The organism is Ensifer sp. MJa1 (assembly GCF_037026475.1).
GTDB lineage: Bacteria > Pseudomonadota > Alphaproteobacteria > Rhizobiales > Rhizobiaceae > Ensifer.
This window is the reverse complement of the sequence record NZ_JAKUMO010000002.1, coordinates 1-56,478: the sequence shown is the minus strand read 5'-3', so window position 1 is coordinate 56,478 and position 56,478 is coordinate 1. Positions and strand designations below refer to the sequence as shown.

At 63.0% G+C, this 56,478-nt stretch carries 48 protein-coding genes (1 of these 48 only partly in view); 16 read left to right on the top strand and 32 right to left on the bottom strand.

Annotation, left to right across the window (positions count from 1 at the left end; all coding sequences use genetic code 11):
• The 5 genes from MKZ91_RS03055 to MKZ91_RS03035 form a co-directional block, all read right to left on the bottom strand.
• Nucleotides 1-54, bottom strand: partial view of a Crp/Fnr family transcriptional regulator gene (locus tag MKZ91_RS03055; RefSeq protein ID WP_336167865.1) — the start only. It extends 651 nt beyond the left edge of the window; 54 of the gene's 705 nt are visible here — the first part of the coding sequence; its start codon is at nt 52-54; its stop codon lies off the left edge, out of view.
• 89 nt (nt 55-143) lie between these two features.
• A complete protein-coding gene (locus MKZ91_RS03050) occupies nt 144-539 on the bottom strand; it encodes a hypothetical protein (protein WP_336167863.1) in 396 nt (131 codons plus the stop codon).
• A gap of 188 nt (nt 540-727) precedes the next feature.
• Entirely contained in the window at nt 728-2,233 is a 1,506-nt protein-coding gene (locus tag MKZ91_RS03045; protein ID WP_336167862.1) for a tripartite tricarboxylate transporter permease, read from the bottom strand.
• 10 nt (nt 2,234-2,243) lie between these two features.
• Nucleotides 2,244-2,705 (bottom strand): tripartite tricarboxylate transporter TctB family protein, encoded by a 462-nt coding sequence (locus MKZ91_RS03040; protein WP_336167859.1) that lies wholly within the window; start codon nt 2,703-2,705, stop codon nt 2,244-2,246.
• A 209-nt stretch (nt 2,706-2,914) separates the two neighbouring features.
• Nucleotides 2,915-3,892 carry a tripartite tricarboxylate transporter substrate-binding protein gene (locus MKZ91_RS03035; protein WP_336167857.1) on the bottom strand — a complete coding sequence of 326 codons (978 nt, stop codon included), beginning with the start codon at nt 3,890-3,892 and terminating at the stop codon, nt 2,915-2,917.
• Nucleotides 3,893-4,209: 317 nt separating this feature from the next.
• Between MKZ91_RS03035 and MKZ91_RS03030 the strand changes: the two genes are divergently transcribed.
• Nucleotides 4,210-4,341 (top strand): hypothetical protein, encoded by a 132-nt coding sequence (locus MKZ91_RS03030; RefSeq protein ID WP_336167855.1) that lies wholly within the window; start codon nt 4,210-4,212, stop codon nt 4,339-4,341.
• Nucleotides 4,342-4,437: 96 nt separating this feature from the next.
• Here MKZ91_RS03030 and MKZ91_RS03025 read toward each other — a convergent pair whose 3' ends face one another.
• The 4 genes from MKZ91_RS03025 to MKZ91_RS03010 all read right to left on the bottom strand — a co-directional run bounded on the left by MKZ91_RS03025 (nt 4,438) and on the right by MKZ91_RS03010 (nt 8,938).
• Complete coding sequence (locus MKZ91_RS03025) at nt 4,438-4,653, bottom strand: hypothetical protein (protein ID WP_336167853.1); 216 nt, start codon at nt 4,651-4,653, stop codon at nt 4,438-4,440.
• 25 nt (nt 4,654-4,678) lie between these two features.
• Nucleotides 4,679-5,467, bottom strand: coding sequence for a pseudouridine synthase (locus tag MKZ91_RS03020; RefSeq protein ID WP_336167852.1), 789 nt, complete (start codon nt 5,465-5,467; stop codon nt 4,679-4,681).
• Between the two features lie 82 nt (nt 5,468-5,549).
• Nucleotides 5,550-7,112 (bottom strand): D-aminopeptidase, encoded by a 1,563-nt coding sequence (locus tag MKZ91_RS03015; RefSeq protein WP_336167850.1) that lies wholly within the window; start codon nt 7,110-7,112, stop codon nt 5,550-5,552.
• Between the two features lie 107 nt (nt 7,113-7,219).
• Nucleotides 7,220-8,938: an ABC transporter ATP-binding protein gene (locus MKZ91_RS03010; protein WP_336167848.1), complete on the bottom strand. Its 1,719-nt coding sequence runs from the start codon at nt 8,936-8,938 to the stop codon at nt 7,220-7,222.
• 336 nt (nt 8,939-9,274) lie between these two features.
• Between MKZ91_RS03010 and MKZ91_RS03005 the strand changes: the two genes are divergently transcribed.
• Entirely contained in the window at nt 9,275-9,574 is a 300-nt protein-coding gene (locus tag MKZ91_RS03005; RefSeq protein WP_336167846.1) for a DUF6074 family protein, read from the top strand.
• 12 nt (nt 9,575-9,586) lie between these two features.
• On the opposite strand, the gene MKZ91_RS03000 is transcribed toward MKZ91_RS03005, so the two are convergent.
• The 3 genes from MKZ91_RS03000 to MKZ91_RS02990 form a co-directional block, all read right to left on the bottom strand.
• On the bottom strand, nt 9,587-10,807 hold the full coding sequence (locus MKZ91_RS03000; RefSeq protein ID WP_336167844.1) for an adenylate/guanylate cyclase domain-containing protein: 1,221 nt from the start codon (nt 10,805-10,807) through the stop codon (nt 9,587-9,589).
• Between the two features lie 68 nt (nt 10,808-10,875).
• Nucleotides 10,876-12,942 (bottom strand): 2Fe-2S iron-sulfur cluster-binding protein, encoded by a 2,067-nt coding sequence (locus MKZ91_RS02995; RefSeq protein WP_336167842.1) that lies wholly within the window; start codon nt 12,940-12,942, stop codon nt 10,876-10,878.
• A gap of 57 nt (nt 12,943-12,999) precedes the next feature.
• On the bottom strand, nt 13,000-13,611 hold the full coding sequence (locus tag MKZ91_RS02990) for a glutathione S-transferase family protein (RefSeq protein WP_336167840.1): 612 nt from the start codon (nt 13,609-13,611) through the stop codon (nt 13,000-13,002).
• 146 nt (nt 13,612-13,757) lie between these two features.
• Here MKZ91_RS02990 and MKZ91_RS02985 point away from each other — a divergent pair, with 146 nt between their 5' ends.
• Nucleotides 13,758-14,651, top strand: a complete 894-nt coding sequence (locus MKZ91_RS02985; protein ID WP_336167838.1) for a LysR substrate-binding domain-containing protein — start codon at nt 13,758-13,760, stop codon at nt 14,649-14,651.
• 34 nt (nt 14,652-14,685) lie between these two features.
• Here MKZ91_RS02985 and MKZ91_RS02980 read toward each other — a convergent pair whose 3' ends face one another.
• The gene (locus MKZ91_RS02980) at nt 14,686-15,486 is read right to left on the bottom strand and encodes a LytR/AlgR family response regulator transcription factor (RefSeq protein WP_336167837.1); all 801 of its coding nucleotides are present in this window, start codon (nt 15,484-15,486) and stop codon (nt 14,686-14,688) included.
• The gene (locus MKZ91_RS02975; protein ID WP_336167835.1) at nt 15,483-16,577 is read right to left on the bottom strand and encodes a sensor histidine kinase; all 1,095 of its coding nucleotides are present in this window, start codon (nt 16,575-16,577) and stop codon (nt 15,483-15,485) included. The genes MKZ91_RS02980 and MKZ91_RS02975 overlap by 4 nt, the downstream gene beginning before the upstream one ends.
• Nucleotides 16,578-16,852: 275 nt before the next feature.
• On the opposite strand from MKZ91_RS02975, the gene MKZ91_RS02970 reads away from it, so the two are divergent.
• The gene (locus MKZ91_RS02970; RefSeq protein WP_336167833.1) at nt 16,853-18,004 is read left to right on the top strand and encodes an MFS transporter; all 1,152 of its coding nucleotides are present in this window, start codon (nt 16,853-16,855) and stop codon (nt 18,002-18,004) included.
• A gap of 17 nt (nt 18,005-18,021) precedes the next feature.
• Here MKZ91_RS02970 and MKZ91_RS02965 read toward each other — a convergent pair whose 3' ends face one another.
• The 4 genes from MKZ91_RS02965 to MKZ91_RS02950 all read right to left on the bottom strand — a co-directional run bounded on the left by MKZ91_RS02965 (nt 18,022) and on the right by MKZ91_RS02950 (nt 22,549).
• Nucleotides 18,022-18,921: an aldose 1-epimerase gene (locus MKZ91_RS02965; protein ID WP_336167831.1), complete on the bottom strand. Its 900-nt coding sequence runs from the start codon at nt 18,919-18,921 to the stop codon at nt 18,022-18,024.
• A 4-nt stretch (nt 18,922-18,925) separates the two neighbouring features.
• Nucleotides 18,926-19,876 carry an L-arabinose ABC transporter permease AraH gene (araH, locus tag MKZ91_RS02960; protein WP_336167830.1) on the bottom strand — a complete coding sequence of 317 codons (951 nt, stop codon included), beginning with the start codon at nt 19,874-19,876 and terminating at the stop codon, nt 18,926-18,928.
• Nucleotides 19,873-21,387 (bottom strand): L-arabinose ABC transporter ATP-binding protein AraG, encoded by a 1,515-nt coding sequence (gene araG / locus MKZ91_RS02955; RefSeq protein ID WP_336167829.1) that lies wholly within the window; start codon nt 21,385-21,387, stop codon nt 19,873-19,875. The genes araH and araG overlap by 4 nt, the downstream gene beginning before the upstream one ends.
• A gap of 178 nt (nt 21,388-21,565) precedes the next feature.
• A complete protein-coding gene (locus MKZ91_RS02950; protein WP_336167827.1) occupies nt 21,566-22,549 on the bottom strand; it encodes an arabinose ABC transporter substrate-binding protein in 984 nt (327 codons plus the stop codon).
• Nucleotides 22,550-22,730: 181 nt separating this feature from the next.
• Between MKZ91_RS02950 and MKZ91_RS02945 the strand changes: the two genes are divergently transcribed.
• Genes MKZ91_RS02945 through MKZ91_RS02935 form a run of 3 tightly spaced genes read left to right on the top strand, consistent with a single transcriptional unit; the run spans nt 22,731 to nt 25,489 of the window.
• Nucleotides 22,731-23,498 carry a FadR/GntR family transcriptional regulator gene (locus MKZ91_RS02945; RefSeq protein ID WP_442892188.1) on the top strand — a complete coding sequence of 256 codons (768 nt, stop codon included), beginning with the start codon at nt 22,731-22,733 and terminating at the stop codon, nt 23,496-23,498.
• A 54-nt stretch (nt 23,499-23,552) separates the two neighbouring features.
• Nucleotides 23,553-24,701, top strand: a complete 1,149-nt coding sequence (dgoD, locus tag MKZ91_RS02940) for a galactonate dehydratase (RefSeq protein ID WP_336167824.1) — start codon at nt 23,553-23,555, stop codon at nt 24,699-24,701.
• Between the two features lie 11 nt (nt 24,702-24,712).
• Nucleotides 24,713-25,489, top strand: a complete 777-nt coding sequence (locus MKZ91_RS02935; protein ID WP_336167822.1) for an SDR family oxidoreductase — start codon at nt 24,713-24,715, stop codon at nt 25,487-25,489.
• Between the two features lie 151 nt (nt 25,490-25,640).
• On the opposite strand, the gene MKZ91_RS02930 is transcribed toward MKZ91_RS02935, so the two are convergent.
• Complete coding sequence (locus MKZ91_RS02930; protein ID WP_336167820.1) at nt 25,641-27,080, bottom strand: NAD-dependent succinate-semialdehyde dehydrogenase; 1,440 nt, start codon at nt 27,078-27,080, stop codon at nt 25,641-25,643.
• A gap of 231 nt (nt 27,081-27,311) precedes the next feature.
• Nucleotides 27,312-28,514, bottom strand: coding sequence for an MFS transporter (locus tag MKZ91_RS02925; protein ID WP_336167818.1), 1,203 nt, complete (start codon nt 28,512-28,514; stop codon nt 27,312-27,314).
• Between the two features lie 143 nt (nt 28,515-28,657).
• On the opposite strand from MKZ91_RS02925, the gene MKZ91_RS02920 reads away from it, so the two are divergent.
• The 3 genes from MKZ91_RS02920 (at nt 28,658) to MKZ91_RS02910 (ending at nt 30,846) form a co-directional block, all read left to right on the top strand.
• A complete protein-coding gene (locus MKZ91_RS02920; RefSeq protein ID WP_336167816.1) occupies nt 28,658-29,221 on the top strand; it encodes a TetR/AcrR family transcriptional regulator in 564 nt (187 codons plus the stop codon).
• Nucleotides 29,222-29,470: 249 nt separating this feature from the next.
• Entirely contained in the window at nt 29,471-30,208 is a 738-nt protein-coding gene (locus MKZ91_RS02915; RefSeq protein ID WP_336167815.1) for a glutathione S-transferase family protein, read from the top strand.
• A gap of 221 nt (nt 30,209-30,429) precedes the next feature.
• Complete coding sequence (locus MKZ91_RS02910; RefSeq protein ID WP_336167813.1) at nt 30,430-30,846, top strand: GNAT family N-acetyltransferase; 417 nt, start codon at nt 30,430-30,432, stop codon at nt 30,844-30,846.
• Nucleotides 30,847-30,906: 60 nt separating this feature from the next.
• On the opposite strand, the gene MKZ91_RS02905 is transcribed toward MKZ91_RS02910, so the two are convergent.
• On the bottom strand, nt 30,907-33,894 hold the full coding sequence (locus tag MKZ91_RS02905; protein ID WP_336167811.1) for an autotransporter outer membrane beta-barrel domain-containing protein: 2,988 nt from the start codon (nt 33,892-33,894) through the stop codon (nt 30,907-30,909).
• Between the two features lie 471 nt (nt 33,895-34,365).
• Here MKZ91_RS02905 and MKZ91_RS02900 point away from each other — a divergent pair, with 471 nt between their 5' ends.
• From MKZ91_RS02900 to MKZ91_RS02890, 3 genes are all read left to right on the top strand, one after another.
• Nucleotides 34,366-35,250 carry a helix-turn-helix domain-containing protein gene (locus MKZ91_RS02900; RefSeq protein WP_336167809.1) on the top strand — a complete coding sequence of 295 codons (885 nt, stop codon included), beginning with the start codon at nt 34,366-34,368 and terminating at the stop codon, nt 35,248-35,250.
• 179 nt (nt 35,251-35,429) lie between these two features.
• Nucleotides 35,430-37,634, top strand: coding sequence for a TonB-dependent siderophore receptor (locus MKZ91_RS02895; RefSeq protein WP_442892187.1), 2,205 nt, complete (start codon nt 35,430-35,432; stop codon nt 37,632-37,634).
• Nucleotides 37,635-37,957: 323 nt separating this feature from the next.
• Nucleotides 37,958-39,289 carry a PQQ-dependent sugar dehydrogenase gene (locus MKZ91_RS02890; protein ID WP_336167807.1) on the top strand — a complete coding sequence of 444 codons (1,332 nt, stop codon included), beginning with the start codon at nt 37,958-37,960 and terminating at the stop codon, nt 39,287-39,289.
• A gap of 12 nt (nt 39,290-39,301) precedes the next feature.
• Here the strand turns inward: MKZ91_RS02890 and MKZ91_RS02885 are convergent, their stop codons facing one another.
• Together MKZ91_RS02885 and MKZ91_RS02880 are read right to left on the bottom strand one after the other, a co-directional pair.
• Entirely contained in the window at nt 39,302-40,078 is a 777-nt protein-coding gene (locus MKZ91_RS02885; RefSeq protein WP_336167804.1) for a sulfite exporter TauE/SafE family protein, read from the bottom strand.
• Entirely contained in the window at nt 40,078-40,284 is a 207-nt protein-coding gene (locus MKZ91_RS02880) for a DUF1127 domain-containing protein (protein ID WP_336167802.1), read from the bottom strand. The genes MKZ91_RS02885 and MKZ91_RS02880 overlap by 1 nt, the downstream gene beginning before the upstream one ends.
• A gap of 178 nt (nt 40,285-40,462) precedes the next feature.
• On the opposite strand from MKZ91_RS02880, the gene MKZ91_RS02875 reads away from it, so the two are divergent.
• Entirely contained in the window at nt 40,463-41,806 is a 1,344-nt protein-coding gene (locus MKZ91_RS02875; RefSeq protein ID WP_336167801.1) for an aminotransferase-like domain-containing protein, read from the top strand.
• Nucleotides 41,807-41,839: 33 nt separating this feature from the next.
• Here MKZ91_RS02875 and MKZ91_RS02870 read toward each other — a convergent pair whose 3' ends face one another.
• The 4 genes from MKZ91_RS02870 to MKZ91_RS02855 form a co-directional block, all read right to left on the bottom strand.
• Complete coding sequence (locus MKZ91_RS02870) at nt 41,840-42,304, bottom strand: MaoC family dehydratase (RefSeq protein ID WP_336167800.1); 465 nt, start codon at nt 42,302-42,304, stop codon at nt 41,840-41,842.
• Nucleotides 42,305-42,357: 53 nt separating this feature from the next.
• Nucleotides 42,358-43,965 (bottom strand): DHA2 family efflux MFS transporter permease subunit, encoded by a 1,608-nt coding sequence (locus MKZ91_RS02865; RefSeq protein ID WP_336167798.1) that lies wholly within the window; start codon nt 43,963-43,965, stop codon nt 42,358-42,360.
• 47 nt (nt 43,966-44,012) lie between these two features.
• Nucleotides 44,013-45,215: an HlyD family secretion protein gene (locus MKZ91_RS02860; RefSeq protein WP_336167796.1), complete on the bottom strand. Its 1,203-nt coding sequence runs from the start codon at nt 45,213-45,215 to the stop codon at nt 44,013-44,015.
• 336 nt (nt 45,216-45,551) lie between these two features.
• Nucleotides 45,552-46,469 (bottom strand): LysR family transcriptional regulator, encoded by a 918-nt coding sequence (locus MKZ91_RS02855; protein ID WP_336167794.1) that lies wholly within the window; start codon nt 46,467-46,469, stop codon nt 45,552-45,554.
• 115 nt (nt 46,470-46,584) lie between these two features.
• Here MKZ91_RS02855 and MKZ91_RS02850 point away from each other — a divergent pair, with 115 nt between their 5' ends.
• Nucleotides 46,585-47,571 carry a cyclase family protein gene (locus MKZ91_RS02850; protein ID WP_336167793.1) on the top strand — a complete coding sequence of 329 codons (987 nt, stop codon included), beginning with the start codon at nt 46,585-46,587 and terminating at the stop codon, nt 47,569-47,571.
• A gap of 78 nt (nt 47,572-47,649) precedes the next feature.
• Here the strand turns inward: MKZ91_RS02850 and MKZ91_RS02845 are convergent, their stop codons facing one another.
• Nucleotides 47,650-49,719, bottom strand: coding sequence for an ATP-dependent helicase (locus MKZ91_RS02845; RefSeq protein ID WP_336167792.1), 2,070 nt, complete (start codon nt 49,717-49,719; stop codon nt 47,650-47,652).
• Nucleotides 49,720-50,097: 378 nt separating this feature from the next.
• On the opposite strand from MKZ91_RS02845, the gene MKZ91_RS02840 reads away from it, so the two are divergent.
• A complete protein-coding gene (locus tag MKZ91_RS02840) occupies nt 50,098-51,066 on the top strand; it encodes a TerC family protein (protein WP_442892186.1) in 969 nt (322 codons plus the stop codon).
• 105 nt (nt 51,067-51,171) lie between these two features.
• On the opposite strand, the gene MKZ91_RS02835 is transcribed toward MKZ91_RS02840, so the two are convergent.
• The 4 genes from MKZ91_RS02835 to MKZ91_RS02820 all read right to left on the bottom strand — a co-directional run bounded on the left by MKZ91_RS02835 (nt 51,172) and on the right by MKZ91_RS02820 (nt 55,877).
• Complete coding sequence (locus tag MKZ91_RS02835) at nt 51,172-52,065, bottom strand: DMT family transporter (RefSeq protein WP_336167788.1); 894 nt, start codon at nt 52,063-52,065, stop codon at nt 51,172-51,174.
• A gap of 220 nt (nt 52,066-52,285) precedes the next feature.
• Nucleotides 52,286-53,512 carry a hypothetical protein gene (locus tag MKZ91_RS02830; protein ID WP_336167786.1) on the bottom strand — a complete coding sequence of 409 codons (1,227 nt, stop codon included), beginning with the start codon at nt 53,510-53,512 and terminating at the stop codon, nt 52,286-52,288.
• Nucleotides 53,513-53,517: 5 nt separating this feature from the next.
• Nucleotides 53,518-54,477, bottom strand: a complete 960-nt coding sequence (locus tag MKZ91_RS02825) for a DUF2950 domain-containing protein (RefSeq protein ID WP_336167784.1) — start codon at nt 54,475-54,477, stop codon at nt 53,518-53,520.
• Nucleotides 54,478-54,497: 20 nt separating this feature from the next.
• Nucleotides 54,498-55,877, bottom strand: coding sequence for a DUF3300 domain-containing protein (locus MKZ91_RS02820; protein ID WP_336167782.1), 1,380 nt, complete (start codon nt 55,875-55,877; stop codon nt 54,498-54,500).
• Nucleotides 55,878-56,478: the final 601 nt, after the last annotated feature.

Genomic DNA, 56,478 nt, shown 5'->3' with positions numbered 1-56,478 from the left:
AGTGACGGGCGGTGGCGCCGCGGAAGCTGCGGCAGTGCTTTGGGTGTCAGGCATGGAAAATGTCCGCATACGGACGCGTGCGGGCTCCGCGCCTCGCCGCCATCCGGTATCGCAACAGGACGTTGACAGCTGTCAACGTGGGTTCAAGTTTGCTGGGCGGTGGTCGGTGGTGCGCGCGGCCGTGTGTTTGGCGACAGGAAATGCGGCGACGCGCGAACGACGGTGACCGTCACCGGCGAAGAGAGGCTCTCTTGCAAGCGTTCGCCAACGGTGTCGGTCGGTGGCGTCAGCAGCGCCCAGATAAACCGGCAGGCGCTACAAACATGCTTGTGTGCCGGCTTCTCCTTACCGTCTTCGCCCGTTGCAGTCTGGCATATATCCGGCAGTGAGCCGTCAGGGAGGGCATAGAGGGCGCGTTCGGTTGGCGGTGGAGAGGCGGCAAGCGCCGACCCGAGATGGGCAAAGCCCAGCAGGAAAAGAGCCACCGCGCACAAGGTGCGCAGAGCCCGGTCCCATCTCGCTTTCGTGCGGCGTGCCATCGCCTCGGTCCGTCCTGCCTGTCTTTCTCGATGATGCAGAGATAGGCGAGGGGCTTGATAAAGCTCAATGTGGCAAACCGCGCAGGGGCAGAATGCCGCAGTCACGAAAATGCCGCGCGGCCAGAGCCGCGCGGCAGGTTAACATATTGATTTTATTTTATAATGATCCAAAATTTGGCGGGCAGTGATCAATCCTCCTCGACAAAAACCTCCTGACGCTTGGCTTTGACGCTCGGCAGGAACACGACGACGAGCACCAGTGCTGCGATCAGCAGCAGAATGGCGCTGATCGGGCGCGTGACAAAGGTCGTTGGATCACCGCGTGACAGGATCATGGCGCGACGCAGGTTTTCTTCCAGCAGCGGCCCCAGCACGAAGCCGAGCAAAAGCGGTGCCGGTTCGCAGCGTAGCTTCAAGAGCAGGTAACCGACCAGGCCGAAGAAGGCGACGGCATAGAGGTCATAGACGTTGGAATTGACGCTGTAGACCCCGATCGAGCAGAAGGCCATGATGATCGGAAAGAGCACGTAATAGGGGATCTTGAGCAGCTTCACCCAGAGCCCGATCAGCGGCAGGTTCAGGACCACCAGCATCAGGTTGCCGATCCACATGGAGGCGATGATGCCCCAGAAGAGGGCAGGCTGTTCTGTCGCAACGTTCGGTCCCGGGACGATGCCCTGAATAATCATCGCGCCGATCATCAGCGCCATGACAGGATTGGCCGGAATGCCGAGGGTCAGGAGCGGGATGAACGAGGTTTGCGCACCCGCATTGTTGGCGCTCTCTGGACCAGCCACGCCGGCGATGGCGCCGTGGCCGAACTCTTCAGGACGATCCGAGACCCGCTTCTCCACCGTGTAGGAGGCGAAGGCGGCGAGGATCGCGCCACCGCCCGGCAGGATGCCAAGTGCCGAGCCGATGATGGTCCCGCGCACGACCGGCGCGAACATGCGCTTGAAGTCGTCGCGCGTCGGCATAAGGTCGGTGACCTTCGCCATCAGCACCTCGCGGGTGCGTTCGCTTTCAAGGTTGCGCAGGATCTCGGCAATACCGAAGACGCCGACCGCGAGCGCGACGAAGTTCAGGCCGTCGGCATATTCGCGGATGCCAAGAGTGAAGCGTGGCGTGCCCGAGTAAATGTCGGTGCCGACGAGACCAAGCAGCAGGCCGAGCGCCACCATCGCCAGTGCCTTGACGATCGAGCCGTGCGCAAGCGCGATCGAGGAGACAAGACCGACGATCATCAGCGAGAAGTATTCGGCGGCGCCGAACTGCAGCGCAATCTCGGTCAAGGGCGGCGCGAAGATGGCGACGAGAAAGGTCGAGACGGTGCCGGCGAAAAACGAGCCGAGGGCTGCGATCGCCAGCGCGGCTCCTGCGCGTCCCTTGCGGGCCATCTGGTAGCCGTCGATCGCTGTCACAGCGGAGGATGACTCGCCGGGCATGTTGATCAGGATAGCCGTGGTCGAGCCGCCATACTGCGCGCCGTAGTAGATGCCGGCGAGCATGATCAGTGAGGAGACGGGCTCAAGCTGAAAGGTGATCGGCAAAAGCATGGCGATGGTCGCCGTGGCGCCGATACCGGGCAGCACGCCGATCAGGGTGCCGAGCAGCACGCCGATCAGGCAGAAGAGCAAGTTGGCAGGGGAGGCTGCGGTGGCAAAGCCGAGCGCGAGATTGCTGAAGAGTTCCATTGCGCGTCTCCTAGAACTGGACCCAGGGGCCGAAGCGCTGGAAGGGAAGGCCGAGGCCGTAGCTGAACACCGCGACGGAGAAGGCGGTCAGGCCTGCCGAGAGCGCCAGCGCCATCAGTGGTGTCATGCGGCGCGAAGCAAAGCAGGCGATCAGCGCGGTGAAGAACAGCGCCGGCACGAAGCCGAGGCCGCGGACTGTGAGGCCGAAGAAGACGGGCGCCGGCAAAATGAAGGCCATGCCGCGCAGCGCGATCGCGCCCATAGGCTCTCCCTGAACGCGGGTGGATTGCATGAGGATCACGATGCCAAGCAGCGTCAGGATGACCGCGAGCACCAGTGGGAAATAGCCGGGCCCCATGCGGAAGGCTGTGCCGAGCTCGAGATTGAATGCCTGCCAGGCGAAGAACAGCCCGACAGCCGTCAGTATGCCGCCGCATAGTGCATTGGTTGTGTCGAAGGAGAGTGATTTCATCGTGTCCCCATATGTTTCTGGCGGGGCAGTCGACCGAGGCGTGTCAAACGGCCTCCCGCATTGGCTTTGCCGGCGCGACGCCGGGTTCACTCATTGGGCAGAGTTGCGTTGACAGCTGTCAACCGATGTTGCCGGGTTTCGATGCCCGCCATTGCCGTCAATGTCATCGCCCGATGGAACGATCAGAGCGCGGCGCGAGAGGCCATGGATCAGTCGGCGTACTGGCCGGCGGCTTCGATCACCGGCTTCCAGCGGGTGATCTCGCTTTCAAGCTTGGCCTTCAGTGCGGCTGGGGTGGCGTCGGCATCCGACGACGGCTCGGTGCCGAGCTCGCCAAAGCGGGCGACGACGTTCGGATCCTTGAGCGCGACCTGCAGCGACTTCGACAGGCGCTCGTTCACTTCGGCGGGGGTACCCTTCGGGGTGTAGACACCGTGCCAGATGCCGACCTGCAGGTTCGGCAGGCCGCCTTCGGCGGTCGTCGGCAGGTCCGGGAAGACCTTGAGGCGCTCGGGCGAGGTGACGGCATAGGCCTTGATCGTGCCACCCTGGATCTGCTTCGTGGTGTTGGTCGTCTGGTCGCACATGATGTCGACCTGACCGCCGAGAAGGTCGGTCATCGCCGGGCCGGTGCCCTTGTAGGGTACGGTCGTCAGCGGCGTCTCGATTGCGCTCATGAACATCATGCCGCAAAGATGCGAGGCAGCACCTATGCCGGCGTTGGCGACGGTGACGGAATCCTTGTTCGCCTTGACGAATTCGACCAGACCCTTGAGGTCGGCCGGCTCGAGATCCTTGCGGGCGACGATCGTCATCGGCACTTCGGTGACGAGGCCGACATATTCGAAGGCGTTCAGCGTGTCATAGGCAAGCTTGCGGTAGAGCGTGGCGCTGGTCGCCATGCCGATGTGGTGCAGCAGCACCGTGTAGCCATCCGGGTCGGCCTGGGCGACGCGACCGGCGCCGAGCGTGCCACCGGCGCCGCCGACGTTCTCGACGATGATCTGCTGGCCAAGATCCTTGGACATGGATTCGGCAACCAGACGCGCTACCGTATCCGTCGGGCCGCCGGCCGAGAAGGGAACGACCATGGTGATCGACCGCTCGGGATAGCCTTGCGCGTTCGCGGAAACGGCAAACATGGAAAGGGCAGCGACGGCACCAAGCAATGTATTGAGGGTTTTCATCTTTTCCTCCCGGATGAAATATCGGCCAGCCAGCAAGGTTCCTCCCGCGCCGGTTCTGGATATCCCATTTGCAAATGCAATCCTCGCCGAGACAACGGCCTCGACGCAGCGCGGCTATGATTTGTCAGGCGCGCCACGTCGTTTTGGGTGGATCTGGAAACATATGTATCGCGGCGTGGGTGGAAATCCACCCATCGGCTAGGTCGGCTGGCGGCACCATGCTGGGCGTTGCTTGTTTCGGATGCATGATTGTGATGGACTGCCCAAGGGGATCCATGCCTTCGCGAACAAGCACTCGTCCCCGCAGGAATGGTTGGATGCGCAAACTCGCCGCTGTTCTCTGCATGGATATCGCCGGTTACAGCAGGCTGATGGGGCACGACGAGGCCGGTACGCTTTCTCGCGTCAAGGCCGCCTTTGCGGGATTCGAGCCGGTGTTGGCGCGCTGACCGAGTTTGCAAGCGCGGTTGATGCGACTGAATGCGCAAGGGGGCTTCAGGATCTGGCCTTTGGCAAACGACCCGACGCTTCGCTTTCGCATGGCGCTAAACCTGGGTGACGTGATCTTTGATGATGGCGATCTCTATGGGGAGGGGGGCAACATCGCGGCCCGGCTGCAAGCGCTTGCCCAGCCAGGTGGCATCGTCCTGTCCGAAACCGTGCGCGAGCATGTGGCCGGAAAACACAACATTGCCCTTGATGACCGCGGCCTGAGCCCGGCAACGCCCGGCCCGGGCGCTCCCCGGCGTGCCGCGGATCATCGCCACGGGTTCAGAGGCGATACGGTCAAAGACCTGTGCGTTTCCTCAGATAGGCGATTTCGTCGGCAGTGAGGGAGCGGGTTGCGCCCTTCGGCAAGTCGCCGAGAACGATCGTGCCGATCGATACGCGCAGCAGCCGCAGCACCTCAAAGCCAAGCACGTCCAGCATGCGCCGGATCTGGCGATTGCGTCCCTCCTGCAGTTCCATCTCGATCCAGCTGTTTTTGTCGCCGGTGCGCAAAGGGCCCGCGTGCGCGGCGCGCAACAGTTCACCGTCGTCGTGGATGCCCGCGGTCATTCTCGCGAGCTGGGCGTCATCGATCTGCCCGGCAATCTGCACGTGGTAGATCTTGCCAAGATGGGTTTCGGGATCGAGCAGGCGCTGGGCGAGCACCGTGTCGTTGGTAAAAAGCAGCAGCCCCTCGCTTGCCTTGTCGAGGCGCCCGACCGGCGACAGAAACGTCGAATCGATGTCCTTCAGGCAATCGAACACCGTCGGGCGCCCCTCCGGATCGTGACGCGTGGTGACCAGGCCGCGCGGCTTGTTCAGCATCAGGTAAGTCTTTTCTTCGGCAAGCACCGCCTTACCGTCGACCGCGATGCGGTCGCTGTCGATGTCGACCCATTGGGAAAGATCGGTCGTCTTGCGCCCGCCAATGCTGACGCGTCCTCCGAGCACCAGCTTTTCGGCTTGCGTGCGCGAGCAGTAACCAAGCTTGGAAAGCGCGCGGGCAATCGTCACACGCTTTCCGGCGTCGCCGGCGGTTACGCGGTTACCCTTGTTTCGAACCGGTGTCGATCGCTTCTGCTTCACGCCCTGTCGTTCCGCTTCATCATCATGCCATCGCCTTTTCCCGCGCTCCTTGCCAGCATATCTGGCATGCCTTGCGCCCGCATCAACCGACCTTGGCGTAGTCGATCCGACGGGCAAGCCAGCAACCGACCGTTAGACCGGCCACGTTGCCCTGGACGTCACGCCGGACGAGCACTGTCCAGTCTCCCGGCGCCGGCGCATCCATCGCCCGCTTGCAACGCATTAGCCAGACGTCTTCCGCCAGCGGCTGCATGGCGTGCATCGCCCCGCTGCCGAGCATGCCCACAAAACCGGCGTAGAAGACGCCATTGGTCGAGACGATATCGAGCGCAGAATCGATTTCCGCCGAATGAAAGCGTCCGGTGATATCCGGCCGTGCCACGCCGGAGACGCGCTGGGCCAAAACCGACAGATTTTCTCTTGGCCGTTCCATGCGCAGCGTGGCGCCTTCGGCCGAAAGCGTCACGGCGGCCGAGCGGGCGGTGCCGTCTTCGCCGACCACAAGGGATTCCGGTGCCGTTGCGAAGCGCAACTCGACATGGGCTGGCCGCAGCAGCCTTGCAACGAGCGCAAGCCCGGTTCCCCTGTCTACAAAGGTGCCGGGGCTGTCCGCGTTCCAGCTGCCTGACGCGGATTGAGGATCCTGATGGCCGAGTGCGACCTTCATCAGCGCCGTCGCGGCCGCGTGGGCATCGGCTTCATGATTGAACATCACCACGACGGAAAGGCGCTCGGCCGGCGCATAGAGTCTGCGGCTGCGGAAGCCACGCAGGGCGCCGCCATGGCCGGTGATGGAGACATCGCCGATCCGGTCATGGGCGAGCCCGAAGCCGTAATGGGCCGGACGCCCATCCGCGTAGGTCTGCGGTGCAGCAAGGCGGCGATAGAGGCCATCCGCGTTCTCACGCGTCCGGTCGACGAAACACTCGAAGGCCAGCATGTCGTCGAGCGAGGCCGAGACACCGGCATCACCGGCCCAGTAGATCCGGTTGACCGCTTCGAAATAGCCGACCGTCTCGTTGCCCTCGTAGCCGACAATGCCGCCAGGAGGGCTGCTAGTGTCAGGTGCAAGCGCAGCAGTCGGCATGCCGGCCGGATCGAAGATGGACTGCTGATAGAGATCGCTCATCGAACGGCCGGTGTGCTCCTCGACGAGGTCGGCGAGGATGCGGAAATTGCCGTTGGAATAGGAATAGCGCGTGCCCGGTTCGAAGTGGGTCGAACGCGCCTGAGACAGAAGCGGACGGGCATCCTCGCGGCGGAAGATGCCGTCGTGCCTGGCGCCCTGCAGCACAGTCAGCGCCCAATAGTCGCGAAGCCCTGACTGGTTGTGGCAGAGATGGGCCACGGTCGGGCGCTTGCCTTCGAGCAAGGGCAGGTAGGCCTCGAGCGCGCGATCGAGTTCTGCCGGATCGCCAACGGTGTCGAGGAGCGTCGCGCAGGTGAACTGCTTGGTGATCGAGCAGATCGGCACCAGTGTCGCCGCAGTCATCGGTTTGCGGGCTGCGAGATCGGCATATCCCCAGCTATGGCGAAGAATGACCCGGCCATCCTTCACGACCCCCGCAACGCCGCCGGGGCCAGGGTAGCGCTGCGGCAGGGCTGTCAAGGCGCGGTCAAGGGCGGGAATGTCCAGAGTGCTCATTGGGCGGAATGATCGTTCAAACAAGGATAGGACGGGATCACGCCGTTCGTATCGCCCTCTCCGCGCACTTGCAATGCCAATGGGTCTGCCGGACGGATGGGCGCGCGTCAGCCAGCGCCTGCCTGCGCATGGTAGAGGCGGCTATAGGCGCCATTGGCGGCCAGCAGCTTTTCGTGCGGGCCCTGTTCGCGGATGCCGCTGCCGTCGACGACGACGATGCGGTCGGCATCGCGGATCGTTGCCAGCCGGTGTGCGATGATCAGCGTCGTTCGTCCCTTGGAGAGCTCGGCCAACGACTGCTGGATCGCCCGTTCGGTTTCCGTGTCGAGCGCCGAGGTCGCCTCGTCGAGGATGAGGATTGCCGGGTTCTTCAGGAACATGCGCGCAATCGCCAGCCGCTGCTTCTGCCCGCCTGAAAGCTTGACGCCGCGTTCGCCGATCATCGTGTCGATGCCCTCGGGGAGGGCCGCGATCATGCCGTCGAGCTTGGCCCTGCGGGCCGCATCGAGGATATCGGCCTCGCTCGCTCCAAGCCGCCCATAGGCGATGTTGTCGCGGATGGTGCCGGCAAAAAGGAAGACGTCCTGCTGCACGATACCGATCTGGCCGCGCAGCGAGGACAGCGTGATATCGCGCACGTCGGTGCCGTCGACGGTAATGGTTCCGGCGCTCACCTCGTAGAAGCGCGGCAGCAACGAGCAGATCGTCGTCTTGCCGGCGCCGGACGGTCCGACGAAGGCAATCGTCTCGCCGGCGCGGATGGTCAGGTCGATGTCCTGGATGATCGGCTTTTCGGCGCTGTAGCCGAAGGAGACGCCGCGATAGGCGATGTCGCCCTTGAGCCCGGCGACGGCCTTGGCTCCCGGTCGGTCCTCGATGTCCGGCTCGGTTTCCATCAGCTCCAGGAAGCGCTTGAAGCCGGCGATGCCCTTTGGATAGGTCTCGATCACCGAGTTGATCTTCTCCACCGGCCGGAAGAACACGCCGACCAGGAGCAGGAAGCTGACGAAACCGCCATTGGTGAGTTCGCCTGTCAGCACGAAGTAGCAGCCGGTGATCATCACGATCAGCTGTGTCAGCCGCATGCTCATGTAGCTGAGCGACGTGCTGGCCGCCATGATGCGGTAGGCCTCAAGCTTGGTGCGGCGATAGTTCTGGTTGTCGGCTTCAAACAGCCTGCGCTCGTGCGCTTCGTTGGCGAAGGCCTGGACCACGCGCATGCCGCCGACATTTTCCTCGATGCGGGCATTGAAATCGCCAACCCGCCCATAAAGGCTGCGGAAGTTGCGGGTCATGCGGCCGCCATAGCGGCTGGTGACCCAGGCGGTCATCGGCACCACCGCCGCGGTGATCAGCGCCAGCTGCCAATGCACCATCAGCATCAGGATGAGCGCGCCGATGAAGGTCATGACCGCGATGAACAGATCCTCCGGCCCATGATGGGCAACCTCGCCGATTTCCTCGAGGTCCTTGGTCAGGCGACCGACGAGATGGCCGGTCTTCTGATTGTCGAAGAACGAGAAGGAGAGCTTCTGCAAATGGTCGAAGGCCATGCGCCGCATGTCCGTCTCGATGTTGATGCCGAGCATGTGGCCCCAATAGGTCACCGTCGCCATCAGCCCGGTGTTGAGCAGATAGACGAGCAGAAGCCCGGCCGAGGACAATAGGATCAGCGTCCATTCCTGGCTCGGCAGCAACCGGTCGACAAACAGCTTCACTGCGATCGGGAATCCGAGCTCGAGCAGGCCGGACAGCACGGCGCAGGAAAAGTCGAGAATGAACAGGCCGCGATAGGGACGATAGAAGGCGAAGAAACGCTTCAGCATGCACATGCACTCACTGGAGGCGGGCGCGACTTGGGGCGCCGCTAGAAAGATGATTGTCAATGTCATGTTTCTGGGCTGAAACCAACCCAGAAAAGCTCAAAACGATGTCGCCGCTTTGACGATTGCCGACGCCTTTTGTGCCGTAAGCGGTCAATCCGCAGTCTGCGGTGCCGTCGGGAAGGAAACGTTAACCATAAGCTTCGTAGAAGTGGAATCACCAGAGCAATTCGCCTTTGGTGGGGACACCGCAAGCGGATGAGATGCTCGAGACCGATACGCGTGGGGCGTCTTTGTGCGTTCGCGTCAATGCACGAAGTCCAGGGGGCAAACGAGACGATGGCAGGCATTCATTCAGTGGAAGCGGCGGAAACCAACGCGAACACCATTGTAGCGTTTCCGGTGGCCAGGAGATTGCATGCCATCCGCAGCGCTGCTGCCGAACTTGAAGACCTGCATGGCGCCGATGCCCTGCAGTTCTGGCGCCGCCGTTGCCGGGCGCTTGCAGACGAGCTTTTCGCCTGCGGATGTTCCGAAGACGAGGTTCGCCATCAGGTGCTGGCCTTCCAGGATGAAGTGCAGGCCGAACTGCAGCATCGCCATCTGTCGCGCCTCTCCGCCGGCATGATGAGCCAGTAGCCGACCGGCTCTTCAGCTCACCGGAAGTTCCGGATCCCAGGTAAACAGTTCCTTCGCCCTGGCGATGCCGCGCAGCGCAAACCGCCCGAGCGAAACGGCATGGACGCGCTGTTCCTGTGGGCAGGCTTCGACGAAATCCGAGGACATGATCATCTGCCGTTCGACCGAGCGGCACATGGACGCGATGCGGCTCACTTCATTGACAGCGGGGCCGACGACGGTGAAATCGAGCCGGGTCTGGCTGCCGATGTTGCCGTAGAAGACTTCGCCGATGTGCAGCCCGAGGTAGACGTCGGTGGTCGGCTTGCCCTCTTCCTGTCGCCGCGCGGTGAGCTCCAACAGCATTCGGCGCAATTGTCGCTCCGCGCCGATCGCGTTGGCGCAGGCAACGGCCGGATCATCGGCATTGAAGATCGCCAGCACTCCATCGCCAATCAGCTTCAACACGCTGCCGCCATGGTCGTGAATGGCGGTGATCACCGTTCCCGAATAGTCGTTGAGGAGCGGGATGATCTCGTCCGGGGCGGCCGTGTCGGAGATGCGTGTGTAGCCGCGCAGGTCCGAAAACCACATCACCGTTTCGATGCGTTCGGCCGAGCCGCGGGCGATGCTGCCCTTGACCACGCGCCGGCCGGCGTCGGCGCCGAGATAGACGTCCGCCAGCGTGCCGATGATGCGCACGCAGGAGCCGGTCTTCACCGCAAGCGCAAGGGTCGGCAAAAGGATTCTCAGCGCCTCAATATCGTCTTCGCTGAACCCGCTCGCGTTTCGCGTGGTCCAGTAGGAATAGAAGCAGTCCATCTCACCGACACGACCCTGGTCGGTAAAATGGTGGATCATGCTGACGCAGTCCGTGTGGCCCTCACCTTTCAGCCTGTCCAATATGTTGTAGCTGGTCCCCTCGTCCGCAGAGAGGCGGATGCGGCGTTCTGCGGAACGGTCGCGCAGCATGTGGTAGAAGATCGAGTTCTGCCAGTTCAGCAGCGCTTCGCCCGTCGTCGTCGAGCCATATTGAATGACTTCGGGCGTGACGTCGCTTTCATCGTTCCACTGGAAGGCACGGCCTTCGAACTCCGGATGCAGCGTGTCGATCAGCCCGAGCGCGCGGGCCAGATCGAGGCCGGCGGCGCGGCACTGTTCGCAGAAGCCGGCAAACAGCTCCGGCTCGTCCAGTCCCTTGAGACCCTGGTCCGAGAGCCAGAGCATGATATCGCGGATCTGTTGGTTGTTCATGGTGCATCCCGCAAGGCTGACGCCGACTGCCTGACGATGTGGTGCCCCATCAATAGCCGAACCAGGGCTCAGAGTGAAAGATGCAGTTTGTGCTCCTCGCTCTCGGCCGGCACGGCGCAGCAGATCAGCGCTTCGCCGTCGGCAACCGGGAAGGAGGGCTGCGACGGATAGGTTACCTTGCCTTCGAGCACTGGCGTCCTGCACGAGCCGCAGCTGCCATTGCGGCAGCCGTATTCCGGTGTCAGTCCGCGTGCCTCCGCAAGCTCGAGCAGGCTGCCTTCGCCGGGTTGCCAGCGGGCCTCCTTGGCGGATTTGGCAAAGACCACGTGAACCGGTGCGTTTGCTGCCGGTGCCGCCGCCGGTGCCGCGCCGCCGTCCGGTCGCCGCGTCAGCGACGACAACCCGAAGGCTTCCGCATGGATACGAGCGTCAGCGATGTTGAGCGCCCGCAGGCTGTCATAGAGCGACTGCGTAAAAGCCGCAGGGCCGCAGAGGTAAAAATCGTAGTCGTCGAAGGGCAAAGCGCCCTTGAGATGGCTGATGTCGATGCGGCCGGAGACCTCAAAGTCCTGCCCCTCGGTGGCTAAGCCCGGTTGGCTGAGGGCGCGCACCAGGCGGATGTTCCCGTCGCCAGCCTCGACGAGGGTGGCAATCTCGCGATCGAAGGCGCGCTCCTCCAGGGAGCGTGCGACCTGGAACAGCCAGGTTGGGCGTGTGCGGCGTTTGCGCCGGCCCTCGTAGACGATGTGCTTGAGCATGGCGAGGACAGGCGTGATACCGACGCCGGCGCCGATGAGCACGGCCGGCCGCCGCTCGGTGCCGTCAATTGTGAAACTGCCAGCCGGGGCGCGGGCCTCGATCACGTCGCCCGCCTTCAACCCGTGTAGGTGCCGGGACGCCGTGCCGTCTCTCTTGACGCTGATGCGGTAGAGATCGTCGGTGGGTGCAGACGACAGCGTGTAGCTCCTGACGAGCGGCTTGCCCTCGGCTTCGGTCCTGATCCGGATCGGCAGGTGCTGGCCGGCACGGTGAGCCATGAGGCCGACGCCGTCGTCAGGTTTGAGGTAGAGCGAGCGGATTGTCGTGCTTTCGTCTTCGACACGGACAACCCGAAACGGGCGCCATTCTTCGGCAAGGCTTGCCGCCTGCAGGCGCACCTTCGCCTGCTCCCAGTCGCCGGTCGGCAGCAGGCTCGGCGACCACCCGCCGTCCTCGAATGCCCAGCGCAGCGGCAGGCCGTCCTCGCGATAGACGACCTGCTCCGGCCGGAAGCGCCACAGGCGCTCGGCGCCCTGAAAGGCCGCGATTTCCGGGGAGGTGAGGATCACCTCGGCGGTGCCGCTCATTTGCAGCATGTCGCCGGTCGCAAAATCGACAAACAACAACCCAGCGCGCGGATTGAGCATGAAGTTGCCCAGCGTGTTGAAGAACAGGTTGCCGGAAAAATCCGGAATGGTCAGCACATCATCGTCACCGATCCGCACGAAGCCGGCCTTGCCGCCACGATGCGAGACGTCGATCTGCCGTTCTCCGCTGTCGCGATCGACATAGGAGGCGACGAAGAAGGTGTCGGCATCGGCAATGATCGCCCGGGCGCGATCGTCGAGCACGGTGCTGCGCACCGGCCGCACCGGAGCCGGCTGGTGCGGCTCACGGGAAAAGGCGAACTGCCGAAGCTGGATGTATTGCGGACAGTTGCCGAAGCTCTGGCCGACTCGGATGGTGAAGGCATCGTCCGCATCGCGACGGATCGCACCGTTCAGCCGGTTGCGCCGCCGGGTTTCGAGCTGGATGCCGAGCATGCCGATGGAATGCGCGTCCTCCATGCCGGCGTCGGCCGGGTCATCCGGCTGGCGCGGCAGTCGCACGTCAAGGTTCCAGGCGTCAGGCGCCTGCATGAAGCCGGGAGCGGCGGCGCGCATCGTCGCCCACGGATCGCCATTCGCATCGACCGTGCCGAACACTGCAAACGGCAGCATCGGGAAGAACAGCTGGTGCTGCTCGGGCATGAACGTGCGGACGAAATTGCGCCCGGTCGCATCCATGCGTTCAACGACGCCGAGGCTGCGCTGAATAGCGAGTTCGCCTTCGTGCCAGGGTGAGTCCGTGCGCTTCTGTTGTGCATTGTCCGGCATGATCGCTTTCCTCATTGGGATGGTCCTGGGGCGGCATCGGCCGCCCCAGGCTGTTCGTCAGGCGGCGAGGCCGACTGCGGTCTTCTGGAAGCCGACGAAACCCGGCAGGTGTTCGATGCGGGAAAGCCAGGCGCGGACGTGGCCGTAGTTACCAAGATCGACATTGCCTTCGGGCGCGGCGGACACGTAGCTGTAGAGGGATACATCGGCGATGGTCGGCCGAGCGCCGAGCAGGAAGTCGCGGCCGGAGAGTTCCGCATCGATCTGCGACAGCACCCGATGCGCCCGGGCAATCGCCTCTTCTGCCCGCAACGGTGCACCGAAGACGGTCACGAGACGGGCAGCCGCCGGCCCGAAAGCGATATCGCCGGCGGCAACCGACAGCCACTTCTGAACTCTGGCGGCGAGCGCCGGATCTTCCGGCAGCCAGTCGATACGGCCGAGCTTCTTGGCGAGATAGACAAGGATGGCATTGGAATCGGAGATCACGGTGCCGTTATCGTCGAGCACCGGGACCTGACCGAATGGGTTGAGTTTCAGGAACTCCGGCGCCTTGTGGGCCCCGGCCTTGAGATCAACATCGATCAGTTCGTGCGGCACCCCGAGCAGCGACAAGAACAGCTGCGCCCGGTGAGAGTGGCCGGAGAGCGGATGGCGGTACAGTTTCATGGGAGACTAGCCTCGAAGAGCTTGAGAACCGTCGCGGCTCTCAGGCGGCCCGGGATGAACCGCCTTCGAGAGCAATCTATGTCTTTCCGATTTTTGGTAGTAGAGTGTGGCCATGGTAGCTCGATTTCCAAAAAATGGAAGGAAAGATGGATCGTCTCGACGCCATGAGCGTTTTGCTGGCCGTCATCGGCAATGGCAGCCTTTCCGCCGCCTCGCGGCAACTCAAGATGCCGCTTGCAACCGTCAGCCGGAAGGTGTCCGAGCTTGAGGCGCATCTCGGCGCGCAACTCATCACCAGGACGAACCGCAAGATCCTTCTCACCGAGGCCGGTCGCTCCTATGTCGAGGCCGCAAAGGAAATCCTGGTGCGGGTCGAGGAGGCGGAGCGGGTCGCCGCCGGCGAATACAGCGCGGTGAAGGGCGACCTGACCGTGTCGGCGCCGATCGTCTTTGGGCGCCTGCACGTGCTCCCTGTCGTCGTCGAATTCCTCAAGGCTCATCCGCAGATCGATTTGCGACTGGCGCTCGGAGACCGGTTCGCCAATCTCGTCGACGACCATATCGACGTGGCGCTCCGGATCGGCAACCTGCCCGACAGCAACCTCGTGGCAACGAAGATCGGGACCGTGCGTCGGGTGGTCTATGCCAGTCCCGCCTATGTCGCGCGGCACGGCGGGCCTGAGCATCCGCGCGCACTTGCCGATCACGATTGCATCACCTTTGAAAACGTCACGGCCGCCCATGTCTGGCGCTTCCTTGACGACGGACGCGAGGTGGCGGCGCCCATCCGGTCGCGATTGATCGTCAACACCGCCGAGGCGGCAGTTGACGCCGCCATTGCCGGCCTTGGCCTGACGCGTGTGCTCTCCTACCAGGTGGCGCGCCCGGTTTCCGAAGGTCTGCTCGTTCCCTTGCTTGAAAGCTTCGAGCATCCGCCGTTGCCGGTCCAGCTGGTCTACCTGCCGCAAGGGCTGGTGCCGATGAAGCTCAGGGCCTTCGTCGATTTCGCCGCGCCGAGGTTGAGAGCGGTGTTGAGATAATCATCGACCCGGCGCCGCCGTTGATCGTTGTCGGTCACTCCGATTGCGGTGCTCCGGTCAACGGCCTGACATGACGGGAATAGGTTCGGCCGACGCGAATTTCGCTGCCGTCGGAGAGAAGCGCGATCAGGGCGGCGAAGGGGGCTTGCTTCAGCCCCACGATGCAGTCGCGGCGCACGATCGAGCTGCGGTGGAGCCTCAGGAATTCGGAGGGGTCGAGACGGCGCTCGAGCGATGCCAGGCTTTCATGATGCAGGTAGGAGCGGCCCTCGGTATGGATCCGGACATAGTCACGCTCCGCCTGGAACCGCACGACCCGGTCAAGCGTGACGCGCACGAACTCGCCGCGGGACTTGATCCACAGATCCGAGGTCTGCATGTCGTGTTTGCGCAGCGCCTGCCGCAGCGCCTGCACGGTTTCGCTGAGCTCGAGCACCCGTTCCGCGCTCGTCCGTGCTGCGACTGCAACGCGGGCCCGCTCGATCGCGGTTCTCAGGCGACTGGCTTCGATCGGCTTGGTCACATAGTCGATGGCGGCGGCCTCGAAGGCGCGCAGAGCGTAGTGGTCAAAGGCGGTCACGAAGATGACGGCGGGCGCGTTGTCACCCAGTCGCTCCAGGATGTCGAAGCCGGTGCCGCCGGGCATCTGTATGTCGAGCAGGATCACGTCCGGTTGCAGCTCTTCGATAAGATCGCAGGCCTGCTGCACATTGCCGGCTGTCCCGACGATGCCGGCGCCGGGAATGGCCGCGAGAAGGCGCTGGAGGCGGCGTCTGGCAAGCGGCTCGTCGTCGATGATGAGGATGGAAAGGCGTTCTGTCTGGATGTCGGTCATGCAAGCCTCAGCGGCATTGTGATCGCTGCTCTGAAGCGCCTCGGCGCGACGACCCCGGAAACGCAGGCGCCGACACCCGGAAAGCGCGCCTCGATGCGGTCGGCGACATTCTTGAGTCCGATCCCGGTGCCCGGCGTCTGGCGCAGTGCGCCCTCGCCTTGCGGCGATATGTCGTTTTCGACGGCGATCTCGAGCGTCTGGCCAACCTTGACGGCGCTGATGACGATCTCGACCTGATCGGGCGAACGGCCGACCCCGTGTTTCACCGCGTTCTCGACCAGCGGCTGCAGGATCAGGCTCGGGACCAGTGCCTCTTCAAGTCCGTTGGCGATGTTCATCCTGAGCTTCATCCGGTCGGAGTAGCGCTCACCCTCGATGTGGAGATAGCCCGCCTGCAGCGCGAGCTCGTCGGCCAACCGTACGTCGTGCAGCGGATCGAGTTCCAGTGTCGTGCGCAGGAAACTGGAAAGCGACATCACCATGCGTGCGGCCGCGACACTCTGCCCTTCCTCGATCAGGCCGGTAATGGAGTTCAAGGTGTTGAAGAGGAAATGCGGATTGACCTGGTAGCGGAGCGCCCGCATCTGCGCCGCAAGAGCCTCCTCGCGCGTGATCGCCAGACGCCGCTCGCGCTCCCTGAGCTCGAAGCTGTAGAGCAGCGCCACGAAGAAGAACGCCCAGCCGACAAAGGTCGCCATGCTGTAGACGAGCGTGTAGCCGGTGTTGGTCCAGTCGACGGTGACCGGATCGGGGCGCACGATGAGCACGTAGAGCAGGAAATCGACGCCGGTGTTGGCAAAGGCGGCAAGCAGCGACGTCGCGAAGCCGACGATGATCTTGATCGCGATATGCTGGCGTCGAACCCCGAACATCGCCGCTGAGATGCCGTAGGAAAGCACCATGCCGCAGCACATCAGTAGCAATTTTCCGGGCGCCGACATGATCGGATTGATCCCGAGTATGCCCCACAGGATGCTGCTGACGAGGAATTCGACGAACCAGTAGAGAAGGCCGAGCCACAGCGTGGTCCGCCGCACGCTGGCAATATAGGCGCTGTCGTCGGCTGAACTCACATCGTCCTCAGGTTTCATGCCATTTTTATCGTTCAACTCGATACGCTTGTCGATTGCCGTTCGTCGGTCAAATCGAGCGGCTTGCAGAAAGCCACAGCCCTTCAGCGTTACAATTTGCCGTTTGCGGAAAGCCGAATTCTCGCCGCCGCCTTTCAGTCTGGCGAACGGTATGGTGGCAAAGCTGACGAGGGATAACCGAAGCGCGAGCCCCGAAACCCCATTAACTGGAGCCGCTGTGATGCCGGACGGATGTTGAGCGTCCGCGCAAGGCGGCCCTCTATTGGGATAGTGACATGGATCCTCGCATCTTTCTTTTGGCGCTTGCGACCTTTGCGACCGGTACCGCCGAAAACATCGTCATTGGCATCCTTCCCGAGGTCTCCTCAGGGCTTGGGGTCTCCGTCGGTCTCGCGGGGCAGTTGACGGCCGTCTTTTCGATCACCTTTGCGCTCAGCGCTCCCCTGGCGCAGGTCGTGACGGGCCGGCGTGAGCGCAGGATGGTGTTCCTGTCGGCTCTCGCCCTCTTCGTTGCCAGCAACGTCGCCGCAGCGCTCAGTCCTGATTTTGCCGTGCTGTTCGCAGCCCGGATTGCCATGGCCGCGGCGAGTACCACCGTTTGCCTCGTAGCAACGATGCTGGCAACGGACTTGGCCGGGCCCGACATGCGCGGCCGCGCCATCGGCGTGATCTTCATGGGCATCAGCGGCTCCATGGTGATGGGCGTTCCGGCAGGCATGCTGATCAGTGGCCAGTTCGGCTGGCGCAGCGTGTTCGTTGCCCTTGCGCTGTTCGCGCTGCTCATTTTCGCCGTCTGCAGGGCGAGCCTTGTCGCGTCGCCCATGCGCCCGCAGCGCGCGCCCGGTTACCGGCGGCATCTTCGGTCGGTGCCGCTCGTGGCCGGACAACTCGTCTCGATCCTGATGATCGGTGGCCATTTCGTGCTGTTTGCCTATCTTGCACCCTACATCATCGACAGCATCGGCCTTCGCCAGCATGAACTCGTGCTGGCCTTTGTCGCCTTTGGCGTGGCCGGCGTCAGCGGTGGCTATCTCGGCGGCTGGTTCGCGGATGCCGCGACGCCGCGGGTCGCGATCTCCATCGTTCCGCTTGTCTATCTGGCGGCCCTGCTGATCATCCCGCTCGCATCTTCGACACCGCTTTCTTTCGTTGTCGTCATGATGTTCTGGGGCTGTGTCAGCTGGATGATCTCGCCGGTTGTAAAGAGTTTTCTCATCACGGCCGGGCCCGATACGGCGGAAGCGGGCATCGGCCTCAATCTCTCGGCCATGCATCTCGGCGTGGCGCTCGGCACGGGCGTCGGTGGGCTGACGCTGGAGCAGGTTTCATCGCAAGCGCTACCTTTGACCGGCGCGACACTTGCGGGTCTTGCGGTCGCCGCGAGCATCGTGGCGGTCCAGTGGCAGGGCCGGCGGGTGAGCGGATAGGTCGCCGCAGTGCACGCTCAGCGGCACTCCTTGGATATCGTGTCGAGGTATCGGCAACGGAGTGTCACCTTTGCCTCGAAGGTCTCGCCGGGGGCAAGCCGGACGAGGCCATTGCCTGGCGCCAGGTGGTACGCGTTGGGCAGGTGGGTCATCGGTTCGAAACAGAAGAAACCGGCGTCAGTCGAAGGGGAGTAGAGGACGAAACAGTTAAAGTTCTCGTCCGCATCGAGCGAAATGGCAAGATCTGCCTCCGGCCATTCGACACGCATTTTCCCGTCCCAGCCGTCGAAGGCATTGTTGAGCCAGCCGGCCGCAAGAGCGCCACCGCGGGCAAAGTCCAGGTCATGCGGCATGGGACCTGGGGCACCGGGAAGGTGCTTCTCGCGCTCTGTCCAGTATTGCGCGGCGCGCGCATAGACGCGCATCCCTGGCGTGCGAGGAAAATAGGGGTGGAACCCGAGGCCGTAGGGCAGGGGCTGTGGCGCGCGATTGGTGACCGCGAGCGACAGACTGAGGCTGTCGCCGCTGATGGCAATCGTCTGAACAGCCTCATAGGCGAAGGGGGTGGCCGCGCTTGCCTCCTGGCGAAGGTCGAGTGTGACCGATTGCCGATCCTGGCGAAGGATCGACCAGCGCCGCAGCCAGCCGTCGCCGTGCAAAACGAGCGGATCCGCCGTGTTGGGCGCAAGCGCATAGTCCCGGCCTTCGAACTGGAAAGCACTGTCCTCGATGCGGTTGCCGAAGGGGACCAGCGGGAAGCAGGCTTCAGTGCCCAGCAGCTGTGAGGCAAGGCCCGGCGTTTGCGTCGGCGAAAGCACCGGGATGCCGTGCCAGCGTGCCAACAGGATGGCGCCGCCGAGCGGGCTCACCTCGACGGCGAGCCCTTCATGTTGCAGCAGCAGGCGATCCCCCGACATGGCGTCAGCTGCGGCGGCCGGCTGCGGCCGAGCGCAGATTGTCGAGGAGCACCGCAAGCAGCAGGATCAGGCCGCGTACGACGTACTGGTAGAAGGCCTGGATGTTGAGCAGGTTCATGACGTTTTCGGCGATGCCCATGATCAGCACCCCGACGATTACGCCCGTCATCGCCGCGCGGCCGCCGGCAAGCGAGACGCCGCCAAGCACGCAGGCCGAGATCACCGAGAGCTCAAGTCCGGTTGCCGCATTCGGCTGGCCGGAGGTGATGCGCGAGGCAAGCAGGACACCGGCCACGGCGCAGACGAGACCCTGCAGCGCGAAGATCCAGATGCGCATGTTGGAGACGTTGACGCCGGCAAGACGCGAGGCCTCCGGATTGCCACCGATCGCCAGCGTGTTTTTGCCGAAGACGGTGCGGTTCAAGACGAAGCCGAAGACGAGGAAGAACATGCCCATGACCCAGATCGGCGTCGGGATGCCCAGGAACTTCGACAGCGCCAGCTGGTAGAAGCTCGGATCGTTGATGCCGACGGCGCGCCCGTCGGACGCGATCAGTGCAAAGCCGCGCACGATCTGCATGGTGGCAAGCGTGGTGATCAGAGCGTTGATGCGGAAATGGGCGATCACCACGCCATTGACCAGGCCGACGATACCGCCGCAGATCAGCGCCGCAACGAGACCGATGAGGATGGAGCCCGAGGCGTTCGAGGCCATGACCGCCACCATGCCGGAAAAGGCGACGGTCGAACCGACCGAGAGGTCGAAATCCCTGGAGGCAAGGCAGAACATCATCGTGCAGGCGACGATGCCGATGGTGACGACCGATTGCAGCAGGCCGAGCATGTTGCGCTCGGTCATGAAGTTCGGGACCGTCAACGCCACGATGGCGAAGGCTACGGCGAAGATGACGACGAGGCCCTGTTCGCCGAGAAGGAGTTTTTTCAAGGAAGTCATGACGGCTGAACCTGCTCGGTTGGAACATCGGGAAGGGCGGCGGCAAGGATCCGGCGCTCGTCGAAATCGGCACGTGCGATATCGGCGGAGACGCGGCCCTGGCACATGACGAGGATGCGGTCGGTGATGCCCATCACCTCCGGCAATTCGCTGGAGATGACGACGATCGCCATGCCGTCGGCTGCGAGTTCGTAGAGGATCTCGTAGATTTCCGACTTGGCGCCGACATCGATGCCGCGCGTCGGTTCGTCGATGATCAGAACCTTCACACCTTGTTCGGAGAGCCAGCGGCCGAGGATGACCTTCTGCTGGTTGCCGCCGGAGAGATTGATGATGTCCTGCTTGCGCGAGGGCGTGCGCACCCGAAGCTTGGCGATGAAGCGATCGGCGAGTTCCGCCTCTTTCTTCATGTCGAGAATACCGAAGGGCGAGAAGTGCCGGCGCGACGAGATCGCCATGTTTTCTTCGATGCTGCGCCCCTGGACGATGCCGTCGAACTTGCGGTCCTCCGGGCACAGCACCATGCCGGCGCGGATCGAATGCGGCGGACTGTCAGCCGGCACGATCGCTCCGTCGATGCTGACGGTTCCCTGGTGGCGCCCGTCCGCGCCATAGACGAGCCGGGTCATCTCGCTGCGGCCGGCGCCGATCAGGCCGAAAAGGCCGAGAATTTCGCCGCGTCGGACGGAAAAACTCAATGGCGTCTTCAGTTTCGGTCCCGAGATGGTTTCGACCTGCAGGCGCTTCGGTCCAAAGTCGCGCGCCCGCCAGCCCCAGATGTTGGAGATCTCGCGCCCGACCATTTCAGCGATGATCTGGTCGCGCGTCACCTTGGAAATATCGGGATGGTGGGCGGCAAGCTTACCGTCGCGCAACACCGTCAGGCTGTCGCAAAGCCGGAAGATCTCGTCGAGACGGTGGGAAACATAGAGGATCACCGTGCCGTTCGAACGCAGGCGTTCGATGAGGGCGAAGAGGATTTCGCTTTCGCGCGACGACAGCGACGACGTCGGTTCGTCGAGGGCGATGACGCGCGCATCGAGCATCACCGCCTTGGCGATCTCGACCATCTGGCGCTCGCCGATCGACAGCGATGCGATCTTGGCCGACGGATCGACGTCGATGCCGATCTCCGCGAGTTTCTCGCCGACGACGCGGACCAGCTGACGACGATCGATCACGCCGCCCTTGCCCGGGAAGTGGCCGAGCCAGAGGTTTTCGGCGACCGTCAGCTCTGGAACGAGCTGCAGCTCCTGGTGGATGACGATGACGCCGGCGCGGAAGGCATCGCGCACGGAGCGATAGCTCTGCGCCGCGCCATCGATCGCGATCTCGCCCGCATCGGCCGATTGATCGCCGGAGAGCAGGCGGATGAGCGTCGACTTGCCCGCGCCGTTTTCGCCCATCAGTCCATGGACGGCGCCCTTTCGCACGGAAAACGAGACGTCCGACAGCGCCTGGACGCCGGGATAGCCCTTTGAGATCGACCGGAATTCGAGGAAGTCTTGCATATGCGGCTCCGATACGGAAAGCCCGGCAGCCGAGTCGCCGGACCGATAGAGCGGGATGAGGAAAAGTGTGCGCGGTTTTCCGCCCGCATCCCGCTCTAAACTATGAGAATCGAGCACGTTTATTGTCTTGGGGTCGGTCCGACCCAAGGCAATCGTGATCTGGTGTCGCCAGCGGCGATTACTCGATGCCGAGATCCTTGCGGACCGTTTCGTAGTTGTCGCGAAGCGCGAGCTGACCGGCGGTCAGGGTCAGCTTTTCCGGTTCCTTGCCGCTGGCGATCCATTCATACATGTTGAGCGCGGTCTCGTAGCCGTGACGCTTCGGCGAGATGATGACGGTGCCGAAGAAGCCGGTGGCTGCGGGCTTCTTGAACTCGTTGATCGCCGAATCCGCACCGCCGATGCCGACGCCGATCATGCTGTCGGCCGGAATGCCGACCGTTTCGGTCGCACGCACGGCGCCGAGCACGGCTTCGTCATTGAGGCCGATGGCGACCCACTTCTTGATGCCGGCATTCTTGTTGAGCACGATCGTCGAGGCGTTGAGCGCGGCCTCGGTGTCGGTCTTTGCCTGCGGTGCGTCGAAGATGTTGGCGTCCGGGAAGCCGTTGGCTTTCAGCACCGAAAGAGCGCCTTCGACGCGATCGACGGCGGTCGGCAGCTGGTCGTAGGAAACGCGGATCGCGCCGACGTCCTTGATGTCCCAGCCGCGCTTCTTGACCTCGTCGACGATCGCCTGGCCGACGGCCTCGCCGATCTTCGTCGCCGAGATGCCCATGTGCGGCACGTCTTCGATCGGGCTGCCATCGGCGTTGACCAGCCGGTCGTCGACGGTCATCAGCTTGAGTTCGTTGGCGGCGGCCTTGGCGACGATGCCGGGGCCAAGCTTGACGTCAGGCGTGCAGACGATGAAGCCCTGTGCGCCCTGGGCGCCGAGGTTGTCGATCGCCGATTGCACTTTCTCGCCGTCTTCAGCGCCGATCTTGACGAGCGTGAAGCCCTTTTCCTTGGCGGCGACGTCAGCGAACTTCCATTCGTCCTGGAACCACGGCTCCTCCGGCTGCTTGACGATGAAGCCGATCTTGACGTCGGCAGCAAAGGCCGAAGTGGCCGCCAGCACGGCGACGGTACCAGCCAGAATGGCTGCCTTGATAAAGCGCATGATCTCTCTCCCTGGTGAACTGCCTCCTGCAGTGAGCATTTGTGTATGATGAATCATCATATTCGTCAATTGCCTTTGTATGATGAATGCGATAGTGATGTCTAACGATAACGGGCTTCGCTGCGTTGTCGCGTTCCGGCGTCTGCGCTATGGAGCGACAGGGAGACGGAAGCGGGAGGAGATGGTGGTGGAAGAGCAGCAGCATGGAAGCGGTATGGAGGAGCGCGCGCAGCGCCGCCCCCGCGTCCAGAAGAACGTAACGCGTGCCATAGCCTCGGATATCTGCGCTGACATTTTCCCGGTCGGCTCCTACCTGCCGCGGGAGAATGACCTTTGCGAACGCTACGGTGTCAGTCGCACGGTGATCCGCGAGACGCTGAAGGTGCTGGAATCGAAGGGCATGGTCCGCGGTCGCTCCCGGGTCGGCACAATCGTCTGCAACAAGGACGATTGGAACATTCTCGATTCACAGGTGCTCGAGTGGATCGGCGAGCGGATCTTCGAGTTCGACCTGTTGAACTGCATCCTGGAAGCGCGCCGGGCGTTAGAACCGGCAGCAGCGGAATTTGCTGCCGAACGCGCCACAGTTCAGGAAATCGCCGATCTCGAGCGTGCCTGGCAGGCGATGCGCGACGGCGAGCGTGATCTCGTCGGCTTCACCGATGCCGATGTCGCCTTTCACACCTGTCTGCTGAAGGCGAGCCACAACCAGGTCTTCCTGCAACTCGTCGGCATCATCCAGGCAGCGCTCAAATTCTCGCTGCACGCCTCCAACGAAGTCGCCGAGCGTCGCGACGAAGCGGTCGACATCCACGGCGAGCTCGTCGAGGCGCTGCGCCTGCGCGACAAGGTGCGGGCGCGTGACTGTTCGGTCCGCATGCTCGACCTCGCAGCCCGCGACCTCAAGCTCGCCGTCGAACGTCACCGGCCCGCCCCCACTGCGCGCTGAACTCCATTCTAAAGCGGCTGTCGCCGCCTCGTTCCACCAGCGGATATCGCACCCATGAAGATTACCAAGCTCACCACCTATATCGTCCCGCCGCGTTGGCTGTTTTTAAAGATCGAGACCGATGAGGGCATCGTCGGCTGGGGCGAGCCGGTTGTCGAAGGTCGCGCCCTGACGGTCGAGGCCGCGGTCAACGAGCTCTCCGACTACCTGATCGGCAAGGACCCGCTGCTGATCGAAGATCATTGGCAGGTCATGTATCGCGGCGGCTTCTACCGTGGCGGCGCGGTCCACATGTCCGCACTTGCCGGCATCGACCAGGCGCTCTGGGACATCAAGGGCAAGGCCTATGGCCAGCCGATCCATGCCCTTCTCGGCGGCCAGGTGCGCGACCGGATCAAGGTCTACTCCTGGATCGGCGGCGACCGCCCCTCCGACGTCGCCAACAATGCGCGCGATGTCGTCGCCCGCGGCTTCAAGGCGATCAAGCTCAACGGCTGCGAGGAGATGCAGATCGTCGATACCTGGGAAAAGGTGGAAAAGGCGGTCGAGACCATTGCGACAATCCGCGAGGCGATTGGCCCGCATATCGGCATCGGTGTCGATTTCCACGGCCGCGTCCATCGGCCGATGGCCAAGGTGCTCGCCAAGGAACTGCAACCCTTCAACCTGATGTTCATCGAGGAGCCGGTGCTTTCGGAAAACCGCGAGGCGCTGAAGGAAATCGCCAACCATTGCTCGACGCCGATTGCGCTCGGCGAACGGCTCTATTCGCGCTGGGACTTCAAGTCGGTGCTGGCAGACGGTTATGTCGACATCCTGCAGCCCGACCTGTCGCATGCCGGTGGCATCACCGAATGCCGCAAGATCGCGGCGATGGCTGAGGCCTACGACGTGGCGCTGGCGCCGCATTGCCCGCTCGGGCCGATCGCGCTTGCAGCATGCCTCCAGGTCGACGCCGTCAGCTACAACGCCTTCATCCAGGAACAGAGCCTCGGCATACACTACAACGAGGCCAATGACATCCTCGACTACATCTCCAACAAGGAGGTCTTCCACTACGCGGATGGCTTCGTTTCGATCCCGCAGGGGCCGGGTCTCGGCATCGAGGTGGACGAGCAATATGTCATCGAACGGGCGAAGGAAGGCCATCGCTGGCGCAACCCGATCTGGCGCCACGCCGACGGCAGTGTCGCCGAGTGGTGAGGAGCGCACCTATGGCGGGTCGTCTTGAAGGCAAGCGCATCGTCATAACCGGTGCCGCACAGGGGATCGGTCTTGCCATGGCCGAGACCTTTCTTGCCGAAGGCGCGCACGTGTTTCTCGTAGACCGTGACGGTGATCTGTTGGCCGCCGAGGTTGAACGGCTGCGTGCGGCGGGCGGAAAGGTCGGCCACACGACGGCCGATATCACCGATGCGAAGGCGATCGAACGGGCGGTTGCCGCTGCAGCCAGCGAGATCGGTCAACTTAACGCGCTGGTCAACAATGCCGGCGTCAATGTGTTCTTCGAACCGTTGAAGCTCTCCGATGCCGATTGGCAGCGCTGCTTCGACATCAACCTCAAGGGCGCCTGGAACTGCAGCAAGGCGGTTCTGCCGGGCATGATCGCGGCCGGTGGCGGTGTCATCCTCAACATTGCCTCCACCCACGCCTTCACCATCGTCCCGCACTCTTTCCCGTACCCGGTCGCCAAACACGCGCTTCTCGGCATGACCAAGGCGCTGGGGCTGGAATATGCGGGGCAGGGCGTGCGCGTGAATGCGCTGGCACCGGGCTATGTGCGGACACAAAAAGTCGTCGACTACTGGAACTCGTTTCCTGATCCGGTGGCCGCGGAAGCCGAGACGATGAAGCTCCATCCGGGCGGGCGCATTGCAACGCCGCAGGAGATCGCCAAGGCCGCACTCTTCATGATCTCGGACGAATGCCCGTTCATGAACGCCACCTGCCTGACGGTGGATGGTGGCATGAGCGTGCTGCACCATCCCTGAGCGCCATTCCTGAAGCGCTTGCGACCCCGTTGCTCCCGCTTCGGAGGCGCTCGCTTGTCCGCGAAAGGTCACCGCCTCACTGTTGGTGCGGTGATGGGATGCTGATGTGTCCTGCCTCCCGCCGGTGACGGCGGTAGGCAAACAGTTCAGGTCAGACGCTCTTGCGGGTGACGAAGCGTGTTTCGAGATAGGCCTCGATGGCCTCTGACCCACCCTCGGTGCCGTAGCCGGAGTCCTTGATGCCGCCGAACGGCACTTCGGGCAGCGCCAGGCCGAGGTGGTTGATCGAGACCATGCCGCTTTCAACCTCGCTGGCGAGACGATGGGCACTGCGCTCGGAGCGGGTAAACGCGTAGGCGGCGAGCCCGAACGGCAGGCGGTTGGCCTCGGCGATCGCCTCGTCGAGATCGGAGAAGCGGTTGATGATGGAGACGGGGCCGAACGGCTCGTCATTCATGATGCGGGCTTCGACTGGCACATCGGCAAGCACGGTCGGCTCGAAGAAGTAGCCGCGATTGCCGATGCGGTGGCCGCCGGCGGCAAGACGGGCGCCATGGACCACTGCGTCCGCCACCAGGCCTTCGATCGCCGGTATGCGCCGCTCATTGGCAAGCGGCCCCATGTCGGTGCCGGGCTCGAGGCCGTTGCCGACCTTGATCTTGTTCGAGGCGGCGACGAAGCCCTCCAGGAACTGATCGGCCACCCGCTCCTGCACCAGGAAACGCGTCGGGGATACGCAGACCTGGCCGGCATTGCGATACTTGCTGCCGGCCATGATCGCGACCGCCTGATCGATATCGGCATCCTCGGCGACGATGACGGGCGCATGACCACCGAGTTCCATCGTCGCCCGCTTCATGTGCTGGCCGGCGAGGGCGGCCAGCGTCTTTCCGACCGGGGTGGAGCCGGTAAACGACATCTTGCGGATGACCGGATGGGAGATCAGGTACTGCGAGATGACGGATGGAACGCCGTAGACGAGGTTGACCACGCCGGCCGGCAGCCCGGCATCGACGAAGCAGCGGATCAGTTCGGCGGGCGAAGCCGGGGTTTCCTCCGGCGCCTTGACGATGATCGAGCATCCGGTCGCAAGCGCGGCGGAGAGTTTCCGCACCACCTGGTTGATCGGGAAGTTCCACGGCGTGAAGGCGGCAACCGGCCCGACCGGCAGCTTGACCGTCATCTGCGTGACGTCGGGGCTGCGCGGCGGAATGATCTGCCCATAGGCGCGCTTGCCCTCTTCGGCGAACCATTCGATGATCTCAGCCGCACCCAGGATCTCGCCCTTGGACTGCGCCAGCGGCTTGCCCTGTTCGCGGGTCATCATAAGGGCGATGCGGTCTGCCCGTTCGCGCAAGAGACCGGCGGCCGTGCGCATGATCTTCGCCCGCTCGAATGCGGATGTCGCGCGCCAGGTCCGAAAGCCCTTTTCGGCCGCGGCCAGCGCTTCATCGAGATCGTCCACTTCGGCCCAGGCCACCTGACCGATGGTTTCCTCGGTGGCGGGGTCGACAACGGAAATGGACTTTCCCGATCGCGCGGGACGCCAGGCGCCATCGATGTGAAGAAGGGTATCCGGATACTGGGTCATGGAGAGCCTTTGAGGATGAACGCCTGTCGAAGGAAGGGCACAAAATGCGCCTGGCAGGCAGGGAACTGGAAACGCAGGGAATGAGTTGGGCGCTGCTGCGATCAATATCAAGTCCAAATTTGTCGGGAACACCTCCAACAGTTGGTCGCAGCCGCGCAAGAACGACCTTAAGGGGCCGAACACTGGTCTTCGGCCCCCAACGCCCTGCGCCAATGGGCGGATGGTGAGCGATCAGGCGATGCTTGGCTCCCTTTCCGAGGCGGTCCGGTTTGCAGCCAGGCCCAGCAAGCTGACGCCGATGATGGCGGCCGCATAAATATCGGTGGTGAACTGGTAGCCCAGTGCCTTGGCGAGGAACCCGGCCAGAATGGCCGGCAGGCTGAATGCCAGATAGCTCTGGATATAGATGGCTGAAAGCAACCCGGCGCGCTCGTCCGCCTTTGCCAGCGGCATCACCGAACCGAGTGTCGCGAGGAAGCTCGTGCCGAAGCCCATGCCGGTGAGCAGGGTTCCGAGCGCGAGGACGGGCACAAGGGTAAGGTGGATGCCGGTAACGACCGTCAGCATGCCGGCGGTCGTGCTCAAGACGCCGAACGTCAGGTTGGCCTGAGGGCGGCGGGCGCGGCGCAGGTAGACGCCTGCGGCGCCTGCGGCCATCAGCGCGGCGACGACGGCGCCCCCGGTCAGCGGCGCCGTATTGCCGGTGGTCGAAGCGATCATCGCGGGCACGAGCGAGAGGTAGAAGCCGCCAAGCGCCCAGTTTGCAATGTTCACGGGGGTGACGAGCGCCAACGGCCTCTTGGCGCGCGGCGGGATGGCAACCCGCGGAATGAGCGAGGACAGGGCGCCGTGGCGCCGGGCGCCGGTTTCCGGGATCAGCCAGATCGCAGCCGCCTGGATCAGGAAACCGGCAAACAACAGACCGTAGACGAGATGGAGCGGCAGGGGGCCGTATTGGATCAGCGCGCTGGTTCCAAGAGCGCCAACCGCCAGGCCGATCAGCGGCGCCAGCGAATTGACGAGCTGTCCCCTGGCATGGTCGACATCGACCAGCGCTGCACCGAGCGACGCGCCGGCGACGCCGGTTGCAAGGCCCTGGACGATGCGGGCTGCGATCAGCCAGCCGGTGCCGTCGGCAAGGAAAAACAGCGCCATGGCCGCCATTTCGATGATGAGTGCTCCAAAGATCACCGGCTTGCGCCCGAGATGATCCGAAACCGATCCGGCGATCAGCAATGCGGCGAGAAGCGCGAAGGCATAGACCGCGAAGATAACCGTCATCTCCACCGGACTGGCGGCGAAGTTCTCCTGATAGAAGCGGTAGAGCGGGGTGGGTGCCGAGGACGCGCCGAAAAAGGTCGCGAGCGTGACGGCGTGGAAGGCGATGGGGTTGGTCGGGCGAATGCTCTCACTGGTATTGGGCGAGGAAGACATCTATATAACCCTTAAAGCTAAATCGTTGCGTTTGGCTGATGTAGGGGTGTTTCGCGCTAAAAGCAAATAATTTGCTTTTATGACGCTGTCAGAATTTCTGAAGCACCGGCGGCGCGTGGTTCGAAAGGTTGGGTTGACGGGAAATGGCGACACGGGAAGGTCCCCGGCCGGGAGGCCGCAGCGCGCGGGTGCAGGCATCTGTTCACGGCGCCGTAAAGGCTTTGCTTGCGAAGCTCGAGCGTTCGGAGATCACGGTTCCGCTGATCGCGGCGGAAGCCGGTGTCACGCCCTCGACCATCTATCGTCGCTGGGGCGATATCCAGGAGTTGTTCGCCGACGTCGCCGTCGAGCGGCTGCGCCCCGATATGGTGCCGATCGACACCGGTAGCTTTCGTGGCGACCTCCTGATCTGGGCCGAGCAATATGCGGAAGAGATGTCCTCCGGACCGGGCCGCGAAATGATCCGCGACGTGCTTGCGGCGCAGGACGGAAGCGGCGCCTATCAGTGCTGCAATTTCACCCGGCAGCAGATCGAGGTGATTGCCGAGCGCGCTGACGCGCGCGGCGAAGCGACGCCCGACATCGAGGCTGTCATGGATGGTGTCGTCGCGCCGATCATGTATCGCATATTGTTTGGCAGCGTGCCGGAGCCTGCGCATGTCGAGCGGCTGGTGCTCGCCACCGTGGATCCGGAACCGAAGCCGTAAACCCAGGATCGCAGATGACCTGTAACGGGTGCCCGCACCTCTCGGCGCGCAGGCATCCGCTATCAGCGCTGACAACACATCCCGTCGATGCTGACGAAGGTGGCTTGCTCCCGCCCAGACGTCTCTGACCACTTCGCCCGGATACAGGCGAATATCGTCCATGCTTGTGGACGATAAGTCTAGATTTGGCCGACTACAGGAAAGACGTCCACGCTTTATATCCATGGCATCAACCATGGAGAAAACGACATGCACGCTGTTTCTGAACCCATCTTCACCGCCGGCTTTCCGCTCGGCAGTTCGGCGGGTCTGGTCACCGCCTTCGAATGGCTCGGCCAACCCTACCGCCTCACGCGCGTCGACATGATCGGGGAAATGCGCACAGAGGCCTATCAGCGCCTCAACGGGCGCGTGGAGACGCCGGTGCTGGTAACTGACGAGGGGCGTGTTCTTACCGAAACCATGGCGATTGCGCTGTGGCTGGAAGCGCGCGATCATGAGCGGCGGATCAGTTTTGCTCCCGGCACCTTTGACGCCGACCGCATGCACCAGTTCATCGCTTTCCTCAACACCGGCTTCACCGGTGCCTTCTTCCCGATGTGGGTGGCACTCGAAGCGGAAGGCGCCACAGAGGACTATCGCGAGACGCTGCGCGCCTTCGGGCGGGAGTTCGTGGCCAAGCGTCACGCCCAGCTCGAGGCGATGATGGGCGACAGCGACTATCTGGTGGGCGAGCGGCCGACGCTTGCCGATGCTGTCTTCGCGGGCGTGGCACGTTGGGTCGATTTCCATGAGGCGATCGATCCGCAGGACTACGCGCGCAGTTATCCCCGCATCCACGCGTTGCGCCAACGCATCGAGGCGGATCCGGCTTTCCGTTTTGCACTGGCGATCGAGGACGGGAAAGATGCCACCGGTAGCGGAGCCATGAAGGGGCTCGTTCCGCTCGGGGACGTGCTGCGCATGACCGGCGCACTCGAAGAGTAATGCGGCGCTAAAGGTCGCGCGCCGCCTTTCCTCGCCGCCGGGATATCCGAAGACCATCCCGCCTGTCCGGTCGAACAGGCGGCGAACGCAGCCCTGACGGCAGCCTTCGCAAGGGCCGAGGCTGCTCTGCTGGAGGAGTTTGCCGGACTTAGGCTGTCGACCATTGCCGGGCTTGTCACGAGAGGTTCGGATGCCCAACCGCATCCGACCGGGGCGGCAAGATGACAAGAACCGACGAGGGCGGTCCACGCTACGAATGGCGCGGTAGCTTCACGAACGATGAGCCGAACCGCCAGCGCGCCCGATGTTTCGAACATGCCCTCGGCGATGCCGATTGGTGGAAGCAGGTCGACACGTTCAGCCTTGGCTGGGTCTGCCTGCGTCTTCAGTGCGAGCTTTCCGGTTTCGTCAATGTGGCCTGGGACGGCGGTGCGCACGCCTTCCTGCTCGACACCATGGTTGACACGCCGTTGCGACGAAAGGGCCATACCCGCCGGCTGGTGGAGGAAGCCGCAGTCAAGGCAAGGGCGTCAGGCTGCGAATGGTTGCATGTCGACTTCGAGCCGCATCTGCGCGATTTCTACTTGAAGGCCTGCAAGTTCGTGGCCACAGATGCCGGCCTGATCCGCCTGCGTTAGGTACATCCGCCTGACAGCACGCTCCGCATCGACCGGCGAGGGACCGTCCCTGGGCCGCGCTCAGAAATTGACGATGAGATCCGCCCGTCCGGCGCTTGAGCGCGCGCCGTCTGCGAACTCGCCCGAATAGGTCAGCTGCAATCGAGAGGTTTCGGAAATCCTGGCGGAAATGCCTGCCTCGAACACCACCACATCGCGCGGCAAGAGGACGCCGGCAATGGCGAAGGGGCTGCTGCCGGCAAAGGCGAGACGTGCGGAAGGCGTCAGGTCGCCGAACGCATGTCGCCAGCCCAGCATGCCCGAGACGGTGACAGGCACGTCATTTGCAGGCAGATCCGCCGACCAACGCAGGCCGAACGTCGAGATCGTCGCCTCGTCCGAGCCGTCATCCGTCGACAAGGCCGCCGCACCACCGGTTTCGCTGAAGTCGCCGGTGTCGAGATTGACATAGGCGAGGTTTGCGAAGGGTCGAAGCGTGATGTTGTCTGCTTCCAGCGCTATGGAAAGATCCGCAAAAACCTGCGTGGTGGCGCTCAGGTAGTCGGCCGTCAGCTGATCTGAGAATGCACCAAAAGAGACGTCGCGACGGGTCGACGTTTCATTGCGGGAGTAGATTGCGCCGCCTGCGAGATCCAGCGGGCCGACATCGCCCGACAGATAGAACCCGGCATGGTAGGCGTCTACGCGCGCCTCAGGCTGCAGGCCGAGATGGCTGTAGCCAAGGATGCCGCCGAGGCGCCACCCATCGGAAATCTCGGCGTCCGCGCCGAACACGACACCTTGCGTGCGGGCCTCGACGCCGGCTGCATTGCCGTCGCCGACAAGGTGGCTTGCGGCTGCATAGCCTGAGGTCCAGAACACGGTATCGGCCAACTGCTGGAAGCGGGCGGCGCGTACCGAGTTCGTCCGCCCAAGAATAGCCTCGCGCGGAAAACGGCTTTCTAAGAGCAATTCGCTTCGAAGCGAGGCGTGCACCTCGCCGCTCAACTGGGAAAAGGCCCGGCCGGCGGTTTCAGCGTCCAGCGACAGAATGGCGAGCGACAGCGGGTTCGCCGTCCCCAAGCTTTCGATCGCGTCGGCCGTCGCGCGGCCATTGGCGGTTTCCGCAAGCGACGCGAATGCGACATCGTTGCGGTCAAGCCGAAGATCGGCGCTCGACGGGCTGTAGGTCAAGGTCGGCGACAGGAAGGCGAAATTGCTTGTAACGTCGTCGAAGGTTCCAGCGACACTGGCGGCGGTCAGGATCGTATAGTCGGTGGTCGGTGCAAAGGTACCGCTCCCAGCGCGAACCTCGAGCCTGCCGCCTTCGATATCGAGCGCGCCGGAGATGGCGAGGTGGTCGGAAAGCCCGGTGGCGTCCACTTCCAGCTGGTAGACCGATGCGGTGCGCAAAGTCAGGTCGCCGTTGACCGTTGCGGTCGCAAGACCGGGCCCCGGCGCAAGAATGCCGCCCGCATTGACCGTCAGCCCGCCCACCGCGCCGCTGCCCGACAGCATGCCGCCGTCGAAGACATCGACCGGGCCGGCGATCGTGCCGTCGTTGACGAAGACGCCTCCGGCGATCGTCGCTGCCCCGCTGATTGTGCCGGTATTGGTGAACTGGCCGCCGCTCGTCAGCAGCGATGCTATGGTGCCGTCGTTCGAGCCGATGCCCGCGCTTGTCACGCTTGCGGCAGTCGAGTCGCTGTTGTTGGTGAAGGTACCGGCAGCGCCTACAAGGACGTCGCCGACCACAGCATTGTTGACGACCGTTCCGCCGGTGACCTTGGTCGTGCCGGTAACCACGCCGCCGCCATTGTTGGTGAAGGTGCCGGAGGTGTTGTCGAGCGACCCGACCGTACCGGCGTTCGATGTGCTGCCGGCATTTGCGAGAGCGCCGACCGTCGCGCCGCTGTTGTTGACGAAGGCGGCCGCCGCCGCAACATCGGCCTCCGTGACGACGAAATTGTTGGTGACCGTGCCGCCTGCGACCGTCGCCGTTCCGGTGATCGTGCCGCCGGCATTGTTGGCGAAGTCTCCGGCCGTGTTCGTCAGGGACGCAATCGTACCGGCATTCGACGCGCTGCCGCTGTTGGTCACCGCGCCAGCGCTGGCACCGGTGGTGTTGGTAAAGGTCGCGCCTGCGCCAACCGTAACGGCGCCGAGCGTGGCGTTGTTGGTGCCGCTGCCGCCTGCGACCGTCGTTTCGCCGGTCACCTCACCGCCGAAGTTGTTGGTGAAGCTTCCGGCATCGTTTTGCACCGACGCGATCGTACCGGCATTCGATAGGGTGCCTGAATTCCGGACATTGCCAGCGGTCGCGCCGTTGTTGTTGACGAAGGCGGCCGCGGCGGCGACGTCGGCGTCAGTCACGACGAAGTTGTTCGTGACTGTTCCGCCCGAAACCGTGGTTTTCCCGGTAATGGTGCCACCGGTGTTGTTGGTCAAGTTTCCGTCCGTGTTCGTCAGCGACCCCATGGTTCCGGCGTTGGAAGCGGTGCCGGCATTGCTCACGTCGGCGGCGGTGGCGCCGCCGTTGTTGACGAATGTTCCTCCGGTCGAAACGCTGACATCACCGACGTCGCCGTTGTTGGACAGCGATGTGGCGGTTCCGACGACGGCGCTGTCCAGCGTTCCGTTCACCGATACGTTTCCGTTGTTCAGCGTCAGTCTGCCGTTGAGATCGCCGTCGACCGACAGGCCGCCGCCATTGAGCTCGACGGTGGAGTTCAGCGCGCCGCCGGCATTGATGCTGACACTGCCCGAATTGATCGTGCTGCCACCGGTGACGGTCAGCGCGCCGGTGTTGGTGATCGTGACATTGCCGCCGTCCACGCCGAGCTGGCGGATCGTCTTTTCCTCGGTGACCTGGGGTGAACCGCTATTTACCGAAGCCGCGTCGCCCGCCCCCGGCGGGGCTGGCGTCCAGTTTGCACTGTTGCCGAATTCATTGTCCGAAGCGCCCGACCACACCGATTGGGCAAGCGAAGGCACGGTGAAGGCAAAAGAGGCCAACGCCGTGAACAGGCCGAGGCGCCGGGAGAGTATCGCAAACGGTCTCTTCTGCATGGATTGTGGGCGATGCCTGACGAAGGTGTGCAATACAGCTGTCGGTGTTACCGGGTGCCTATCTAACCATGGTTAATGATTCTCTACCAGAGCGGACCGGGCGATAGAGTGCGCCGCAAGAGCAGCGATAAAATTCAGTAGAATCAATATTTTGATATGCTTTGATCGGACGGCTGCCGCCAAGCAGACGGCAGCCGCATCTCGTCGATCAGGAGTTGTCTTGGCTGCTGCCGGGAGAGTGATTCGGCACGACGTAAACGGGTGAGCACCGCCCAAGGGACCACGGGTCGCAATGTCGAATGTAATAGTGGAGTTTTATTGTCATGTTATATGGATTGACGAGGCAGGCACCTGGACGGGCATTGCCTCTTGGATGTTCAGGGCTTTCGTTGTGTATTAAAGATGAGTAAAAGACGAAGGAATTAGTGGAGGCCGCGGCCTCTACGTTTCCCGAGCACTGGGCACAGGTTGATGACATTCCAGCCACGGATGCAGAATAAGATCTCCGGGTTCAAGGTCCTGGGCGGCCTCAATCGCCGGGAGTGGAACGGGATTATCGCCGACGTCTGGGATGTCGAATGCGAGGCACGGGCCGGCGGTCACTACGTTTCGGACGATCCGCGCATGTTCATCGTGCTCGACGCTGAGGGCGGGAGCCGCTGCAACGTCAAGCTCTCACCTGGCGGCCCCGGCACGGTGCAGAACTACCGCGAGCAGGGGCTTTCCTACATTCCGGCGGGCATGGAGATCTGGGCCGATGTCGTCGACATCAAATACATCCGCCATCTCGACCTGCACTTCAATCTCGAGGTTCTCGGCCGGCGGCTGATGGAAGACCTCGACGAACGCCGCTGCGATACGCCACGGCTGATGTTCCACGACGACCGCTTCCTGCAGCTTGCGCAGCTGATCGCCGCCGAATGCCTCAATCCGGAGCCGCTGCACGATCTCTACGGGGACGGTCTCACCGTCGCCCTGTTCATCGACCTGATGAAGCTTGGCCGCAGCGCACCGCGCAAGCGCAGCCCGCTTGCCGCCTGGCAGCTGCGCCGCGTCGTCGACTATATCGAGGCGAACAGTGGCCGGAATATCAGGCTGGAAGAGCTGGCGACGCTGGCAGGTTTATCGCAATCGCATTTCAGCCATGCGTTCAAGGCTTCGACCGGCATGGCGCCGCACCAATGGCAGATGAATGCGCGGATCGAGCGAGCCAAGCAATTGCTGCTGCGCAACGAGGCCCTGTTGACCTCGGTGGCGGTGGAGACGGGCTTTTCGGATCAGGCCCATTTCACCCGGGTTTTCCGCAAGGTCGTCGGAACCACCCCGGCGCATTGGAAGCGGAGCCAATCGGTCTGAGCAATTCTCTCAAGCGCGAGCGATTGCCAGCTGCAAATAGCCCAGGATCGTTCAATTTCCGCGGATTGCGACAAGCGCCGGCGTAATAGTTGATATAAATTCTCATCTTATCCGAGGTTTGGTTACGCTGAGTATCGCCCAGGGGATGGTGCGACGAGTCGGCATGGGGCGACGTAGAGATGATGGTGAGTGGTAAGGCGGCGGGTTTGGCTGAATGGCTCGCGGGCGGAGTTGCGGGCATAGCAATCCTGGCAGCCGGTGCGGCGATGGCGCAGGATGCGCCACCGACCAAGCTGGAAAAGATCGAGGTTCAGGCTGGTTCGCTTCAAGAAGACGCAACCGGTCCCGTCGAGGGTTACGTTGCGAAGGCGACGACGACCGGGTCGAAGTCGGCAACCCCGATCAACGAAGTTCCCCAGTCGGTCTCGGTCATCGGCCGCGAAGAACTCGATGATCGCGGCGTCGTCAACAAGGTCGACGAAGCGCTTCGTTACACGCCAGGCGTAACTGCCGCACCCTTCGGCGTCGATCCGGATACGGACTGGTTCTATATCCGCGGTTTCGACGCGACCCAGACCGGCGTCTTCCTGGATGGCCTCAATCTCTTTTCCTACGGCTTCGGTGGATTCCAGATCGATCCGTTCATGCTGGAACGTGTCGAGGTGCTGAAGGGACCGGCTTCGGTGCTCTACGGCGGCGCCAATCCGGGCGGCATCGTCAGCCTGATCAGCAAGCGGCCGCAGGAGGAGACGTCCGCCTATGTGGAGACCGGCATCAACAACTTCGGCAATGCCTTCCTCGGCTTCGATGCGAACGGTCCCTTGAACGAGGCCATCAACTACCGCGTCACCGGCAAGGTGTCGGGCGGCGACAACTACACCGACCATTCGGAGGATCTGCGCGGGTTCATCCTGCCGCAGATCACCTACCAGCCGGATGATGCGACCAGCCTGACCGTCTACGGACTGCTGCAGGGGCTCGATCAGGTGCATACGGGTGGCGCCTTCCTGCCCTATGTCGGCACGGTCGTCGACGCTCCCTTCGGCAAGATCGACCGCGAGGCCTTCTTCGGCGAGCCGGATATCGACACCGGCACCTATGTCCAGCAGATGATCGGCTACGAGTTCCAGCATGAATTCGATAGCGGCTGGCAGTTCAGCCAGAACCTGCGTTATGGCCACCTCTACAAGCACGAGAATGGTCCGTACACCTACGGCTACTACGATCCGAGCCTGCCCTTCCCGGTTTCGACGGTGCCGGCCACGCCGGACAATCTGCTTTACCGGATCGGTTTCGAAGCGACCTCCAAGGTCGACACCATCGGCGTCGACAACCGTCTCGAGGGCGAGTTCGAAACAGGCGCGCTCGACCACACGCTGCTCGTCGGCCTCGACTACAAGTATTTCCGCCTGGATCATGTTCAGGCGTCCTCGGCGGCAACGCCGATCAGCGCAACCGATCCGGTCTACGGCGCGCCACAGCCCGCCAACGCGATCTATATCAACCAGGTGATTACGCAGCAGCAGCTTGGTGTTTATGCCCAGGACCAGATCCGCTTCGGCGAAGGCTGGCTTGTCACGCTCAATGGCCGCTACGACTATGTCGACACCAAGACCGACAACGGTCCCACCTTCTGGTCGCCGACCCAGAACTCCACCTTCGACTATAGCGAAGGCGCGCTCAGTGGCCGCGTCGGCCTTGCCTACGAGTTCGAGAATGGCGTGACGCCCTATGTCAGTGTTGCGACCTTCTTCAATCCGGTTGTGGCCGTGACGGCGACCGGCAACACCAAGCCCGAGGAAGGCGAGCAGTTCGAGGCCGGCGTCAAGTATGAACCGACCTTCTTCGATGGCGTGCTGACGGCATCCATCTACCAGCTGACCAAGCGCAATGCTCTCGTTACCGATCCGCTGACGAGCATCTCCACGCAGACGGGTGAAGTGCGTTCCCGCGGCATCGAGCTCGAGGGCAAGGTCAACATCAATGAGAGCTGGAAGGTGATTGCGGGCCTCGATTTCATGGATCTCGAGGTGACCGAGGATGCAAACCGTGCGCTGGTCGGCAAGTCGCCCTACCTCGTCCCGGATGCACAAGCCTCGTTGTGGGTCGACTACACCGTTCAGCAAGGCGCGCTCGAGGGCGTGAGTCTAGGTGCCGGTGTTCGCTATCGCGGCGAAAGCTGGGCCGACAAGGAGAACACGGCGAAGGTGCCGTCGTCGACGGTGTTTGATGCCGCCCTGCGTTACGAAAAGAACGGTTGGGGGGCGGCGCTGAACGTCACCAACCTGTTCGACAAGGACTATGTGAGCGGCTGCAGCGGCGTGCTTGTCTGCAGCTATGGCGATGCCCGCACCGTTACCCTCAAGCTCAGCAAGACCTGGTAGGTTGAATTGGGGGCCGGACCGTTCCGGTCCCCCGACACTCCTGACAAAGTAAAAACGCCAAGCTGCGGTCCCTTTTGGATTTGCCGCTGCCGACGCAGCATCATCCGCTCTCCCCCCGGCTTGAAGTCCGCGCTCGCTCTGTGCGCCCGCGCGATTGCATCTCTCCGGGAGAGCTCATTCTCGACCGTCGCGCGGAGGATGTGGCGACAAATCTGTCCGACGCAGATACTGCTGACATCGAGGCGTGTTTTTCTGCATTATCGTCAGTGCATTGAAGCTCCGGGGCCTGAAAAGATCTGGCTCGGCCCTCAAAGGACACGACCATGAAAAAGCTGCTGCTCGCCGCTGTCGTTTTCGCGGCGCTGGTTATCGTTGGTGTGGTCGGTCTTGTCTCGTTGTCGCGGCACGAGGCCACGGTGCCGATCGAACAGACCTATGGCCCCGATCCGGTTCTTGTCGAGCCGAGGGTCGAGCTGATGCCCGCGATCAATGTCGCGGAAGCCACGCCCTGGCCCGCTGGAACAATGCCCATTGCAGCTCAAGGCCTCGCTGTGCAGGAGTTTGCCGGGGGGCTTGATCATCCCCGCTGGCTACACGTGCTGCCGAACGGCGACGTGCTCGTCGCCGAAAGCAATGCGCCGACCAAGCCCGACGAAGGTTTCTCGATCCGCGCCTTTGCGGCTGCTCTCCTGCAGAAAAAGGCCGGTGCCGGAAGTCAGAGCGCCAATCGCATATCGCTGTTGCGTGACCGGGATGGCGATGGCGTGGCTGAAACGAAAACACCGTTCATTACCGGGCTCAATTCCCCCTTTGGCATGACCCTGCTCAACGGCAAGCTCTACGTGGCCAATGCCGATGCGATCGTCGCATTTCCCTATCAGGATGGTGCGACCGAGGTCACGGCGGCGCCGGAAAAAATCGTCGATCTGCCGGCGGGCCGTAATCATCATTGGACGAAGGACGTGATTGCCAGCCGCGACGGCACGAAGCTCTATGCCACCGTAGGCTCCAATTCCAATGTCGGCGAGAACGGCATGGAGGAAGAAGAGGGTCGTGCCGCCGTGCACGAGATCGATCTTGCGACCCGACAGATGCGGCAGTTCGCCTCCGGCCTGCGCAACCCCAACGGCCTGGCGTGGCAGCCCGATAGCGGCGAACTCTGGGTCGTCGTCAACGAGCGCGACGAGATCGGACCGGATCTCGTCCCTGACTACATGACTTCGGTCAAGGACGGCGCATTCTACGGCTGGCCGCACAGCTGGTTCGGCCAGCACATCGACGAAAGGATCAAGCCCCAGGCTCCCGAGCTTGTGGCCCGTGCCCTCAAGCCGGACTATGCGCTCGGCCCCCACACCGCCTCGCTCGGCTTGACCTTCAACAGTGCCGACCTGTTCGGGCCGGAGATGAAGAGCGGCGCTTTCATCGGCCAGCACGGTTCGTGGAATCGGTTTCCGCGCAGCGGCTACAAGGTCATCTTCGTGCCTTTCGCCAACGGCAGGCCCTCCGGTCCGCCGCGGGATATCCTGACAGGCTTCCTCAGCGACGACGGCAAGGCGCTCGGCCGGCCGGTCGGCGTGGCCATCGGCCGCGATGGGGCGCTGCTGGTCGCCGACGACGCCGGCAACAAGGTGTGGTGGGTCGCTCCGGGTCGATAGCCGGGTCAGTGCTCACATAAGATAACCGGAAACGCCGTCCCACAGCAGCTTCAATGCCACCAGCACCAGCAGTCCATAGCAGATGCGATAGACCTGACGCTGGTCCAGCATGCCCTGAAGCCGCCAGCCGAGCGTAACCCCGCTTGGTATGGCGAGGAGACAAATGGCCACCAGCAGCCAGAGACTGCTGGTCGACTGCACCAAGAGCAGCCACGGCAGCAGCTTGGTTGCATTGCCGACGGTAAAGAACAGACTGGTCGTGCCGGCGTAGACCTCCTTGCTGAGGCCGAGCGGCAGCAGATACATCGCAAGCGGTGGTCCGCCCGAATGCGCCACCATCGTGGTGATGCCCGACGCAAGACCAGCGGTGACGGCCTTCGGCGTCGAACGCGGTCGCGCCGTTACTTCAGCGCCTTTCAGGAACCAGAGGCCGACGAAGATCAGGGTGGTTGCCGCCATGACGATGGCAATGGCGCGGTGGTCGAGGAAACGGAACAGCAAATAGCCAAGCCCGATACCGGCAATGAGACCCGGAAGCAGCGGCTTCAAGTCCGGCTTCGACCATGTCGAGCCCTTGAAATAGCGCAGCGCATAGAGATCCATCGCCACGAACAACGGCGCAAGAAGGCCGCCGGCTGAAACAGGGTCCATGACGATCGACAACAGTGGAATGCCGACGATCGAGAAGCCTCCGCCAAACGCCCCTTTCATGAAGCAGATCAGGAACACGCCGGCAAAGGCAACGAGGATGGTGGTGATCGACAGATCTGGAGCAGTTGCGGTGACCATCATCGCCTCCTCGTCCTGCCGGCGACAGCCGCTTCGATGCCAGAGCGGGTGAGGCCAATGTCGCTCAAAACCTCGTCGTCCTGTTCATGAAGCTGCCGAATGGCGGCGCGACGACGGAAGTGGCGCGCGATGCTTGCGCCGAGCGCCCGCAGCTTGCGTCCCGTGCCACGGCTACCGGCACGCATCGTTGAAATGGTTGCTGACATGACCAGTCTCCAGTGTTGGTTCGACGCGTTGAGCCGCGGCCGCGCGCAAGCGCTCGCCGAGCAATCCGCTTGCTCGTGACCGCAGAAACCGTCGTGGTTTCGGTGCAATGCATTTGATGTAATAATAATGTTCCGATATATCTCTCGGTACAATCGAAACATTGTACTCGGTGCAATAATGTCGAGATCCCAATATCTGCAACTGGCCGACACGATTGCGGCCGAGATCGCCGACGGCAGGCTGAAGCCTGGCGACCGCCTGCCGCCCCAGCGCGAATTCGCCTATGAGCGTCAGATCGCCGTGTCGACGGCGAGCCGGGTCTATTCGGAGCTGCTGCGCCGCGGCCTCGTCGTCGGTGAGGTCGGCAGGGGGACCTTCATCTCCGGTGAAGCCCGGCGTGGCGCGGCGGCGTTGGCTGAACCGCGCGGTGTGCGGATCGATTTCGAATTCAACTATCCGATCCTCCCCACCCAGACCGCACTGATCGCCAGAAGCCTTGAGGGTCTCGCGAACCCTGCCTTGCTCGATGCCGCATCGCGCCAGGCAATCAGTGTCGGTACACCCGAGGTTCGGAACGTTGGGGCGGCGCACCTGACCACCGGCGGATGGTCGCCAAGGGCTGAACAGCTCGTCTTCACGGGTAGCGGACGACAAAGCATTGCTGCCGCGCTTGCGGCCATCGTGCCGACGGGCGGCCGCTGCGGCGTCGAAGCTCTGACATATCCCTTCATCAAGGGCATCGCAGCGCGGTTGGGTATCGTCTTGGTGCCGCTCTCGATGGACGAAGGCGGCCTTCGGCCCGACTCGGTTGAGAAGGCGCATCGGGAGATGCATCTCTCGGCGATCTATGTTCAGCCGGCGATCCAGAACCCGCTTGGCATGACGATGACCTCGGGGCGGCGGGCCGATCTCGTTGCCGTCGCCGAAAAACTGGGCCTGCCGATCATCGAGGACAATGTCTACGGGTTTCTTGACGACGTGCCGCCGCTCGCGGCACTCGCGCCGGATTGCTGCATCGTCGTCGACAGCCTGTCCAAGAAGGTTGCGCCGGGTCTGGCGCTCGGCTTCATCGTGCCGCCGGAGCGGCTCCGCGAGAGTGTGATCGCCTCGGTGCGTTCGGGCGGCTGGACGGCCACCGGGTTTGCCTTTGCGGCCGCGGAGCGGATGATGGCCGACGGTACCGTTCCCGAGCTCGTGCGGATGAAACGCCTCGATGCCGAGGCGCGGCAGAAACTGGCGGCTGTCCGCCTCGAAGGATTCGAGATCCAGGCCAATCCGAAGTGCTACCATCTCTGGCTGACGCTGCCGGCGCACTGGCGCTCGCAGACATTTGTCGCCGCCGCCGCCAGGCGCGACATTGCGCTGACGCCATCGACGACATTTGCCGTCACGCCCGGCCACGCGCCGAATGCCGTGCGGCTGGCGCTTGCCGCGCCGACCATGGGCCAGCTCGATGCCGGCCTTTGCACGCTCGCGGCAATGTTGCGCAGCGGGGAAGACGATTTCGTATCGACCGAGTGAGGCGCTGACCCTGATTGAGTGGAGGTCAGCGGCCTAGTTTGCCGGCTTTCGCTGGACGACGAGCTTGGCCTTGAGGATCTGGACGACTTCGGCGTTCTGGTTGATCGTGCGGCTGACCACCACGGCAATGCCTCGGTCGGGCTTCGATCGTGAAGGGATGAGCTCGATAACCTCGCTCTCCACATGCAACACATCGCCGGGCCGCGTGGCGGCCGGCCAGCTGACGTCTCCACCGGCGCCGACGAGACCGCCGGCAAAAGGCAGGCCCGTCTCGACATTGAGGCGCATCGTGATCGCCGCCGTGTGCCATCCGCTGGCCACGAGCCCCTTGAAGAGCGTGTCCTTCGCTGCTTCGTTGTCCATGTGAAAGACCTGCGGGTCGAATTGCCTTGCGAAGGCCTTGACCTCGACCTCCTCGATCGTGTGGCTGCCGCTCTTAAACCGTTGGCCGACATGGAGATCGTCCAGATAGAGACGATCGGTGGTGGATGTGCTCATGGCCTGCCTATGCCTCCCTGTGTTGATCGCAACAGCGCTCGGCGGAGCGCTCCTCAATGGGCACCGCCAGCGCCGCCGCCGACCTGGACCTTCCGGGTGAAGAGCAATGCGACCGCGGCGAGCGCCAGCACGATGCCGATCACCGCGAATGTGTCGCTGAAGCCCAAGATCAGCGCCTGCCGACGTACCGTAGCACCGATGGCGGCGATCGCCTTGTGCTGCGCGACGGCAGCATCGGATACGCCATGCGCCATGAAATGCTGCGTCAGGTCGCTGATCCGGTCACGGACCTCGTCGCGGGAAAGCGTCACGGACTGGCCGATGATGTTTGAATGGAACTGTTCGCGCTTGGTCAGCACCGTTGCAAGGGTGGCGGTGCCGACCGCGCCGCCGAGATTGCGCAGCATGTTCGACAGGCCCGATGCCGCAGCGGCCTCGCTCGGCGCAATGCCGGCCGTCGTGATGACGGTGATTGGCGTCAACACCAGGGCCTGGCCGATGGCACGCACGATGTTGGGCACGAAGAACTGGTCGCCGGCGCTGTCGAGCGACAGCATCGTGTTCATGAAACAGCTTGCCGCGAAGATGCTGATACCGACGAAGCCGACATAGCGTGCGTCGAAGCGCTTCATCAGGGCCGGAACGAGCGGAATGATGAGCAGCTGCGGCAAACCGGTCCAGGCCAGAACGAAGCCGATCTGTTCGGCATTGTAGCGCTGCACTTGGCCGAGATATTGCGGCAGGATGTAGACGGTGCCGAACAGCGCGACGCCGACCAGCACGTTGACGAGAACACCGACGCCGAAGTTGCGTTGCTTGAGCAGGCGAAGTTGAACCAGTGGCTTTTCGACCTTGAGCTCGATGATGATGAAGGTGATCAGAAACACTGCAGCAACCAAGGCAAGCTTGACCATGAATGGCGACTGGAACCAGTCGTCCTTGTTGCCCTCCTCGAGCACGGTCTGCAGTCCCGAGAGCCCGATGGCCATGGTGACGATGCCGGCCCAGTCACCCTCCTTGAGCAGCGACAATTGCATCGGTTTCTTCTCGAGCGTGAAGTAGAGGGCGACGACCATCACGATGCTCGGCGGCGTGTTGACGAAGAAGATCGATTGCCAGCCGTAGTTCTCGGTGAGGTACCCGCCGATGGTCGGTCCGATCGCCGGAGCAAACGTGACCGACAGCGCAAACAGCGCCAGCCCGAACGGTTGCTGCGCCTTGGGCAGCCTGGTCAGGATCATGGTGAAAGCCATGGGGATCAACACGCCGCCGGCAAAACCCTGCAGGCCACGCAGCGCAATCATCGAGCCGAGATCATGGGCAAAGGCGCAGGCGGCCGAGAAGATGGGGAACAGGATGGCGTTCACCAGAATATAGCGCCGGAAGGAAAAGACGCGGCTGAGATAATCGGTGAGCGGGATCACGACGATCTCGCCGATGAGATAGGATGTGGAAATCCACGCGCCGTTGTCGACACCCGTGCCGATGCCGCCCTCGATATCCAGCAGCGAGGCGTTGGTGATCTGGATGTTCAGGATCGCCATGAACGCGCCGATCAGGCCGGCGAGCACAGCGATCCAGGCAGTGGCACTGGCCTTATCCGAAGGGCTGGCTCCCGCTGCAAACGCGCCGGGAGAAGCCGCTTGTGCGGTGGTGGACATCGAATCCTCCTGCCATGTGGCTGGTGAGACGGGGCGTCTGGCTGCCCTCAGTGTATGTTCGCCGCCGCCGAGGCGACCTCGGACGTGGCCGTTCTGGTGTCGATGGTCGGGTAGACGGACATGCCCGGCCGCAGGACGACGGACAGGGGCCTCGGATGATCGAGCACGATCTTGACCGGGATGCGCTGCACCACCTTGGTGAAGTTGCCCGTGGCGTTGTCGGGCGGCAGAAGAGCGAACTCCTGGCCGCTGGCCGGCGAGATGCTGTCGATGTGCCCCTCGAAGACCTTGCCCGGGAAGGTGTCGACTTCGATGGTCACCTTCTGGCCGGGCACGACGTCGGTCAGCTGGGTTTCCTTGTAGTTGGCGACGATATAGGCGGCATCCGTGGGCACGACGGCCATCAGCTGCGTGCCGGCCTGCACATACTGGCCGGCGCGCAGGGTGCGGTTGCCGACGACACCGGCAATCGGTGCGGCAAGCCTGGTGTAGGAGAGGTTCAGCCTCGCCTGGTCTTCGGCCGCCTTGGCGCTGTCGAGTGCCGCCTTTGCCTGGGCGACCTCCGCCTTGATCACGTCGAGTTGCTTGGTTGCGCTGGCAAGCGCTGCGGTGTCGCGCGTCACGGCCGCGCGGGCGGCGGCAATGCGCGAGGCAGCCTGCTGTGCGTTCTGGATGGTGCCGAAGCCCTGGCGGGCGAGCTCTGCGTAGCGCTTGTCGTTCTGCTCGGCGAAGGTCTGGTCGGCCTTGTCGGCCTCGACCGTTGCCTTCGCAGACTCGATGGCGGACTGCTGGGCAACCAGCGCCGACTGCCTGTTGGCGATATTGGCCTCGGCTGCCTCGACATGCGCCAAGGCCTGTTCGAGGCTGACCTTGAAGTCGCGGTCGTCGATGCGTGCCAGGATCTGCCCCGCCGTCACCTTCTCGTTGTCGGCCACGAGAACCTCGGCGATGTGGCCGGAGATCTTGGGGGCGATCGTCGTGCTGTCAGCCTTCACATAGGCGTCGTCGGTCGATACCTCGAAGCGGCCTGTTGTCCAGTATCCCCACCCGTAATCAGCGGCGCCCGCGAGAGCGACGACCGCCGCCGAGGCAAAGAGCAGCCCGCGCAGCCACCGCTTCCGAGACTTCGTCACGGCGGGTGCGGCCGCAGATGGGATCGCTTGCAGTTCCTGGCGCGCGCTTGTTGCAGGCACCCCCTCGGCGACGGGCAATGCGTTCTCGGTCGTGACCATTGACGTATGCTGGTTCATTGCCGGTTCCTTTCACCGGTGTGGCGGGGCATCGAAGCAGGCTCGCCAAATTAGGAAAACTATTGCTTTCTAAAATGCGCTCCGCCAATGCGGATGTCAATATAATTTGGAAAGCAGTTATGTTCCTATAACGCCAAGGTCGTAGTTTTCGAGAAGCAACCCGCGACGCCCGCAGCGTTCGGGTGCCATCGCTGCCGCGTCCGGCGATCGGGGGTACGTGCCAGAGGGCAAGATGGCGAGACCCGAATGTTGGTGTGCCGCGAAGAGGGCCGCCTATCGGTGGAGGGCGGAACAGGGCGTGGTTCCGCCGGGCGTCTGCACGACGGTACACATGAGCTAACGGGGAAGGCTATCGGTTGACAGATCGACTTGGCGCAACGCGTCCGTCAGGAATTCGGCAAAGGCTTTCACCTTGGGCAGAAGCAGTCGGTTGGTCGGGTAGACCACGTAGATGCCGCGCCGGGCGAGCCTGTGCTGCGGCAGGACCCTGATGAGTTCGCCGCTTTCAAGCAGCGGTTCGGCGATGAAGGATGGCAGGCCGCCTATGCCTAGGCCCGACTTAATCATCGCGCCCAGCATCAAGCTGTTGTCCGCGACGAAGCGCGGCTGCAGTTCGACGCTCGTCGCGCCGTCCGGCCCCTCAAATTCCCAATGGCCCGGTTGATCGGCAAGGCGATAGATCAGGCAATCGTGGTTCCTGAGTTCGTCAAGCGTCGCAGGCGTGCCGTTTGTCGCCAGGAAATCGGGCGCGGCGCAGAGGATCTGCTCCACGTCGCCAATTCGCCTGGCAATCAGCGATGAATCCGCCAGTGCCGCGCGCACGCGGATCGACACATCGAAGCCTTCCGAGACGACATCGAGCACATGGTCGTCGAGCGTCATGTCGACCTTCAGCTGCGGATGACGTTTCATGAAGCGGGCCAATACAGGCGCAAGGACCGTGAGCCCGAAAGACAAGGGGGCGTTGACCCGCAGTCGGCCATTGATCTCGCCGGCCTCGCCTGATGTCGCGCGTTCCAGATCGTCGAGTTCGTCGAGAATTCGGCAACACTCGGCAAAGTAACCACGCCCCGTCTCCGACAGGCTCATGCGCCGGGTCGTGCGCAGGATCAGCACTGTTCCGAGACGTTCTTCGAGTTGGCGGACCTGTTTGCTGACGGAGGCGTTCGACTGCCCCAATTCTTCGCCCGCCTTGTTGAAGCTCTGAAGCTCGACGACGCGGCGGAAGGTACGCATGGCGACCAGCAGATCCATATTTTCTCCAGAGTGAATTATATTTTCCCGTTATTGCTGATTATGCGAGTTTCAGCCAGCAATAAGGTGGGCTCAGCTTCCTGGTTTTAGGGAAAGCAAGAAGAAGGAGTTCATCATGTTCAACGTCGCAACTGTCGGCACTGCGCTGGCTGCCTCCCTCATGGCCGGTCTTTTGGCGAGCGCGGCCTTCGCACAAGACGTCGGCAAAAGCCCCTGGGGACCAACGGATGAGATCGGGCGTCTCAACCTGATCACACCAGCGAGCCGGGCGGCGATCCTGTCGCGGATCGAAGGCACCAAGTCCTATGATCTGGCGGTCGAATACTTCATCGGCATGCCCAGCTGGGACGCGGCCGGCGATCCGCCCTACCAGATGTGGATGACCCACACGCCGCACGGCACCGCGGTTTCCGACCCGATGAAGGTCGGCAAGGAAATGAACCAGCACGTCAGCTACACCGGCTCGGCCGTTTCGATGTATGCGCATATGGGTACGCATATCGACGCGCTGAACCACTTTGGTCTGAACGGCAAGATCTGGAACGGCTATGCCGCCGCCGATCACCTGGGCGACCAGGGCTGGACCGTGACGGGCGCGGAGAAGCTGCCACCGATTGTTGCGCGCGGCGTCCTGATCGACGTTGCCACGGCCAAGGGCATGCAGATGCTGCCGGAGAACTATCGCGTCACGCGGGCGGACCTGCAGCAGGCGCTCGACAGCCAGGGCGTCAAGCTTGAGGAGGGCGATGTGGTGTTGATCCGCACGGGTCGCATGCAGGACTATGAAAACGCTTCGGCCTACATGAACAACCCACCGGGATTGAGCATCGATGCGGCGAAGTTCCTGGTCGAAGACGGTGGCGCCATGGTCGTTGGGGCCGACAACCTCAGTTTCGAGGCGTTTCCGGCCGAGACCCAAAACAACTACGTGCCGGTTCATACCTATCTGCTTGCCCAGCAGGGCGCGCCGATCATCGAGCTCATCAATCTTGAGGGACTGTCGAAGGACCGGATCTATGAGTTCGCCTTTGTTGGCGCCTCCCTCAAGTTCCGGGGTGCCGATGCCGCCCCGATCCGCCCGGTCGCCTTCCCGCTGCGATAGGGGCATGAACCGCGTGAATGGCGCCGCAGCGGAGGCTGCGGCGTTTCGCCTGCTATGGCGGGAGATTGGGCGCCGCCGTCACTTCCACATGGAGCGCATCCGTGCGCCGACGTCGATGCGGATCTGTTTGGCGCTTCGTTCGCTCGCCGCCGCCGAAACCTTTGGCCAGCTCGTCGTCTCGAAGAATTGCAGCAGGGTCGCCGGAATGAAGCGGGTTCGCGATGCATAGACGTGCCGGTCGCCCTGGGCGTTCTGCCCGTGGGTGAAGAAGCGCTGCGGCGTTATCAACGACAGGCTGTCTCGCGCCCGCGTCATGCCGACATAGAGCAGCCGCCGCTCCTCTTCGAGTTCCGCACTCGTGCCGACGCCGAGGTCCGAGGGGATACAGCCATCGACGACGTTGAGCATGAACACCGAACGCCATTCCTGGCCCTTGGCCGAATGGATGGTCGACAGGATCAGATAATCCTCGTCGAGCAAGGGAACGCCGGCCTGGTCGCTGGTTGCGTCCGGCGGGTCGAGCGTCAGCTCGGTCAGGAAGCGCTCGCGGTTGTGATAACCGGCGGCGATCTGCTCAAGCTGGAGGAGATCGGCCTTGCGCGTGTCGGCGTCCTCATGGATCCGGTCGAGATAGGGCTCATACCAGCTGCGTGCCGCGCCGATTTCGCCCGGCCATCCTGCCTCCGCTCTCCGCAAGCTGGAGACGAGGTCGACGAAGGCGGCCCAATCTTCGCCGGTCTTCGGGGGGGCGGGAACTTCCGCGAGCGAGGCCAGCGGCTCCGGATCGTCGGCGATCGCGTCGAGGATCTTGCCGGCGGTCTGCGGGCCGATCCCCGGAAGCATCTGCAGCAGCCGGAAACCGGCGACGCGGTCACGAGGGTTCTGCGCAAAGCGCAGGACCGCGAGCAGGTCCTTGACGTGCGCGCTGTCGAGGAACTTCAGGCCGCCGAACTTGACGAAGGGAATGTTGCGGCGGGTGAGTTCGACCTCGAGCGTGCCGCTGTGACTGGACGAGCGAAACAGCACGGCCTGCTGCTTCAAAAGGATGCCGATCTCGCGGTTGGCAAGAACCTGCTCGACGATATGGGCCGCCTGATCCGCCTCGTCCTTGACGGTGACGAGCATCGGGCGCTGCTCCGACTCTCGGTCCGTCCAGAGGTTCTTGGTGAAGCGTTCACGGGCGAGCCCGATCACGCCATTGGCGGCAGCGAGGATCGGCTGGGTCGAGCGGTAATTGCGGTCGAGCGTGATGACGTCGGCAGGCGCCGGCGAGAAGGCGTTCGGAAAATCGAGAATGTTGCGGACCGTGGCGGCGCGGAAGGAATAGATCGACTGGGCATCGTCGCCGACCACCGTCAGGCCATGGCCGCCGGGTTTGAGTGACATCAGGATCGACGCCTGAAGGCGATTGGTATCCTGGTACTCGTCGACAAGCACATGATCGAAACGCTTGCCGATGTCCTCGGCCAGGTCCGCGTTGGAAACCATCTGCGCCCAGTAGAGCAGGAGATCGTCGTAATCGAGCACGTTCTGCGCCTGCTTCGCCTCGACATAACCGGCAAACAGCGCCTTGAGCTCATCGTCCCAGCCCGTGACCCAGGGATAGGCGGACTTCAGCACATCGGTGATGGAACTCTCCGAATTCACGATGCGCGAATAGATGGCAAGGCACGTGCCTTTGGTCGGGAAGCGATTGTCCGTCTTGGAAAACCCGAGCTCGTGACGAACAAGGTTCATCAGGTCGGCACTGTCTTCCCGGTCGTGAATCGTGAAGTCCGGCCCAAGGCCGATCTGTTCGGCATAGATCCGCAGGATCCGCGCGCCGATGCCATGGAAAGTGCCGGCCCAGCCGAGCGCATCCGTCATGACCGCAGCGTTGTCGCCGAGGACCTGACGGCAGATGCGTCCGACACGGCGCGTCATCTCGGCTGCCGCGCGGCGGGAAAAGGTCATCAACAGGATGCGGCGCGGATCGGCGCCGTTGACGATCAGATGCGCCACGCGATGGGCAAGCGTATTGGTCTTGCCGGAGCCGGCGCCGGCTATGATGAGCAGCGGGCCGCCGGCCTGGCCTTCCGGCAAACCGACACCATGCACCACCGCTTCGCGCTGACGGTCATTGAGTTTTTCCAGATAGGCTGCGCTCATTCGTCCCTATGCATTCCAGGCAAAATTTCCGGCCTCTTCATCCCGCCTAACCCTTTGAACCGATGAACAGAAACTGCATCCCCTCCCTCGAGGTCGAAGCGCAGCTGCTCGTCCAATGCAAACGAGTCGGAACAAAAAAGGAACTTATCAGCTTCGGTCGCGACCGCAAACCCCCGCAGAAGACGGGGACGTGACAGGGACCACGACGGTCGACGAAAAAATCGGAGCGTCGCACTTGAACCGAGAAAATCCGCCTCCTATCTGCCGCCTGACCCGCTGGTCCGGGCCCCTCTGGCGAGAGCTTCGGCACTCTTGCGATGTCGGACCTTATTCCGACATCATGTGCCGATTGGGGACCCGTCTGTGGACTTTTCCTTCATGTCTATCGTGTGGCTGGGAACGCCGCTCTGGATGTGGGCGAGCTTTTTCGCCCTCGTCATCGCCATCCTGTCGTTCGACCTTGGTATTCTCCATAAGGAGAACAAGGAGATCGGCGTTGCTGAAAGCGTCAAGCTTTCCGCCTTCTACATTGCGCTTGGCCTGACCTTCGGTGGCTGGGTCTGGTGGTATCTCGGTTCCGAAGCCGGCCTTGCTTATATGACCGGCTTCGTGGTCGAAAAGACGCTGGCACTCGACAATGTCTTCGTCATCGCCCTGATCTTCTCCTTCTTCGCCGTTCCCCGCTTATACCAGCATCGGGTGCTGTTCTGGGGCATTCTCGGCGTGATCGTGCTGCGCGCGATCATGATTGGCGTCGGCGCGACGCTGGTCGCCGAATTCTCCTGGGTCCTTTACATCTTCGCGGCCTTCCTCGTGTTTACCGGCATCAAGATGCTGGTGATGAAAGAGGCAGAACCAAATGTTTCCGACAACGCGCTCGTGCGCTTCATGCGCAGCCGGTTCAACGTCACTGAGGAGCACCACGGCGAACGCTTCTTCGTAAAGCTCGTCAACCCCAAGACCGGCAAGATGACCTGGTTCATCACGCCGCTGTTCATGGCTCTGGTCATGGTCGAGGTGGCAGACGTGATCTTCGCCGTCGACTCGGTTCCGGCAATCTTCGCCATCACCACCGACCCCTTCATCGTCTACACGTCGAACATCTTCGCGATCCTCGGCCTTCGCGCCCTCTACTTTGCCCTGGCTGCGATGATCCACCGTTTCCGCTATCTGAAGCCGGCGCTGGCCATCGTCCTTGTCTTCATCGGCTCGAAGATCTTTGTCGCCGACCTTCTGGGGCTGGAAAAGTTCCCGGCTGCGCTCTCGCTCGGCATCACCTTCGCGATCATCGCCGGTGGCGTGGTCTGGAGCCTGATGAAAACGCGCAACGAGCATCAGCCAGCATAAGGCATTTCTCAGTGAGCATGAATTGAACTGCGGCGGCCCGTCCACGAGATGGGCCGCCGCTTCGCGTTTGGCGCTGCCGCGCGCGCGAATGCAAAGGCAGGTACGTTAGACCAGGAATATCAATGCCATGCCGATGACGACGAGGGCTGCGCCGGACCAGGCGCCGGCGGCCGGCCGCTCGCCGGTTTTCAGCCAAAGCATCGGCAGGATCATCACCGGCGAGGTGGCCGACAGCGTCGAGACGATGCCGACCTTGCCACCGGACAGGGCAAAGAGCAGCAGCGTCATGCCGATGCCAAGCGCGAGGACGCCGGTTAGCGCGGTCATCGCCGCGACCTTCCATGTGAGCGGGTTCCTCGGCTTGACGGAGGGAACCGGCAATTGCAGCAGGATGCTCAGGCAGAAGGCGGCGATACCGACGCGGAGTATCGAGGCGACGAACGGATCGATGCCGGTCGCCATGACCGGCCGTGCAATGATGGAGCCGATCGCCTGGCCGGTCGCCGCGCCGAGGCCGAGCGTCACGCCGATCCAGAGCGGCCCCTTGACCGTCTCCCATTCATGCATCTGCGCCCGGCGCTTGCCGAAGACGATGGCGAGGAACACGCCCGCTGCCGTCAGCGCGATGCCCGCCACGGCCGACGTCGACAGCGCTTCGCCCAGGACCAGCCAGCCAAGCAGCGCGGCGATCGGGGCGTTGAGCGCAAAGAGAATCCCGGAGCGGCGCGGACCGAGCCGGTTGAGCGCGGCAAAAAGCAGGGTGTCGCCGATGAAAATCCCGATCAGCCCGGACAGAAGCAGCGGACCCGCGCTGGCCCAGTCTAACTCGCGCCACGTACCGGTAAGAATCACGTAAACCGCCAGAAGACCGGTGACAAAGACCTGCCGGAGGCGGTTGAAGGCGGGCGCGCCGAGATGACCTGCGGGGCCTGCCGAGATCATTCCCGTCAGGGCCCAGCAGATCGCTGCCCCAATCGCGGCGATTTCATGAATTGGCATCGTGTTCCGATCGGTAGAATTCTGCGTGGCAGGAGGTGGCTATCGACGCTCCGTTAAAGCGCGCGCACGGGGCCATCGTCCAGAGCTGTCTTGGCGGCGTCAACAGGGCGTTCCGCCACCATTGCGGAAGATGTGTCGATAGCGCGTTGCCGGTTGGGAGGAGGGGTGTTCATTCCCCGATGCGATCTCGCAGGGATGGGACAGGCACTCATTCGGCGCCCTAAAGCAGCAGCAGCTTTTTCAGCACCGAGAAGACCTCCTTGTAGGGCAGGCGGGTGGCGCCGGCGACCGCGAAGGGGATGAGGGCGGCAGCGGCGACCGGGACGACGGCGGCGCGGCTGATGAGCATCGACGAGAGCTTGTTGGTGGTATCGAAGAGTTTGCTTGGGTCGGCAATCTCGTCATTCGGTTCTGGCGTCGGGTCGGCCAACACGTTGCGACCGAGCACCTTGCGTTCGGCAGCCCGGTGAAAGCGGGTCGCCTGCACGCCGAGCATCAACAACCCGGCCTCCTTCAAGCGTGCCAGCGGTTGCGAGAAGGCCGACAACGGATAGGCGAAGAAGGCGATCACGATCGCGAGCCAGCCACTCATGATCATGGTGAACGTCGTCATCGACAGCGATTCCTGCAGCAGGTGCTTCATGACCGCAGCGGCGATCGCGGCGCTCATGCCGAAGACGAAGAACGCATAGGCGTTCGGATATTGCGACAGGAACCCGAGGCCGCCCTTGCCGTCGGGATGGGCCGCGACGAGGCGAAGTTCCAGCCGCGCGATCCGGCGCAGCAGCTGCGCCCAGACGACGTGCCGCCAGACACCGCGCAGAAACAGAAAGACGAACAGCGGCAGGCTGACGCAGATCGACCACCAGCCGGCCGCGGTAATGGTGTTGCCGTCGGCCGTGTGCCGGACCGCCCAGAAGGAAACGTCCGATGTGTGAAAGTTGAGGAAGGACAAGAGCGCAGCGAAGGCGGCCATTGCCAGGCAGACGAGCTCGGCAAGCGGCGAGTCGCGCCGTCTGAGTGCGTCCGAGACGGCTTCAGCGGCCGCAGGCATGGACGTCGGGGCGATCAGTGGCGCTCGTGCAAACTGTCCAAGCTTGATGCGCAAGCCGCGTTCGACCTGCTGTTCGGCAAGCACGAAGGCAGCAATCGCGATAAAAAACTTGGCCCATGGGCCGGGATCGGTCAGATAGGCACCCTGGCTGGGATCGAGTGACAGGCTCCCCGGCAATCCGAGCAGAAACGGCATGCCCCAGGCAAGGGCGACGAAGAGCACCGCCCGCTTGCCGGATTGCAGGGCGTTTGCATGCAATAGCTTCAACCGCGATTGAAGTTCGTAGAACGGCCCGCCATGGGATGCGAGAAAATCGGCGATCCTTGCATGGCGGTCCGATGGCGCGGCATCGGTCGCGTTGCTTGTCTCACCCTTGGGGGCCGTTCCACTCATGAACGTCAGTCCTCGACGACTTGCCAGTTATCGTTCGGATTGAACTGCCGGATGCCTTCGGCGACGCTTGGCGTCTTTGCCCCGAGATCGGCCTGGTAGATGATACCGTTCCGGTTGACGACGAAGGTATGAACGCCCGTTACCCCGTATTGCACCGGCCAGGCGACCAGGGCGAAACCGGCGATCATGTTGCCGTTGATGATGTAGTCAAATTTGCCGCCGGCGATGTTGTCGCCCTGGCTGGTCAAGATCCGGTAATGATACCCATAATAACCCTTGCCTGCCTTGGCCCTGGCAAGAGCCGCGCCGTCGGCCAAGGCAGCCCCGGCCGGGCTTTCCGGCAGGCCGGGGGTTTCCGGCCAGTAAAGGCCGTCCATCTGGCCGTCGCTGCTGATCAGCTTATGCGCATATTCCAGCACGCCGTCGCCGTCATGATCCTGCTGCGCATAGTCTTCCTGCGCATCGACATAAGCACCGACCGTGGCGATCGTCTGCAGTTCGTTTTCGCCGACGCGGCGATTGGCGATCTCTTCGAGGCCGGTGAAGGTGTCGAAGGACCATTTGCCGTCTTCGCCCTTGGCGATCGGGAAAGGCAGCGGCCAGAGCTCTTCGCCGATTTCGATCACCTTGCGGTTCTCCACGTCCTCGACGACGACCTTTTTCTTCATGCCGGCCTGGATCTCGCTGAAGGCTTCCAGCGCGCCTTCATTGGCCTTCGCCTTGGCGACGTCGAGACCGAGTAGGGTTGCAAGCTTGTCGAAGTCGCCGGCGGCAACAGCTGCCTTGAACGCCTCGACCGCCTGTTCCGGCGTATCGAATGCGGGCGGGTCCGTGGCCGAGACGTAATCGGAAAGCAGTGTTTCGGGCGCCTTGGTGCCGTCCTGCGCCAGGACTGTGGTGAAGGATGCGCCAAGCAGCAGGGAGCCGGCGAGCGAGGTGAAAAGCACGTTGCGAATGTTTGCCATTGTCGTTCTCTCCATCCCGCTTATCTGTGGCGTCCACCGCCGCCGCCGCGCTTGATCTCGCGATGCGGCTGCCCGCCACCACGATGACCGCCGCCGAGCGCCTGCCGTCCGCGGTCAGACTGGATCTTCGTGACCTTGCCGCTCTGCACCCGACCGAGCGCCGATGGTTGGTTGCCTCCGGGACGTTCGATCTTGCCACCGGGCTTCGGCTTGTTGATTTGCCGATTGACGTTGCCGCCGGGCCTGGCGTTGCCGGCCTTGTTGGCAATGGCGGGTTTCGCGTCGGCCGGCCTTCTGTCGGCCGCAACCGGGCGGTCGCGGCCGGCATCGACCTTCTGGCGCGCATCGACCTTGCTCTTGCGCACGTCGTCGACGGAGATCTTGTTGGCGCGGTTCCCCACGGAGCTGATCTCGTTGTTGCGCACCGACTTGGCGCGATTACCGATATTGTTGTCCTTTATCGAGGTGAAGTTGCTCGTGCGGTCGATCTTGTTGAACTGGTTCTTGTCGAAGCTGATCTTGCTGCGATCGACGTTCTTCCAGTCGACGTCGTTGAAATTGACCTTGCCGTTGATGTTGTTGAAGCAATTGTTGCAGTCGATATCGATGTCGTTGGCATTCCAGCGGCCGCCCCACACCCCCCAGTCATCCCAGTCGACGACCGCAGCAAATGCGGCGCCGGTCACAACGCCGGCAAAGAAGGTCGCGGTCGGGTAGTAGTAGTTGGGGTAGGGTTCGGGATAGTAGGCGATCGGTGCCGGCTGATAGTCCGGAACGTAGAGCATTTCCGGCTCATACTGCGGCACGTAGATCTTTTCCGGGTTCGCCGCCTGGATCACGACATTGTTGTTTTCCTGTTTGACGGTCACCTTGTCGTCCGACTTGATGATACCGTCGGCGACCGCCTTGTCGCGCAACTGCTGGATGGCGACCAGCACGTCCTTCTGCTGATAGGCGAGTGCATCGCCCAGCGATTGGGTCCAGTCGAGATCCTCGCTCATCATCTTGACGATCTCGGGGTAGTTCAGGAGCGAGATGACGCTGCCGTCCCAACTGTCCTTGGGCTTCAGGTCCTTGTTGGTCTTGGACTGGTCAAGGAAGCGCGCGGCTTCCACGATCTGCAGCGGATAGAGCGAGGCGGAGGTAACGAGGGCGACGAGTTCGTCCGGGTAGAGTGCGATGCGAGCGACGAGCACTTCAAGCTCATCTTCGCTGAGCGGCTGGGGCTGCTCGGCGGTGGTGTCGGCGGCTGCTTGTTCTTGAGCCATGGCCGTTTTGGCGAGCGGCGTTGCCAGGCCCGATGTGGCGGCAATGGCTGCCGCCAGCAGGAGCTGGCTGGTCAGCACAAGTGAGTTCGATACCGTCGTTCGTGCACGCAGAAAGTAGGGACTGACGACCATGGTCTTCCTCTTCAGTTACCGGCGTTGGACAAATGCGGTCGCTATGAACCGGGCCATCGGCCTCCTGCAGATGTCGGCTAGATACGAGTTGCGGCTTGTCGGCGGACAGATGGCATCCGGTTGGTCGATATGCCCCTTCTGGTTGTTTCCTCCGCCTCGTCCTCCCAATGACAAGATGTCTCTGTCGGGTGCGTGCAGTCAAGCTAGACCTCAGCCTCACAACGCGCAATTGTTTTCCCTTGCACTTCCGGCACCGGCACTCGGGGTTCAAAGACGCAGTCAGCTATGCGGCGATAGGGTTGCGGGGGGCGTGGCACGCGGCGCAGCGATCGGCCGGGATCAATACGCCAGATCGTTAGGATTCCTGCAGGGCCGATCATGGTGCAGCCGGCGTAGCATTCTCCAGAGGCGATCTCGATCGAATAGGGGGCCGAAACGGCAAGGACCGGCGCCTTTCGGAGCCGGTCCTTTAGTTCAAGTGGCGGGCGGGCGCTGCCTCGCCTGGCAGCTGGTCTTCGCTGCGATCACTTTGCCGGGTTTGGTCCGATGGTCTTGCCATGGATGACGCGTTCGTCGGCCTTGTGGACCATGGTGTAGGCGT

Excerpts from the sequence above, each read along its gene's own strand:
- MKZ91_RS03050 (WP_336167863.1), bottom strand. The coding sequence starts at position 539 with ATGGCACGCCGCACGAAAGCGAGATGGGACCGGGCTCTGCGCACCTTG.
- MKZ91_RS03045 (WP_336167862.1), bottom strand. The coding sequence starts at position 2,233 with ATGGAACTCTTCAGCAATCTCGCGCTCGGCTTTGCCACCGCAGCCTCC.
- MKZ91_RS03040 (WP_336167859.1), bottom strand. The coding sequence starts at position 2,705 with ATGAAATCACTCTCCTTCGACACAACCAATGCACTATGCGGCGGCATA.
- MKZ91_RS03035 (WP_336167857.1), bottom strand. The coding sequence starts at position 3,892 with ATGAAAACCCTCAATACATTGCTTGGTGCCGTCGCTGCCCTTTCCATG.
- MKZ91_RS03030 (WP_336167855.1), top strand. The coding sequence starts at position 4,210 with ATGCGCAAACTCGCCGCTGTTCTCTGCATGGATATCGCCGGTTACAGC.
- MKZ91_RS03025 (WP_336167853.1), bottom strand. The coding sequence starts at position 4,653 with ATGATCCGCGGCACGCCGGGGAGCGCCCGGGCCGGGCGTTGCCGGGCT.
- MKZ91_RS03015 (WP_336167850.1), bottom strand. The coding sequence starts at position 7,112 with ATGAGCACTCTGGACATTCCCGCCCTTGACCGCGCCTTGACAGCCCTG.
- MKZ91_RS03010 (WP_336167848.1), bottom strand. The coding sequence starts at position 8,938 with ATGCTGAAGCGTTTCTTCGCCTTCTATCGTCCCTATCGCGGCCTGTTC.
- MKZ91_RS03005 (WP_336167846.1), top strand. The coding sequence starts at position 9,275 with ATGGCAGGCATTCATTCAGTGGAAGCGGCGGAAACCAACGCGAACACC.
- MKZ91_RS03000 (WP_336167844.1), bottom strand. The coding sequence starts at position 10,807 with ATGAACAACCAACAGATCCGCGATATCATGCTCTGGCTCTCGGACCAG.
- MKZ91_RS02995 (WP_336167842.1), bottom strand. The coding sequence starts at position 12,942 with ATGCCGGACAATGCACAACAGAAGCGCACGGACTCACCCTGGCACGAA.
- MKZ91_RS02990 (WP_336167840.1), bottom strand. The coding sequence starts at position 13,611 with ATGAAACTGTACCGCCATCCGCTCTCCGGCCACTCTCACCGGGCGCAG.
- MKZ91_RS02985 (WP_336167838.1), top strand. The coding sequence starts at position 13,758 with ATGGATCGTCTCGACGCCATGAGCGTTTTGCTGGCCGTCATCGGCAAT.
- MKZ91_RS02980 (WP_336167837.1), bottom strand. The coding sequence starts at position 15,486 with ATGACCGACATCCAGACAGAACGCCTTTCCATCCTCATCATCGACGAC.
- MKZ91_RS02975 (WP_336167835.1), bottom strand. The coding sequence starts at position 16,577 with ATGAAACCTGAGGACGATGTGAGTTCAGCCGACGACAGCGCCTATATT.
- MKZ91_RS02970 (WP_336167833.1), top strand. The coding sequence starts at position 16,853 with ATGGATCCTCGCATCTTTCTTTTGGCGCTTGCGACCTTTGCGACCGGT.
- MKZ91_RS02965 (WP_336167831.1), bottom strand. The coding sequence starts at position 18,921 with ATGTCGGGGGATCGCCTGCTGCTGCAACATGAAGGGCTCGCCGTCGAG.
- araH (WP_336167830.1), bottom strand. The coding sequence starts at position 19,876 with ATGACTTCCTTGAAAAAACTCCTTCTCGGCGAACAGGGCCTCGTCGTC.
- araG (WP_336167829.1), bottom strand. The coding sequence starts at position 21,387 with ATGCAAGACTTCCTCGAATTCCGGTCGATCTCAAAGGGCTATCCCGGC.
- MKZ91_RS02950 (WP_336167827.1), bottom strand. The coding sequence starts at position 22,549 with ATGCGCTTTATCAAGGCAGCCATTCTGGCTGGTACCGTCGCCGTGCTG.
- MKZ91_RS02945 (WP_442892188.1), top strand. The coding sequence starts at position 22,731 with ATGGTGGTGGAAGAGCAGCAGCATGGAAGCGGTATGGAGGAGCGCGCG.
- dgoD (WP_336167824.1), top strand. The coding sequence starts at position 23,553 with ATGAAGATTACCAAGCTCACCACCTATATCGTCCCGCCGCGTTGGCTG.
- MKZ91_RS02935 (WP_336167822.1), top strand. The coding sequence starts at position 24,713 with ATGGCGGGTCGTCTTGAAGGCAAGCGCATCGTCATAACCGGTGCCGCA.
- MKZ91_RS02930 (WP_336167820.1), bottom strand. The coding sequence starts at position 27,080 with ATGACCCAGTATCCGGATACCCTTCTTCACATCGATGGCGCCTGGCGT.
- MKZ91_RS02925 (WP_336167818.1), bottom strand. The coding sequence starts at position 28,514 with ATGTCTTCCTCGCCCAATACCAGTGAGAGCATTCGCCCGACCAACCCC.
- MKZ91_RS02920 (WP_336167816.1), top strand. The coding sequence starts at position 28,658 with ATGGCGACACGGGAAGGTCCCCGGCCGGGAGGCCGCAGCGCGCGGGTG.
- MKZ91_RS02915 (WP_336167815.1), top strand. The coding sequence starts at position 29,471 with ATGCACGCTGTTTCTGAACCCATCTTCACCGCCGGCTTTCCGCTCGGC.
- MKZ91_RS02910 (WP_336167813.1), top strand. The coding sequence starts at position 30,430 with ATGACAAGAACCGACGAGGGCGGTCCACGCTACGAATGGCGCGGTAGC.
- MKZ91_RS02905 (WP_336167811.1), bottom strand. The coding sequence starts at position 33,894 with ATGCAGAAGAGACCGTTTGCGATACTCTCCCGGCGCCTCGGCCTGTTC.
- MKZ91_RS02900 (WP_336167809.1), top strand. The coding sequence starts at position 34,366 with ATGACATTCCAGCCACGGATGCAGAATAAGATCTCCGGGTTCAAGGTC.
- MKZ91_RS02895 (WP_442892187.1), top strand. The coding sequence starts at position 35,430 with ATGATGGTGAGTGGTAAGGCGGCGGGTTTGGCTGAATGGCTCGCGGGC.
- MKZ91_RS02890 (WP_336167807.1), top strand. The coding sequence starts at position 37,958 with ATGAAAAAGCTGCTGCTCGCCGCTGTCGTTTTCGCGGCGCTGGTTATC.
- MKZ91_RS02885 (WP_336167804.1), bottom strand. The coding sequence starts at position 40,078 with ATGGTCACCGCAACTGCTCCAGATCTGTCGATCACCACCATCCTCGTT.
- MKZ91_RS02880 (WP_336167802.1), bottom strand. The coding sequence starts at position 40,284 with ATGTCAGCAACCATTTCAACGATGCGTGCCGGTAGCCGTGGCACGGGA.
- MKZ91_RS02875 (WP_336167801.1), top strand. The coding sequence starts at position 40,463 with ATGTCGAGATCCCAATATCTGCAACTGGCCGACACGATTGCGGCCGAG.
- MKZ91_RS02870 (WP_336167800.1), bottom strand. The coding sequence starts at position 42,304 with ATGAGCACATCCACCACCGATCGTCTCTATCTGGACGATCTCCATGTC.
- MKZ91_RS02865 (WP_336167798.1), bottom strand. The coding sequence starts at position 43,965 with ATGTCCACCACCGCACAAGCGGCTTCTCCCGGCGCGTTTGCAGCGGGA.
- MKZ91_RS02860 (WP_336167796.1), bottom strand. The coding sequence starts at position 45,215 with ATGAACCAGCATACGTCAATGGTCACGACCGAGAACGCATTGCCCGTC.
- MKZ91_RS02855 (WP_336167794.1), bottom strand. The coding sequence starts at position 46,469 with ATGGATCTGCTGGTCGCCATGCGTACCTTCCGCCGCGTCGTCGAGCTT.
- MKZ91_RS02850 (WP_336167793.1), top strand. The coding sequence starts at position 46,585 with ATGTTCAACGTCGCAACTGTCGGCACTGCGCTGGCTGCCTCCCTCATG.
- MKZ91_RS02845 (WP_336167792.1), bottom strand. The coding sequence starts at position 49,719 with ATGAGCGCAGCCTATCTGGAAAAACTCAATGACCGTCAGCGCGAAGCG.
- MKZ91_RS02840 (WP_442892186.1), top strand. The coding sequence starts at position 50,098 with ATGTCTATCGTGTGGCTGGGAACGCCGCTCTGGATGTGGGCGAGCTTT.
- MKZ91_RS02835 (WP_336167788.1), bottom strand. The coding sequence starts at position 52,065 with ATGCCAATTCATGAAATCGCCGCGATTGGGGCAGCGATCTGCTGGGCC.
- MKZ91_RS02830 (WP_336167786.1), bottom strand. The coding sequence starts at position 53,512 with ATGAGTGGAACGGCCCCCAAGGGTGAGACAAGCAACGCGACCGATGCC.
- MKZ91_RS02825 (WP_336167784.1), bottom strand. The coding sequence starts at position 54,477 with ATGGCAAACATTCGCAACGTGCTTTTCACCTCGCTCGCCGGCTCCCTG.
- MKZ91_RS02820 (WP_336167782.1), bottom strand. The coding sequence starts at position 55,877 with ATGGTCGTCAGTCCCTACTTTCTGCGTGCACGAACGACGGTATCGAAC.